The organism is Nocardioides humilatus (assembly GCF_008373755.1).
In the GTDB taxonomy this organism is placed as follows: Bacteria; Actinomycetota; Actinomycetes; order Propionibacteriales; family Nocardioidaceae; genus Nocardioides; species Nocardioides humilatus.
In genome coordinates this window covers 171,649-229,037 of record NZ_VUJV01000002.1, presented here as the reverse complement: position 1 = coordinate 229,037, position 57,389 = coordinate 171,649, and the positions used below count along the sequence as shown (strand labels likewise).

General features: G+C 70.4%; 52 protein-coding genes and 1 tRNA gene (2 of these 53 only partly in view). 10 read left to right on the top strand and 43 right to left on the bottom strand.

Annotation, left to right across the window (positions count from 1 at the left end; translation table 11 throughout):
* Nucleotides 1–1,308: the 5' portion of an immune inhibitor A domain-containing protein gene (locus F0U44_RS07920; protein WP_188113385.1), read on the bottom strand. The gene continues 1,053 nt to the left of window position 1, outside the view; only the first 1,308 of its 2,361 coding nucleotides appear in the window; it begins with the start codon at nt 1,306–1,308; the stop codon falls past the left edge of the window.
* A gap of 174 nt (nt 1,309–1,482) precedes the next feature.
* A complete protein-coding gene (locus F0U44_RS07915) occupies nt 1,483–2,067 on the bottom strand; it encodes a hypothetical protein (protein ID WP_149727753.1) in 585 nt (194 codons plus the stop codon).
* A 180-nt stretch (nt 2,068–2,247) separates the two neighbouring features.
* Here F0U44_RS07915 and F0U44_RS07910 point away from each other — a divergent pair, with 180 nt between their 5' ends.
* Together F0U44_RS07910 and F0U44_RS07905 are read left to right on the top strand one after the other, a co-directional pair.
* Nucleotides 2,248–3,642 carry a phospholipase D-like domain-containing protein gene (locus tag F0U44_RS07910; protein WP_149727752.1) on the top strand — a complete coding sequence of 465 codons (1,395 nt, stop codon included), beginning with the start codon at nt 2,248–2,250 and terminating at the stop codon, nt 3,640–3,642.
* 39 nt (nt 3,643–3,681) lie between these two features.
* On the top strand, nt 3,682–5,217 hold the full coding sequence (locus F0U44_RS07905; RefSeq protein WP_246160374.1) for an FAD-dependent oxidoreductase: 1,536 nt from the start codon (nt 3,682–3,684) through the stop codon (nt 5,215–5,217).
* Here F0U44_RS07905 and F0U44_RS07900 read toward each other — a convergent pair.
* Nucleotides 5,214–5,675, bottom strand: a complete 462-nt coding sequence (locus F0U44_RS07900; protein WP_223163613.1) for a MarR family winged helix-turn-helix transcriptional regulator — start codon at nt 5,673–5,675, stop codon at nt 5,214–5,216. The two genes, F0U44_RS07905 and F0U44_RS07900, sit on opposite strands and share 4 nt — an antisense overlap.
* Nucleotides 5,676–5,679: 4 nt before the next feature.
* Complete coding sequence (locus F0U44_RS07895; protein ID WP_246160373.1) at nt 5,680–7,050, bottom strand: threonine/serine exporter family protein; 1,371 nt, start codon at nt 7,048–7,050, stop codon at nt 5,680–5,682.
* A 42-nt stretch (nt 7,051–7,092) separates the two neighbouring features.
* Here F0U44_RS07895 and F0U44_RS07890 point away from each other — a divergent pair, with 42 nt between their 5' ends.
* Nucleotides 7,093–7,566 (top strand): acyl-CoA thioesterase, encoded by a 474-nt coding sequence (locus F0U44_RS07890; RefSeq protein WP_149727750.1) that lies wholly within the window; start codon nt 7,093–7,095, stop codon nt 7,564–7,566.
* A gap of 18 nt (nt 7,567–7,584) precedes the next feature.
* Here the strand turns inward: F0U44_RS07890 and F0U44_RS07885 are convergent, their stop codons facing one another.
* The 15 genes from F0U44_RS07885 to F0U44_RS07815 form a co-directional block, all read right to left on the bottom strand.
* Nucleotides 7,585–7,785 carry a hypothetical protein gene (locus tag F0U44_RS07885; protein ID WP_149727749.1) on the bottom strand — a complete coding sequence of 67 codons (201 nt, stop codon included), beginning with the start codon at nt 7,783–7,785 and terminating at the stop codon, nt 7,585–7,587.
* Between the two features lie 120 nt (nt 7,786–7,905).
* Complete coding sequence (locus F0U44_RS07880; RefSeq protein ID WP_149727748.1) at nt 7,906–8,091, bottom strand: hypothetical protein; 186 nt, start codon at nt 8,089–8,091, stop codon at nt 7,906–7,908.
* Between the two features lie 46 nt (nt 8,092–8,137).
* Nucleotides 8,138–9,055, bottom strand: coding sequence for a hypothetical protein (locus F0U44_RS07875; RefSeq protein WP_149727747.1), 918 nt, complete (start codon nt 9,053–9,055; stop codon nt 8,138–8,140).
* 79 nt (nt 9,056–9,134) lie between these two features.
* Nucleotides 9,135–9,662: a hypothetical protein gene (locus tag F0U44_RS07870; RefSeq protein ID WP_149727746.1), complete on the bottom strand. Its 528-nt coding sequence runs from the start codon at nt 9,660–9,662 to the stop codon at nt 9,135–9,137.
* 192 nt (nt 9,663–9,854) lie between these two features.
* Nucleotides 9,855–9,930 (bottom strand) — tRNA-Thr (locus F0U44_RS07865).
* A gap of 139 nt (nt 9,931–10,069) precedes the next feature.
* Complete coding sequence (locus F0U44_RS07860) at nt 10,070–11,644, bottom strand: alpha/beta hydrolase (RefSeq protein ID WP_149727745.1); 1,575 nt, start codon at nt 11,642–11,644, stop codon at nt 10,070–10,072.
* 35 nt (nt 11,645–11,679) lie between these two features.
* The gene (locus F0U44_RS07855; RefSeq protein WP_149727744.1) at nt 11,680–12,834 is read right to left on the bottom strand and encodes a DNA polymerase III subunit delta'; all 1,155 of its coding nucleotides are present in this window, start codon (nt 12,832–12,834) and stop codon (nt 11,680–11,682) included.
* Complete coding sequence (tmk, locus tag F0U44_RS07850; RefSeq protein WP_149727743.1) at nt 12,831–13,487, bottom strand: dTMP kinase; 657 nt, start codon at nt 13,485–13,487, stop codon at nt 12,831–12,833. Before tmk ends, F0U44_RS07855 begins: the two co-directional genes overlap by 4 nt.
* Before the next feature lie 56 nt (nt 13,488–13,543).
* Complete coding sequence (locus tag F0U44_RS07845; RefSeq protein WP_149727742.1) at nt 13,544–14,299, bottom strand: MBL fold metallo-hydrolase; 756 nt, start codon at nt 14,297–14,299, stop codon at nt 13,544–13,546.
* A gap of 3 nt (nt 14,300–14,302) precedes the next feature.
* Nucleotides 14,303–16,996 carry a type I DNA topoisomerase gene (gene topA / locus F0U44_RS07840; RefSeq protein ID WP_149727741.1) on the bottom strand — a complete coding sequence of 898 codons (2,694 nt, stop codon included), beginning with the start codon at nt 16,994–16,996 and terminating at the stop codon, nt 14,303–14,305.
* 95 nt (nt 16,997–17,091) lie between these two features.
* Nucleotides 17,092–18,102, bottom strand: a complete 1,011-nt coding sequence (locus tag F0U44_RS07835) for a DUF2510 domain-containing protein (protein ID WP_149727740.1) — start codon at nt 18,100–18,102, stop codon at nt 17,092–17,094.
* 58 nt (nt 18,103–18,160) lie between these two features.
* Entirely contained in the window at nt 18,161–19,642 is a 1,482-nt protein-coding gene (locus F0U44_RS07830; RefSeq protein ID WP_149727739.1) for a DUF7059 domain-containing protein, read from the bottom strand.
* 3 nt (nt 19,643–19,645) lie between these two features.
* Nucleotides 19,646–20,929: a hypothetical protein gene (locus F0U44_RS07825; RefSeq protein ID WP_149727738.1), complete on the bottom strand. Its 1,284-nt coding sequence runs from the start codon at nt 20,927–20,929 to the stop codon at nt 19,646–19,648.
* Nucleotides 20,930–21,062: 133 nt separating this feature from the next.
* On the bottom strand, nt 21,063–23,333 hold the full coding sequence (locus F0U44_RS07820; protein ID WP_149727737.1) for a sodium-translocating pyrophosphatase: 2,271 nt from the start codon (nt 23,331–23,333) through the stop codon (nt 21,063–21,065).
* A gap of 227 nt (nt 23,334–23,560) precedes the next feature.
* Nucleotides 23,561–23,893, bottom strand: coding sequence for an STAS domain-containing protein (locus tag F0U44_RS07815; protein ID WP_149727736.1), 333 nt, complete (start codon nt 23,891–23,893; stop codon nt 23,561–23,563).
* Nucleotides 23,894–24,019: 126 nt separating this feature from the next.
* Between F0U44_RS07815 and F0U44_RS07810 the strand changes: the two genes are divergently transcribed.
* Entirely contained in the window at nt 24,020–26,362 is a 2,343-nt protein-coding gene (locus F0U44_RS07810; protein ID WP_223163612.1) for a DEAD/DEAH box helicase, read from the top strand.
* A 25-nt stretch (nt 26,363–26,387) separates the two neighbouring features.
* Nucleotides 26,388–26,708 carry an ABC transporter permease gene (locus F0U44_RS07805; protein ID WP_149727734.1) on the top strand — a complete coding sequence of 107 codons (321 nt, stop codon included), beginning with the start codon at nt 26,388–26,390 and terminating at the stop codon, nt 26,706–26,708.
* On the opposite strand, the gene F0U44_RS07800 is transcribed toward F0U44_RS07805, so the two are convergent.
* Genes F0U44_RS07800 through F0U44_RS07790 form a run of 3 tightly spaced genes read right to left on the bottom strand, consistent with a single transcriptional unit; the run spans nt 26,705 to nt 27,620 of the window.
* Entirely contained in the window at nt 26,705–27,073 is a 369-nt protein-coding gene (locus tag F0U44_RS07800; RefSeq protein WP_149727733.1) for an Rv3654c family TadE-like protein, read from the bottom strand. The genes F0U44_RS07805 and F0U44_RS07800 overlap by 4 nt on opposite strands.
* Nucleotides 27,070–27,432 carry a TadE family protein gene (locus tag F0U44_RS07795; RefSeq protein ID WP_246160371.1) on the bottom strand — a complete coding sequence of 121 codons (363 nt, stop codon included), beginning with the start codon at nt 27,430–27,432 and terminating at the stop codon, nt 27,070–27,072. Before F0U44_RS07795 ends, F0U44_RS07800 begins: the two co-directional genes overlap by 4 nt.
* Before the next feature lie 2 nt (nt 27,433–27,434).
* On the bottom strand, nt 27,435–27,620 hold the full coding sequence (locus tag F0U44_RS07790; protein ID WP_149727731.1) for a DUF4244 domain-containing protein: 186 nt from the start codon (nt 27,618–27,620) through the stop codon (nt 27,435–27,437).
* A 419-nt stretch (nt 27,621–28,039) separates the two neighbouring features.
* Between F0U44_RS07790 and F0U44_RS07785 the strand changes: the two genes are divergently transcribed.
* Entirely contained in the window at nt 28,040–29,656 is a 1,617-nt protein-coding gene (locus tag F0U44_RS07785) for a calcium-binding protein (RefSeq protein ID WP_188113384.1), read from the top strand.
* Nucleotides 29,657–29,682: 26 nt separating this feature from the next.
* Here the strand turns inward: F0U44_RS07785 and F0U44_RS07780 are convergent, their stop codons facing one another.
* The 4 genes from F0U44_RS07780 to ssd are packed head-to-tail and all read right to left on the bottom strand — an operon-like array spanning nt 29,683 to nt 33,435.
* Nucleotides 29,683–30,396 carry a type II secretion system F family protein gene (locus F0U44_RS07780; protein WP_246160370.1) on the bottom strand — a complete coding sequence of 238 codons (714 nt, stop codon included), beginning with the start codon at nt 30,394–30,396 and terminating at the stop codon, nt 29,683–29,685.
* 2 nt (nt 30,397–30,398) lie between these two features.
* Complete coding sequence (locus F0U44_RS07775; protein ID WP_149727729.1) at nt 30,399–31,181, bottom strand: type II secretion system F family protein; 783 nt, start codon at nt 31,179–31,181, stop codon at nt 30,399–30,401.
* Complete coding sequence (locus tag F0U44_RS07770) at nt 31,178–32,359, bottom strand: TadA family conjugal transfer-associated ATPase (protein WP_149727728.1); 1,182 nt, start codon at nt 32,357–32,359, stop codon at nt 31,178–31,180. Before F0U44_RS07770 ends, F0U44_RS07775 begins: the two co-directional genes overlap by 4 nt.
* Nucleotides 32,356–33,435 (bottom strand): septum site-determining protein Ssd, encoded by a 1,080-nt coding sequence (gene ssd / locus F0U44_RS07765; protein WP_149727727.1) that lies wholly within the window; start codon nt 33,433–33,435, stop codon nt 32,356–32,358. The genes F0U44_RS07770 and ssd overlap by 4 nt, the downstream gene beginning before the upstream one ends.
* A 112-nt stretch (nt 33,436–33,547) precedes the next feature.
* Here ssd and F0U44_RS07760 point away from each other — a divergent pair, with 112 nt between their 5' ends.
* A complete protein-coding gene (locus F0U44_RS07760) occupies nt 33,548–34,336 on the top strand; it encodes an HAD family hydrolase (protein WP_149727726.1) in 789 nt (262 codons plus the stop codon).
* Nucleotides 34,337–34,814: 478 nt separating this feature from the next.
* Here the strand turns inward: F0U44_RS07760 and F0U44_RS07755 are convergent, their stop codons facing one another.
* Nucleotides 34,815–35,543: a Fic family protein gene (locus tag F0U44_RS07755; protein ID WP_149727725.1), complete on the bottom strand. Its 729-nt coding sequence runs from the start codon at nt 35,541–35,543 to the stop codon at nt 34,815–34,817.
* 36 nt (nt 35,544–35,579) lie between these two features.
* Between F0U44_RS07755 and F0U44_RS07750 the strand changes: the two genes are divergently transcribed.
* Nucleotides 35,580–36,512: a class I SAM-dependent methyltransferase gene (locus F0U44_RS07750; RefSeq protein ID WP_149727724.1), complete on the top strand. Its 933-nt coding sequence runs from the start codon at nt 35,580–35,582 to the stop codon at nt 36,510–36,512.
* A 78-nt stretch (nt 36,513–36,590) separates the two neighbouring features.
* On the opposite strand, the gene F0U44_RS07745 is transcribed toward F0U44_RS07750, so the two are convergent.
* The 7 genes from F0U44_RS07745 to F0U44_RS07715 form a co-directional block, all read right to left on the bottom strand.
* Nucleotides 36,591–37,259, bottom strand: coding sequence for a sirohydrochlorin chelatase (locus tag F0U44_RS07745; RefSeq protein WP_149727723.1), 669 nt, complete (start codon nt 37,257–37,259; stop codon nt 36,591–36,593).
* A complete protein-coding gene (locus F0U44_RS07740) occupies nt 37,256–38,368 on the bottom strand; it encodes a uroporphyrinogen-III synthase (RefSeq protein WP_149727722.1) in 1,113 nt (370 codons plus the stop codon). Before F0U44_RS07740 ends, F0U44_RS07745 begins: the two co-directional genes overlap by 4 nt.
* A 17-nt stretch (nt 38,369–38,385) precedes the next feature.
* Complete coding sequence (gene nirD, locus F0U44_RS07735) at nt 38,386–38,745, bottom strand: nitrite reductase small subunit NirD (RefSeq protein WP_149727721.1); 360 nt, start codon at nt 38,743–38,745, stop codon at nt 38,386–38,388.
* Nucleotides 38,745–41,315, bottom strand: coding sequence for a nitrite reductase large subunit NirB (nirB, locus tag F0U44_RS07730; RefSeq protein WP_149727720.1), 2,571 nt, complete (start codon nt 41,313–41,315; stop codon nt 38,745–38,747). Before nirB ends, nirD begins: the two co-directional genes overlap by 1 nt.
* Nucleotides 41,315–42,844: an FAD-dependent oxidoreductase gene (locus tag F0U44_RS07725; protein ID WP_149727719.1), complete on the bottom strand. Its 1,530-nt coding sequence runs from the start codon at nt 42,842–42,844 to the stop codon at nt 41,315–41,317. Before F0U44_RS07725 ends, nirB begins: the two co-directional genes overlap by 1 nt.
* Nucleotides 42,845–43,067: 223 nt before the next feature.
* Nucleotides 43,068–45,167: a molybdopterin oxidoreductase family protein gene (locus F0U44_RS07720; protein WP_149727718.1), complete on the bottom strand. Its 2,100-nt coding sequence runs from the start codon at nt 45,165–45,167 to the stop codon at nt 43,068–43,070.
* Nucleotides 45,168–45,358: 191 nt separating this feature from the next.
* Complete coding sequence (locus F0U44_RS07715) at nt 45,359–46,933, bottom strand: MFS transporter (protein WP_149727717.1); 1,575 nt, start codon at nt 46,931–46,933, stop codon at nt 45,359–45,361.
* Between the two features lie 175 nt (nt 46,934–47,108).
* Here F0U44_RS07715 and F0U44_RS07710 point away from each other — a divergent pair, with 175 nt between their 5' ends.
* Nucleotides 47,109–47,837 carry an alpha/beta fold hydrolase gene (locus F0U44_RS07710; protein WP_188113383.1) on the top strand — a complete coding sequence of 243 codons (729 nt, stop codon included), beginning with the start codon at nt 47,109–47,111 and terminating at the stop codon, nt 47,835–47,837.
* 22 nt (nt 47,838–47,859) lie between these two features.
* Nucleotides 47,860–48,771: an MBL fold metallo-hydrolase gene (locus F0U44_RS07705; RefSeq protein ID WP_149727715.1), complete on the top strand. Its 912-nt coding sequence runs from the start codon at nt 47,860–47,862 to the stop codon at nt 48,769–48,771.
* A 24-nt stretch (nt 48,772–48,795) separates the two neighbouring features.
* Here the strand turns inward: F0U44_RS07705 and F0U44_RS07700 are convergent, their stop codons facing one another.
* The 9 genes from F0U44_RS07700 to F0U44_RS07660 form a co-directional block, all read right to left on the bottom strand.
* On the bottom strand, nt 48,796–49,374 hold the full coding sequence (locus F0U44_RS07700) for a DUF6036 family nucleotidyltransferase (RefSeq protein ID WP_149727714.1): 579 nt from the start codon (nt 49,372–49,374) through the stop codon (nt 48,796–48,798).
* The gene (locus F0U44_RS07695) at nt 49,374–49,892 is read right to left on the bottom strand and encodes a helix-turn-helix domain-containing protein (protein WP_246160368.1); all 519 of its coding nucleotides are present in this window, start codon (nt 49,890–49,892) and stop codon (nt 49,374–49,376) included. Before F0U44_RS07695 ends, F0U44_RS07700 begins: the two co-directional genes overlap by 1 nt.
* 92 nt (nt 49,893–49,984) lie before the next feature.
* The gene (locus F0U44_RS07690; RefSeq protein ID WP_149727713.1) at nt 49,985–50,419 is read right to left on the bottom strand and encodes a hypothetical protein; all 435 of its coding nucleotides are present in this window, start codon (nt 50,417–50,419) and stop codon (nt 49,985–49,987) included.
* Nucleotides 50,420–50,503: 84 nt separating this feature from the next.
* Nucleotides 50,504–51,844: a cytochrome P450 gene (locus tag F0U44_RS07685; protein ID WP_188113382.1), complete on the bottom strand. Its 1,341-nt coding sequence runs from the start codon at nt 51,842–51,844 to the stop codon at nt 50,504–50,506.
* Nucleotides 51,845–51,891: 47 nt separating this feature from the next.
* Nucleotides 51,892–52,524 (bottom strand): TetR/AcrR family transcriptional regulator, encoded by a 633-nt coding sequence (locus F0U44_RS07680; protein WP_149727712.1) that lies wholly within the window; start codon nt 52,522–52,524, stop codon nt 51,892–51,894.
* A 41-nt stretch (nt 52,525–52,565) separates the two neighbouring features.
* Nucleotides 52,566–53,309: a sortase domain-containing protein gene (locus F0U44_RS07675; protein ID WP_188113381.1), complete on the bottom strand. Its 744-nt coding sequence runs from the start codon at nt 53,307–53,309 to the stop codon at nt 52,566–52,568.
* Complete coding sequence (locus tag F0U44_RS07670; RefSeq protein ID WP_149727710.1) at nt 53,306–55,750, bottom strand: DUF11 domain-containing protein; 2,445 nt, start codon at nt 55,748–55,750, stop codon at nt 53,306–53,308. The genes F0U44_RS07675 and F0U44_RS07670 overlap by 4 nt, the downstream gene beginning before the upstream one ends.
* A 143-nt stretch (nt 55,751–55,893) precedes the next feature.
* Complete coding sequence (locus F0U44_RS07665) at nt 55,894–56,403, bottom strand: GNAT family N-acetyltransferase (protein ID WP_149727709.1); 510 nt, start codon at nt 56,401–56,403, stop codon at nt 55,894–55,896.
* Nucleotides 56,400–57,389, bottom strand: partial view of a GNAT family N-acetyltransferase gene (locus tag F0U44_RS07660; protein WP_149727708.1) — the 3' portion only. It continues 1,278 nt past the right edge of the window; the window shows 990 of its 2,268 coding nt (coding positions 1,279–2,268); the start codon falls outside the window, past its right edge; the stop codon is at nt 56,400–56,402. Before F0U44_RS07660 ends, F0U44_RS07665 begins: the two co-directional genes overlap by 4 nt.

Sequence of the window (57,389 nt, the reverse complement as noted above, 5' to 3'; positions counted from 1 at the left end):
GTCCGGCAGTACGACGATCGCGCCGTTGTACTTGCGGTCGCTGAGCGCCTGACCGGGGCGCAGCTCCACGGTGCCGGTGCGCCCGGCGTGGATCGCCTTGTAGTCGAGCCAGCCGAGCTGGAACTTCTCCCAGGCGCCGAACGGCATCGGACGGTCGCCGATGCCCGGGTCGCCCTTCGCGGTACCGCGCGACTGGCTCATCAGGGACCAGAAGCCGACGCTGTTGCTCGCGCCGCCGGTGTTGCCGGAGGTGTCGTAGAGGTCGGGCAGACCGAGGTCGTGGCCGTACTCGTGGGCGAAGACGCTCAGGCCGCCGTTCTCCGGCTGCATCGTGTAGTCGCTGACCCAGAGACCCGTCGGGTTGTTCGGGATCGAGATGTTGGCACCGTTGGGGTCGGACGTGCCGCCCTCACCGACTTCGACGCCGCCCTTCTGCGGACCGGTCGACGGACCCGTGCCCAGCTTGTGGATCGAGACGTTGCCGCGGTGGCTCCAGATGGCGTCGGACGCCTGGATCGGGTCACCGTCCGCCTCGTCGCCACCCGCGTGGACGATCTGGAAGTGGTCGATGTAGCCGTCGGGCTCGCGGAAGTCGCCGTCCTCGTCGTAGTCGTAGCGGTCCTGGACGTCGAACGTCTTCAGGTAGTCCTGGACCTGGGCCATCGTCTGGCCGCTGTCGAGCTGCTTCTGCACCCAGTAGGCCAGCGAATCGCGGATGAGGAACTCCGAGCTCTGGCACACGATGCTGCCGCAGTAGTCGCGGCCGTAGCGAGCCTCGTTGAACGGCACCTTGACCCACTCGGTGACGTCACCGTCGACGGAGTAGGCGCCGGAGGACTGGTCCTCGTAGAACTTCGCCATCCGGTTGAAGTAGAGGTCCTCGAAGTAGGGCCGGTTGTAGTTGTCGCGCCAGTTGGTGCTGTTGTCGACCGTGCGGTCCGGCTCCGGGATCTGGTTGTGCCGCGGGCCGTCGTAACGGGTCGGCGTGCCGTCGGAGGGGAACGCGCAGTCCTCGGGGTCCGTGCTGTCACAGAACGCCGAGTGCCGCTTGTTGCCGAACTCGGCGAGCACGACGAAGATCCGGTCCGTGCCGGTCTGGGCGACCTTCGAGAACCGGCTCTTGCCGAGCTTCACGACCTCCCGACCGAGCGGCACGTCGCCGCGCAGCTGCTTCTCGAGCGCCGCTTCACGCAGCACGTCGTACTTCGTGCGCCACTTCGGGACCAGGTTGTCCGTCGGTGTCGCCACGGTGTCCCGACGCGTGTCGGTGTGAGAGGGCGGCTGCGCGCCGGCCTCCGTCGCGGTCAACGGCTGGCCCAACAACGCACCAACCAACGAAGCGGCCGATAGGGCCGCCCATGCCTTCCCTTGCACAGTGCCTCCAGGATGGGGATGACGAGCGCGATCTGCGCCCAGGCGTCTCGGCACCGGATTGCGGCGAGCTCCCGAGACTGCCAAGCGGCAGTTGACCCCCGGCGTCGCTCAACCGCCAGAGGACACCGGCTGATCGTTACGAGACCGTGACACCTCGCCGAGGACCGCAGCCACGACGCCGAAGGTGAAGTAGAGGAACGGGAGCCACGGGGCGACACCCAGGAGACCGTCGCTGTCGGAGGCGTAGTGGAAGACGCCGGCCTCGGACAGGATCGCCTCGGTCGCCGTACCCGTGACGGCGGCGACGACGCCGCACACGGCGCCGCGGCCGTCACCGATCACGCTCCAGACGACGATGGCCAGCCCCGCGATGAGGGTGACCCCGAGCGCGGTGGGCTGCCCGCGAAGCAGTCCGGTGGCGGCATACATCGCCATCACCGCGGCGACGCCGCCCACGGCCCAGCGGGTCGACACCGCTGCTCGCACGCCGCCCAGGCGCACCCGGGTCTCGGCGAGCGCGGCCGTGCTGATGCCCACGAAGAGCGGGAACCAGAGGGGGCTGTCGCCGATGCGCAGCCACATCTCGTCGTACGCCGTCGTGCCGGTCGCGACGTGGATGTGGTCGCCGAGCGGGGAGATCACGGCCCCGAGCAGGACCAGGCCGAGCAGGCGCAGGGCGGGGAGCTGAGTCATGGCGGCATCGTACTGGTCAGACCACCTGACCAATCCGGGTGAGCGTTGTGCGACCCGTCACAGGATCGGGGAACCGAATTCGATAACCGCGACAGGACGTTGAGGATCGGCGGTTACGATCACTGTGCCCGTGGGTGGCGGTATGCGCCCCCACGATCCGAATCGTGGGGAGTTTGTTCAATGCGTCGAGTCGTCGTGCTCCTGGCGATGCTGCTGCCGTTGGCGTTCCTTCCGGCCACCCATGCCGGCGCCTACGAGCCTGAGGGCGGGGCCACCTTCAACACGCCCATCCCGTGGGGCACCGCCGGTGAGCGCGTGCACATCGTGGCGAAGGTCGAGGCGGCGATCCGCAAGATCCGACCGACCAAGCGCGACCCGCACCCGCAGCTGATCATCGCTGCCTACCTCTTCGACCGGAAGAAGAGCGCCGACGCGATCATCGGCGCCTGCCGCCGTGGTGTCGCGGTGCGGGTGATCATCGACCGCGCGGTGGTCTCCAAGCCGCTGCGCCGGATCGTCACCACGCTCAACGCCGACAACGTGCGCGACTCCGACCACAACGGCGTCGCCGACAACGACCCGCGGGCCGGGCGCTGCAACCGTGCGCTCCCTGCCGAGAACGGCGGCCTCCGCACGAAGGCGGACCGTCACGGCATCCCCTTGATGCGAGGGACCGAGATGCGCCAGAGCATCCACGAGCCCCTCGGCCGCGAGGTGACGTGGGGTCGCGACGGCAGCTACGTCCTGCAGTGCTCGGGCAGCTGTCGCGGCGGCGAAGAAGCCAACATGCACGCCAAGATCTACGCGTTCTCGAGCCTCGGCACGGCCAACAACGTCGTGATGTTCGCCTCCACCAACCTCAACTCGGGCGGCATCAACTCGGGCTGGAACGACCTCATCTCGATGAAGAACCGGCCCAAGACCTTCCAGTTCGTCGACAAGATGCACCGCTTGATGACGGCCCAGAAGCACGCCGGGCGCCAGCTCGTCGAGCTCAAGGACGGCCCCTACACGACCCGCTTCTTCCCGATGGTCGGCGTCGGCAAGAAGCGTGACCCGCTCATGGTCGACCTGCGCAAGGTGAAGTGCTCCAGCGACTTCGGACCGACCCAGATCTACATCCAGCAGTTCTGGTGGAACGGCCACCGCGGCAATTACATCTGGGACCGGATCCACACCCTCGCGCGCAACGGCTGCAAGGTCCACGTCATCTTCGGCGCCGCTGACAGCGGCCTGCTGCGACGGATGCGGGCTGCGCGGTCGGGCAACTTCGAGATCTGGGACAGCCGGTGGGACAGCAGCGACATCGACGGCTGCGTCAACACCCGCACCCACATGAAGAACATCGCGATCAAGGGCACCTACGGCCGCGACCGGAAGTACGCCGGCGTCTGGACCGGGACGGCCAACTGGGCCACCGGCTCGTTGACCCGCGGCGACGAGGTCACGCTCAATGTGAAGAGCCTGCCGCTGTTCAAGCAGTACGCAGCCCGTTGGCAGACCGTCCGCGCGCACAGCACCTACAACTGGACGCACGACATCCCCGACCCGCCGATCGACTGCACCGACGACTGACCCTCCCGGGGCAGAACTAGAACACGTTACAGTCGGGCCGTGACCACTGTGCCCGGCCCGCTGCAGTCCACCTACGACCTGGTCGTCGTCGGCTCCGGAGGCGGCGCCATGACCGCCGCCGCCCTCGCCGTGAGGGCGGGGCTGTCGGTCGCCGTGCTCGAGCGCACGGCGTTGATCGGGGGCACGTCGGCGTACTCCGGCGGTGCGTGCTGGTTGCCCGGCAGCGAGGTGCAGCAGCGCGCCGGCCTGCCCGACTCGACCGAGGGGGCTCGGTCCTACCTCGGCGCAGTGCTCGAGGACCCCGACACCGCGAAGGTCGAGGCCTTCCTCACCCACGCGCCCGAGCTCGTCACCGCGCTCGAGGCCGACGAGCTGATGGACTTCGAGTGGATCCCGTTCTCGGAGTACTACGACGCCCCAGGCCGCGTCCCGATGGGCCGCTCGATCCAGCCCGCATCGATCAAGCGCGACCAGCTCGACCCTGCCGTCATGGCGCTGCTGCGGCCGCCGGTCGAGCGCGACCGGGTCGGTGCGGCTGGACGATCGACCCTCTCCGGCGGCCAGGCGCTGATCGCCCGGCTGGCGGCCATGGTCGTCCGCGACGGCGGCACGATCGCGACCGAGCACCACGTGGTCGACGTACGACGTGATGACGCCGGGCGCGTCACTGGCGTCGTCGTCGACACCCCTGCGGGCCCCGCCGAGATCACCGCTACCCGCGGCGTGCTCGTGGCGGCCGGCGGCTACGAGGGGAGCCCGGAGCTCCGCGCGCTGCACGGCACCCCTGGCGACGCCGCGTGGACGATGGCGCCGAAGGGCACCAACACCGGCGACATCGTCGCGGCCTGCGAGAAGGCCGGCGCGCTCACGGACTACTCCGGCGAGGGCTGGTTCTGCCCCGGCCTCGCGCACCCCGACGGGAGCGGTACTTTCACGCTCGGCTTCCGCAGCGGCGTGATGGTCGACCAGACCGGGAAGCGCTACGGCAACGAGTGCCTCCCCTACGACCGGTTCGGCCGGATCATGGCCGAGGCTCCCGAGCGGATCCCGTCGTGGTTCGTCTTCGACTCCCGCGAGGGCGGCCGACTGCCCGCGATCGCGATGCCCGAAGGCGACCCGGCCGACCACCTGGCGGCGGGCACCTGGGTCCAGGCCGACACCATCGCCGACCTGGCCGCCGCCATCGACGTCGACCCGGCGGTGCTCTCGGCGACCGTCGAACGGTTCAACGGGTTCGCGGCGGCGGGCGTCGACGAGGACTTCGGACGCGGCGAGGACGAGTACGACACCTTCTTCGCCGGCGGCACCGGCCCCAACAAGGCCCTGACGCCGGTCGACCAGGGCCCGTTCTTCGCAGCCCGGTTCGTGCTGTCCGACCTCGGGACCAAGGGCGGGCTCGTCACGGACGCGGCCGGCCGGGTCCTCGACGCCGGGACGCGCGAGCCGATCCCGGGCCTCTACGCCTCGAGCAACTCGGTCGCATCCGTGTTCGGCTCCAAGTACCCCGGCCCCGGCGCTCCGCTCGGTGCCGCGATGGCCTTCGCCTCGCTCGCGGTGCGCGACCTGCTGGGTTAGTCCGCTTCGTCGAGCCGTTCGAGGACGGTGCCGCAGATCGCGGTCAGCGCCCGGACCTGGTCGCGGTCGAGTCCGTCGAAGAACACCTCGCGCACGAGCGCGGCATGGTCCGGCGCGGCCCCGCGGATCGCTGCCAGGCCCTCCTCGGTGATCTCGACGAACGCGCCCCGGCGGTCATCCGCGCAGTCGCGCCGGGCGACCAGGCCGCGCGCGATCATCCGCGCCAGGTGCTTGGACAACCGGCTCTTCTCCCACTGGAGGTTCAGCCCGAGGTCCCGCATCCGCACGCTGGCGTCGGGGGTGTCCGTCAGCGCGACGAGGACGTCGTAGTCCTGCAGCGACAGACCGCTCGCGGCCTGCAGCTCTCGGCTCATCCGCGCAAAGAGGCGCGCGTTGACGTCCAGCCAGGCGCGCCAGGCCTCCTGCTGCTCCTCGTCGAGCCACGGGGCGTCGTTCACACGCTCAGTCTAGTCGGTTGGTTGACGTATCCACCTTTGTCGACCGACGCCGGCGCGCGAGCCGGACCCGGTGCATCCCCACGAGTCGCGGACCGGCCAGCCGCCCCTCGAGGCGACGGGCCTCGCGCCTGATCGGCTGGGCGAGGTATTCGCCGAGGATCGCGCCGGAGCTCAGGGCGATCGCGATCGCCGCGGCCGTGACCATGGCGAGAAGCCCGTCGGCGGCTTCGGTCGCCAGGAGGGTGAGCCCGCGGTAGATCGACAACCCGGGCAGGAGCGGTGCGATGCCGGCGGCGACCACCACGAGCGCCGGGATCCGCGCGCGGACCGCGGTCGGATAGCTCAGCAGGCCGAGCAGAAGAGCGGCGAGGGCGGAGGACCACGCGATGCCGATGCCCCGGTCGATGGCGATGGCGTAGGCACCGATCGCCAGCGCCGCCACCAGTCCGATCGGTGCGAGCGACCGCAACGGGGCGTAGCAGGCGCCGGCGAAAGCGGCGGACGCGATCGCGCCGCCGACGACCATCGTCAACGGGTCGGCGACCGAGTAGGCGCCCGGGTCGACGGCGCCGAGATCGACGCCGAAGAGCTTCGCGACCTCCAGTCCCCCGCTCACCCCGGCGACGATCCCGGCTGTCGCCAGGAACGCCTCGAGGATCCGCGCACCGGCCGTGACGGGGAAGCCGGTGAGCGCGTCCTGGACCGCACCGAGGAAGTTCACGCCGGCGAGCAGGAGCACGATGCTGGAGGAGATGATCAGGCTCGGTGAGGCGTCCGCCGGTGTCGCGGCGACCGCCACGGTGAGCAGGGTGGCGAGGAGTCCGCCCGCCACCTGTTGGTAGAACGCGGGCAGCCTGCGCCGCCCCATCTGACGCTGCAACTGCTCGACCATCACGGCCGCCAGCGCGGCGATCAGGATCACCAACCAGTCGCCGCCGAGGACGAGCCCGATCCCCACCCCCATGACACCGAGCGAGAGGCTTACCGACCAACGCGGGCGGGAGTGGCCGGTCGACGTGATCCGGTTGAGCCGGGCGGCGGCTCCCTCACGGTCGAGCTCGCCCGATGCCAGGTCGGCCAGCAGGTGGTCGACGGCGGTCAGGTGGCCGTAGTCGAGGTCGCGGTAGCGCACGTCCCGGAACTGGATCAGGGCCGGCTGCTCCGCCGACGACTGCTGGCTCATCGTGAGCCGGGTGAAGGTGACGTCCGCCGTACAGCCGCGGATCCCGCACGCGCGAGCGACGTTGCCCATCGCCGCGCTGACGTCACTCGCGCCGGCACCGGACGAGAGCAGGAGCTCGCCGATCCGCAGCGCAAGATCCAGCGTCGCCGCGATCTCGCGGGGTTCGGAGGTCTCGGATGCTGCTCGTGCCACGTCAGGAGTCTCCCCCACAACCGCGCCTGCGAGGATGCCCGCATGGGCGACGTGTTCGAGTGCGAGATCCAGGCGCGGTTGCGCGACGTCAACCTCGGCGGGCATGTCGACAACGTCGAGGCGATCCGCGTGCTCGACGAGGCTCGGCTCCTCTTCCTGCGTCACGCGCCGGCGCCCCTTGCTGGTGACCGTCCCGGCCTGCTGCGCGCCGTACCTCTCGAGGTCAGTGAGTTGGTCGGCGCGCAACGCGTCGACTACCACGCCGAGATGCGGTTCGTGGCCTTCCAGCCCTTCCTCGTGCGGATGTGGGTCAGCCACATCGGCGGCTCGTCGTTCAGCGTCGCCTCAGAGCTGCGCGTCGCCCCCGACCACGCCCCGGCGATCGTCGCCGAGACCACGATGGTGCTGTGGGACAACGTCGCGGGCCGGTCCTGGCCGCTGACCGACGAGGTCCGCGACGACATGGCGGCGTACGCCGGCAAGCCGGTCGCGATCCGGGGACGACCCGGGCACTGAGTGCCCTCCAGGCTTGCCTCAGGCGGCGTGGTCGACGGGATCGGGCTCCTGGTGGCGACCGCCCTCGTGGGCGACGAGCCGGCGAGCGATCACGGCACGGGTCGAGGAGCGACGCTTCCGACCGATCGTCCCCGACATCACCAGCGTGCCCGTGCCGAGGATCAGCAAGATCATGACGGCCATCCCGGCGAACCACACGACGTACAGATCAGCGCTCATCTCGCGCTCCTTTCCCTAGCTCGCTGTCGACGCTAGGCGCCTCGCGATCAGGCGGGCAGGCACGAAGGACACGGGCCGACAGGACTTATGGCCCGCGTCTGCGACGCGGCCGGGGCGGACTCAGGCTGCGTGGTGGAAGCGGTCGTACCAGTGGTGGTGCTCCGCATGGCGCGGGTGCGCATGGATCGTCGCGTGATCCTCACGCCGGTGCAGTGACCCCGACATCGTTAGCACTCCGAACGAGAGCAGCGATGCGATCACGAAAGCCATGCCGATGAACCACAACACGTACTGGGTGTCGCTCACGTCGGTCTCCCTTCGTCGCCCCCAGTGCTTTCGACGGTACGCCGCTTCAGCGCGCGGCGGGAGTCCTGGATCTCGACTGATCGAGGACGGCCAGCGCGATGAAACCGGAGATCATCTTGTCGAGGACGGAGATGAGCAGGTTGGAGACGAAGACCGCCACCACCATCACGTGCGTGAACGACAGCACCTTCTCGGTGACGGCGTCCTGACCGAACCCGACCTCACCGCCGAACATGACCCAGATGATCGGTACGGCGACCAGTGAGCACGCAGTCGCGACCGCGAGGTTGAGTGCGAAGAACCGCGCCACAGAATCGGCCATGCGGTAGCGGCGCACGCCGTAGCCCCACACGAGCGCGCCGGCCACGTTGACCAGGGCGAACGGCAACGAGGCCGGCCCACTGACGAACGCGCCGACGCCGTTGGTCGCGACACCGACGAGCGCACCCCACCACGGGCCGGCGACCACTGCGGTGATCGCGGTGCCGGTCATGTCCAGGTGGAGCGGGAGGTCGAGGACGTTGACCAGGATCCGACCGACCAGGTTGAGCGCGAGCGAGCAGACCAGGAGTGTGGCGAGACGTGCCGGTGTGCCGACGCGCGCCACGACGGGGCCAGGAGGCGGTGCCACCTCTGCCGGACCCGGAGGAGGCGGTGCCGCTGATGCGCGGCACCGTTCGGCCCACGCAGCCACGTCGCCCTCGTCGGCGCCGAGCGCTCGCACGATCTCGACGACCAGGTCGACATCCACCCGACGGCGCCCCGCGCGGAACGCGTCGTAGACCGTCGTCCGGCCCGGTCGTGCTTCGTCGGCCGGCACTCCGCGCTCGCGGCGTTGCCGGTCGATCCGCAGCACGATCTCGGCGTACGACGGGTTGCCCGCTGCGGCGCGCAGATCCACCAGATCGAGCGCCAGCTGATCCAGCGCGCCGACAGGCGAGGAGGTCGAGACCTCTTCCCGCATGCATCCCCCGATCTGCGGTGCCGAGAACCGTGGAGGATCCTAGCCAGCCGTCGTCATTGACGGCGACCGTGAGGGTGGATCACCTCGATCGGCAAGACAGGTAGCCCGCGATGTAGGCCGTGGTCGTGTAGTCGTCCGTGGCGTCGGCGTACGTCGCGCTCAGGCGGAGCTTCTTCTTGTCCGATAGCTTCGTGACGGCGACCGCGACCTCGCTGCCCTGACCGATGACGCGCTGGGCGCGCTGCTTCCCGTCGACGGTGACCCGGACGGTCACCACGCCGTTGAAGCGGTTGTAGAACCACACCTTGCCCGAGCGGCATCGCTGCCCCAGCGCGAACACGACCCACGCCGTGTCGCCCGCCTGCTCGAGCTCGGCGGAGTAGCCGCTGTAGTTGCCCGTCTTGTCCTGATACTCGGTCGGCATCGTCCACCCGTAGACCACCGGCTCGTCGCGGAACGACGGATCGGCGCTGCCCTTGCGGATGTTGAGATCAGCTTCCAGGTCCTTGATCTTGTAGCGCGTCGACTCAGCGCCCGCCGCAGATCCGGTCAGCACGGTGGCTCCCAGGAGGAACGCGACGACGAGCGCGACAAGCTTGTTGGACATGGAAGCTCCTGTCATGACCGGCGCGGAGGCGCGCCAACGGACGGGCGGGTGATCGCCCTGACCGAACCGTGCCCGTCACGACGGGCGTTGGCGTCGAACCCGAACAAGCCCGAACACGAGGTCGGCGCGCCCAGGCGTCGTGACCGGCGAAATGGCGAAGGGCCCGGATCAATGATCCGGGCCCTTCCTGGCTGGAGCCGCCTGTCGGAATCGAACCGACGACCTAGTCATTACGAGTGAATCGCTCTACCGACTGAGCTAAGGCGGCGTGGTGCCTGCGGCAGCATACCGGCGGGCGTGGGGCCGTACGAAACTGGCGGGGCCTTGGTTTCGAGGCTCGCTGCGCTCGCACCTCAACCAGCGGCAGCGGCTCGCTTCGCTCGCACCTCAACCAGCGGTAGCGCCCGTCAGCACTCGGTGCCGTCGGCGGGGACCGTCCCGTCGATGAGGTAGGCGTGGACGGCGTCGTCGATGCAGGCGTTGCCCTTGTTGTAGGCCGTGTGGCCGTCGCCGTCGCGGCTGAGAAGGACACCGGACTCGAGCTGGTCGGCCATGGCCACGGCTTCCGCATAGGGGGTCGCGGGGTCGCGGGTGGTGCCGATGACGACGATCGGGGCGGCGCCGGCGCCGGTGATCGGGATGTCGGGCTCGGTCGAGGTGAACGGGTCGCCGTTGCAGGAGACCAGGCCCCACGCGAAGACGTCGCCGAAGGTCGGCGAGGCCTTCTCGAACTCCTTGTAGTGCGACTTCACCTGGGCGGATGTGATCGACCACGGGTCATCGAGGCAGTTGATGACGCCGATGGCCTCGACGCTGTTGTCGGCGTAGGTGCCGTCCTCGTTGCGCGAGGTGTAGAAGTCCGACAGGAACAGCAGGGTGCTGCCGTCGCCGTCGAGGGCCTGCTCCAGCCCCTGGTCGAGGTAGGTCCAGTTGTCCTTGGAGTAGAGCGGTGCGACGACGCCGTAGAAGGCCCGGCCGACCGTCAGGTCGCGGTCGGGGTCGTCGGTCGGGATCGGCTGCGCGTCGATGTCGGCGAGCAGGTCCTTGACGGTCTTCAGGCCGGCATCGACCGAGTCGCCGAGGAAGCAGTCACCCAGGTCGACGCAATTCTGCAGGTAGGACCGCAGCGCGGTCTCGAAGCCCTTGGCCTGGCTGAGCGAGCCCTCGAGCGTGGGCAGGCTCGGGTCGACGGCTCCGTCGAGGACCAACCGGCCGACGTTGGCCGGGAAGAGCGAGGCGTAGGTCGCCCCGAGCCGGGTGCCGTAGGAGAAGCCGAGGTAGGCCAGCTGGGACTCACCGAGGGCCGCGCGCAGCACGTCCATGTCGCGCGCCGCTTCGATGGTGCTGACGTGAGCGGCCAGGTCGCCGGACCTCTCCGCACACCCGCTCCAGTAGTCGGCGCTGTCGGCGTTGAAGTCGGCGACCTCGGCCTTGGTGTCGGGGTCGGGGTCGCCGGCCAGGTATTCGTCGAGCTGGTCGTCAGGGAGGCAGTCGATCGGGCTGGAGTCACCGGTGCCGCGCGGGTCGAAGCCGACGATGTCGTAGGCGACACGGAGCTCGGGGGCGAAGTAGTAGTCGGCGTCCTTGGCGGTGTCGGTGCCGGGAGCGCCCGGTCCGCCCGGGTTGACCACGAGCGAACCGATCCGCTCGCCGGTCGCCGGCGCCATCTCCAGTGCGATCTCGATGGTCTCGCCGGTCGGTTCGGCATAGTCGAGCGGCACGGTCAGCGTGCCGCACTTGTCGGACCCGCACTGCTCCCACGCGACCTGCTGGGAGTAGAAGGACTCGAGCCCTGCGGGCACCGGGCCCGCCGGGGTCGTCGGGGACGTCGAGGACTCGCCCGGCGTCGTCGGAGAGGGACTCGGGTCACGCTGGGCGTCGTTGTCGTCGTCACCGCCGGTGACCAGGACGACCGCTACCGCGATGCCCGAGACGATCACGAGCGACCAGACGACGATGATCGCCACGATCCACTTCTTCACAGTTGCTTCTCTCTCCTCGGCACCGGCCAGCCAACCTACCGAGCGTCAGGCACGCGCAGTGCAACCATCATCGACTCCAGCGCAAGCGGCACGGGCACGTTGAACTCCAACATCTGCTCACGTGCCGTGAAGATCCACCCGATCCGGCGCAGGTTGAGCTCGGGCGTCGAGGCACCCACGATCCGCTCGACGTCGGGACGGATGTCCTCGTTGACGAGGTCGCTGGGCGCACCGGTGGCGATCGCGATGGCGTCGCGGTAGACCGAGACGAGGTCGGTCAGGCCGCGATCGACGACGTCGAGCTGGCGCCGCTTGGCACGCGTCTTCTGCGCGGCCTCGAGGTCGCGCAGCGCCGGTGCATACTCCTTCGGCCGCCGGCCCCGCTCGACGACGCCGTAGGCCGAGTCGAGGTCGACCTTCTCGCGCGCGTCGAGCTCGGCCGTGATCGCGTCGGCCTCCTCCTTGGCGACCTCGCCCAGGCGGGTGGCCGCCGTCAGGCAGGCACCGAGCGACGTGAGGCGCGCGGGGATGGTGACGACGTCGTGGCGGCGCGCGCGCACCGCGTCGTCGAAGGCCAGCGCCTTGGCCCGGCCGATGTGACCTTGGCTGGCGCGGGCGGCGTAGACGGCGCGCTGCTCGTCGCAGCCGAGTGCGGTCAGGAAGCGTGCGACGTCGGCGGCGGTCGGCGTGCTGAGGGAGACCAGGCGGCAGCGCGACCGGATCGTCGGGAGCACGTCCTCGACGGTCGGCGCGCACAGCATCCACACGGTGCGCGGGTTGGGCTCTTCGATCGCCTTGAGGAGCGCGTTGCACGCCTGCTCGGTGAGCCGGTCGGCGTCCTCGATGATGAGGATCTGCCAGCGCTTGCCCATCGGGGTCAGCGAGGCGCGCCGGACGAGCTCGCGCACCTCCTTGACGCCGATCGTGAGCTTCTCGGTGCGCACGAGGTCGACGTCGGCGTGGCTGCCCGCAATTGCCGTACGGCAGTCGTGGCAGCCGCTGGGACAGTCGGGACCCAGCCCGCCCTGCTCGCACTGGAGCGCCGCGGCGAAGGCGATCGCGGTGTTGGAACGACCCGACCCCGGCGGCCCGGTGAAGAGCCAGGCGTGGTTCATGCCCTGGCCACCGACCGCGATCTGCAGCTGCTCGATCACGGTGCGCTGCCCGACGAGGCTCTGCCAGACGGTCACGACGGCTCCCGGACAGCCTGCGCCAGCAGCGGAGCGAGCCGCTCGCGGATCGCTGCGGCGATGTCGTCGACGGTGCCGCGCGCGTCGAGGACGACGTAGTGGTCGGGGTTGGCCGCGGCGAGGTCGAGGAAGGCGGCACGCACGCGCTGGTGGAACTCCAGCGACTCCCCCTCGATGCGGTCGCGCTCGTCGAAGCGCCCGAGCCCGGCCTCCGGCTCAAGGTCGAGTACGACGGTCAGGTGCGGCCGCAGGTCGCCGGTGGCCCACCGCGCGACGGACTCGAGCTCGGCGGGATCGAGGGCCCGGCCCGCGCCCTGGTAGGCCAGCGTCGAGTCGACGTAGCGGTCGGTGATGACCACCTCGCCCCGCTCGAGAGCAGGCAGCACGACGGTCGCGACGTGCTCGGCCTTGTCGGCGGCGTAGAGCAACGCCTCGGTGCGGTCGTCGAGCTCACCGGTCTCCGGGCTCAGCACGATGCGGCGCATCTCCTGGCCGACGACGGTGTCGCCCGGCTCGAAAGTGAGGCGCACGCCGTAGCCGTCAGCCGTCAGCGCGTCGCTCAGCAGACGCGACTGTGTCGACTTGCCCGAGCCCTCGCCGCCCTCGAAGCAGACGAAGACCCCGGTGTCGGTGTAGCGGCCCGGCGAGGTCATGGGGAGAACCTACGGGGAGGTGCCGACGCGTGGTGCGCCGGTCCGCCCGCGGCAGGTCAGCCCGCCGACGACACCGCCTCGGCGACGATCGCGGCGAGCGACCCGCGCTGGTGCGGACCGTGCCCGGGCACGATCGTGTCGGCGGCGAGGTGCGCGACCGCCTCCAGGCTCGCCCGCATCGTGGCCTCGTCCTCGTTGAAGACGCCCGGCAGCAGCTGAGGTCGGGTGCCCAGCCGCGACAGCGGGTGCGCCGTGACGAGCGCGTCGCCGGTGAAGAGCACGCCGGAGACCGGCAGCAGCCAGGCCGTGTGGCCGGTCGTGTGGCCCGGGGTCGCGACCGGCACGAGGCCGCCGGGGATGTCGAGGGGTACGTCGGCAGCCACCCCGGTCACCTCGGTCAGCGACATCGACACCTTTGGCAGCACCGCACCCAGGGTCTGGCGCACCCAGCGTCGGCCAGCGTGGTGGCGGCACTGCTGGAGCATCTGGAGCGGGGTGATCTGCTCGAGGTACTCCCGCCGGGCGTGGCGCGCCTCCTCCTCGCCCGTGAAGACCGGTACCTGGCTGGCACGGTGCCGGGCGCGGAGCGCGGGGATGCCGCCCATGTGGTCGAGGTGCGCATGGGTGAGTACGACGGCCTCGACATCTTCCGGGCGCCGCCCGATCGCGTCCAGCGAGGCCAGCAGCGCCTTCGCGTCGCCCGGGTAGCCGGCATCGACGACCGTGACCGCATCGCCCTCGGTGACCAGCGCCCAGTTGACGTTGGTGCCCGTGACGACGTGCACCCGGTCGTCGACCCGCGTGAGCTGCACGGGTCAGCTCTTCTTGGCCGCAGTCTTCTTCGCGGTCGTCTTCTTGGCCGCGGCCTTCTTCGTCGTCTTCTTCGCGGCGGTCTTCTTGGCGGTCTTCTTCGCCGCCTTCTTGGCCGGGCCCTTCGCACGCCGCTCCGCGAGCAGCTCGGCCGCCCGCTCGAGGTTGATCGCCTCGACGGAGTCGTCCTTGCGCAGGGTGGCGTTGTATTCACCGTCGGTGACGTATTCGCCGAACCGGCCGGCCTTCACGACGATCGGCTGCCCGGACACCGGGTCGTTGCCGAGCTCCTTGAGCGGCGGCGCGGCCGCGGCGCGACCGCGCTGCTTGGGCTGCGCGTAGATCGCCAGGGCCTCGTCGAGGGTGATGGTGAAGAGCTGGTCCTCGGTGGTGAGCGAGCGGGAGTCGGTGCCCTTCTTCAGGTAGGGCCCGTAGCGACCGTTCTGGGCGGTGATCTCCTCGCCCTCGGCATCGGCGCCGACCACGCGCGGCAGCGAGAGCAACTTGACCGCGTCGACCAGCGTGATGGTGTCGAGGGACATCGACTTGAAGAGCGAGCCGGTGCGCGCCTTGGCGGACTTCGGCGCGTCCTCGGCGAGGTCCTCGGTGACGTAGGGACCGAAGCGGCCGTTCTTCGCGACGACGCGCAGGCCGGTCTCGGGGTGGTTGCCGAGCTCGATCTCCTCGCCGGCCGGGTTGGCCAGCAGCTCCTTGGCCTTCTCGATCGTGAGCTCGTCGGGCGGCAGGTCGTCGGGCACGTTGGCCCGCTTGCCGGCCGGAGCGCCGTCGTCGCCGGGGCCCTCGAGGTAGGGGCCGTACTTGCCGACCCGCAGGGCGATGCCCTCCTCGGGGTCGCCCACCGGGAAGGTCGCGAGCTCCTTGGCGTCGATGTCGCCGAGGCCGTCGACCAGCGGCTTGACGCCCGCGAGCTTCTCGGAGCCGTAGTAGAACTCGTTGAGCTCGGCGACCTTGTCCTTCTGGCCGTTGGCGATGTCGTCGAGGACGGTCTCCATCAGCGCGGTGAAGTCGTAGTCGATGAGCCGCGTGAAGTGCTCCTCGAGCAGCCGCACGACCGAGAACGCGATCCACGCCGGCACCAGGGCGGTGCCCTTCTTGTAGACGTAGCCGCGGTTGAGGATGGTGCCGATGATCGAGGCGTACGTCGACGGCCGGCCGATCTGGCGGTCCTCGAGCTCCTTGATCAGCGTGGCCTCGGTGAAGCGGGCCGGCGGCTTGGTCTCGTGGCCGTTGGCGCTGATGGACGCGGCCGACACCGGGTCGCCCTCGACGAGCGCCGGCAGCCGGGTCTCCTGGTCGTCCTTCGCGCCGCCCTCGTCGGTGCCCTCGACGTAGGCCTTGAGGAACCCGTGGAAGGTGATGACGCGGCCGGACGCGGAGAAGACGACGTCCTCGCCCGTGGAGGACGCGCCGCCGATGCGGACCGAGACGCTCTGACCGACGGCGTCCTTCATCTGCGAGGCGACGGTGCGCATCCAGATCAGCTCGTAGAGCCGGAACTGGTCACCGGTGAGGCCGGTTTGCGCAGGAGTGCGGAACGACTCACCGGCGGGCCGGATCGCCTCGTGCGCCTCCTGGGCGTTCTTGACCTTGCTGGCGTAGGTGCGCGGGGCGTCGGGGAGGTACTCGGCGCCGTACAACTCGCTCACCTGCGAGCGCGCCGCACTGATCGCGCTGCCCGACAGCGTCGTGCTGTCGGTACGCATGTAGGTGATGTAGCCGTTCTCGTAGAGGCGCTGGGCCACCGACATGGTGACGCTGGCGCTCATCCCGAGCTTGCGGCTGGCCTCCTGCTGGAGGGTGGTCGTGCGGAAGGGCGCGTAGGGCGAGCGGCGGTAGGGCTTGGCCTCGACCGACCGGACGTCGTACGACGAATCGGCCAGCGCCGTCACGAGGGCCTCGGCCCGCGTGCGGTCGATGTGGACGACGTCGGCCTTCGCCTTCAGTTGCCCGTCGGGCCCGAAGTTGCTGCCGGACGCGACGCGGGCGCCGTCGATCGAGTAGAGCTTGGCCGGGAACATCCGCTGCTCGTGCTTCGAGCCGGCGTCGAAGGTGCCCTCGAGGTCCCAGTAGGACGCGATCCGGAACGCCATGCGCTCCTTCTCCCGGTCGACGACCAACCGGGTCGCGACCGACTGCACGCGGCCCGCGGACAGGCCGGACATGACCTTGCGCCACAGGACCGGGGAGACCTCGTAGCCGTAGAGACGGTCGAGGATGCGGCGCGTCTCCTGGGCCTCGACGAGGTCCATGTCGAGCTCGCGCGGGTTGGCGGCCGCCTCCTGGATCGCGGCCTTGGTGATCTCGTGGAAGACCATCCGCTTCACGGGGATGTTCTTCGGCTTGAGCTCGTCGAGGAGGTGCCAGGCGATGGCCTCTCCCTCGCGGTCCTCATCCGTGGCGAGGTAGAGCTCGTCGGCGTCCTTCAGCAGGCCCTTGAGCTTGGAGATGTGGGACTTCTTGTCCCGCGGCACCACGTAGTAAGGGGTGAAGTCGTTCTCGACGTCGATCGCGAGCCGGCCCCAGGGCTTGTCCTTGATCTTGGCCGGGGTGTCGGCTGCGTTGTTCGGGAGGTCGCGGATGTGACCGATCGAGGACTCGACGACGAAGCCGTCGCCGAGGTACCCACCGATCGTGCGGGCCTTGGCCGGTGACTCGACGATCACCAACTTGTGTGCCACTCGTGACCTACTTCGCTGCTCAGACGGGGCTTACGGCCCATGACGGTAGCGCGTGCTGTCCAGTCCTTCGTCCTCCGCGGGCCTGGACGGACGACTCAGCCGACCTGGATCTGGCTCGCGACGGCTGCCTGCTGGGCGATCAGGGCGTCGTCGCCGAGGGGCACGACACAGAGGTAGAGGCCGAGGTTCTCGTGGTCGCCGGTGTCGACGACGATGACCTGGGCGACGTCGCCCTCGACCGTCAGGTCCGGGTTGTCGACCCGAAGCTCGGCCGACACCTGGTAGGCGTCGTGGCCGTCGATCGTGAGCGCACCCTCGCTGAGGTCCGTGCGGCCGGTGAAGCCCTCGTAGAGGTCGGACGAGGCCGCCATCGCCGCCATCACGGCCTCGGCGGCCTGGGCCGGGTCGGTGTAGCCCTCGGACTTGACCAAGGTCCCGACCCCGTAGATCGAGACCCAGCCGGTCTTGTCATTCTGCTCGATCACCTTGGCGGCGGGAGAGAAGGCGTCGGCGAAGGTGAACGGGGCGGCGTATCGCGTGTCTGCCTCGTAGCCCTCGGGCACCGGGATCGTGAGTCCGCCGCCGCTGATCACCGGGCCGGTCGGCACGGTCGGCTCGGTCGTCGTGGTGCCGGGGTCGGTCGGCGAGGTGGGCACCGTCGTCTCGGGGGTCGCCCGCTCGCTGGTGCGGTCCGTCGCCGACGAGTCGTCGTCATCGCCGAGGGAGCGGATCCCGAGGAAGCCGCCGATCCCGACGAGGAGCAGCGCGACCACCGCAGCGGCGACCAGGATCGCCAGCCGCGCCGACCCGGCGCTCGAGGTCGCGGGCGAGGGCGGGAAGCCGCCGCCGTACGCGTTGAAGGGCTGGGCCTGGGGCTGGGCCTGCGGAGCCGCGGGCGGGACCGTGCCGTAGCTCGCAGCCGGACCGCTGGGGGCGAGCACGGTGGCATCGGGCGACACCGCAGGCGGTGGGGGCGCCTGGTGGGGGGAGACCGGCGCAGGCGCGTAGGGATCGCCCGTCGTCTCCTCGCTCCAGGTGGCGCCGTCCCAGTAGCGATAGGTCTGGGGCTGCCCAGCGGGATCGGGGTACCAGCCGGCTTGGGTCACGCGCTCAGTCTGCCCCAGACCGCCGTCAGGTCGCGCTCAAAACCCATTCAGGCCACCCTCAAACAAGGTCGAGATAGCCCTCGCGGACCATGGCGGTCAGCTCGGGGAGGTACTGCGCCTGTGTCGTCGCCGGGTCGAGCTCGAGCAGCTGCGCGACGGCGTCGAGGATCGCTCCGATGCGCAGGTCGCCGTCGCACGCGCCGACGACCGCCGCCAGGACGGTGTCGGCCTGACGCGCGCGGCGCAGGCCGCGCTGCTGGCGCAGCAGGATCGTCGCCGGGTCCTCGGCGCCGACCGGGCCGAGCGTCTCCTGACGTACGTCGGACCGCAGCACCAGCGTCGACTCGGGTCCGACGACCGCACCTGCGGCAGCGCCCCACTCGCCGACGGCCGGAGCGATCGGTTGCTCGACGTCGTAGGGCCACTCGACGAGCTCACGGGCCGATCGCCCGGTCCGGTGCAGGTTGATCCAGCCGAAGCCGATGCCGGCGACCCCCTGCTCGCGCAGCCAGGACAGCCAGGTGTCGTAGCGGCGGGCGTAGTCGGCCACCGTGCCGGTGCCGGTCGACGGGTGATGGCCGGAGTCCTTGAGCCAGAGCTCGACATAGGAGGCCGGGTCGAGCACCTCGCGCTGCACGACCAGCGCGTCGCAGTCGTCGGGGAGCCAGCCGGCCAGCCGCTCGTCCCACGGTTGGTCGGCGAGGATCGCCCAGTTGCCCAGCACCTGGCACCAACCCCCGTCGGTCAGGTGGTCGGGAGCCGTGCGGACGACGTGCTCGACCACCTGGTCGCCGGGCAGCCCCGAGTCGCGGTAGACGAGGCGCTCGCCGGTGGCCGGCGAGATCACGAACGGCGGGTTGGTGGCGATCAGGTCGAAGCGCTCGCCGGCAACGGGCGCGAAGAACGACCCGTCCCGTACGTCGACGCGGTCGGCCACCTCGTTGAGGGCGGCGTTGAAGCGGGTGAGGGCCAGCGCCCGTTGGTTGACGTCGGTCGCGACGACCCGGTCGCTGTGGGCGGCCAGGTGCAGGGCCTGGACCCCGCACCCGGTGCCGAGGTCGAGGGCCGTGCCGACGTCGTGGCGCAGGGTCAGCTGCGCGAGTGAGGTCGACGCCGGGCTGATGCCGAGGACGTAGTCAGCGGTCACCCGCTGGGGTGCCCCGTCGAGGCCGGGCGTGAGGTCGCTGACCACCCACAGGTCCGAACCGTCGTCGGTGCCGTAGGGACGGCAGTCCAGACGGGCCGCGACCTCGCCCACCGACTGCGCGAGCAGGCCTTCGGCCGCGAGCCGGTCTACCAGCCCGGGCAACGCGCGCTCCGCCTCGACGAGCGGCACGCTGCGCTGCAGCAGGAAGAGGCGGACCAGCGTGGAGAGCGGGCTGCCGTCCGTCGTACGCCCGACGGCCGGGGTCGTCTCGTTGCGCGACAGCGCCGCGTGGGCGTCAGGCCCGAGCTGCTCGGCGACCGCGTCGTAGGTGAAGTCGGCAGCCAGCAGCGCCTCGCGGAGCGGATCCGCGAGGCCCTCGGGCGACGGTGACACCCGTCAGCCGACCTGGATCTTCGGCGACTTCACGCCGAAGCAGCGCGCGCCGAGGGTCCACTTGGGGTCGACCGAGGCGTAGTACTTGCCCGCGGGCTGCCGCTTGGTGACCACCAGCTTGAACTTGCCCAGGTCGTCGGTCTTCACCACGCCGAGCTGGGTGTCGGGACCCTTGACCAGGCGGTAGACCGCGACCCGGCGCTTCGGCAGGCACTGGTCGTAGTCGGCGCCGATGAGGCCGCTGAACGTCTTGGTGGCCGCCTTGTAGCGCAGGATCGCGGTGGTGGTCGACTGGGCGACACAGCCGTTGGCGAGCGCGCCGTACTGCTCGGGGCACTGGTCGTCCATCAAGCCCACGTCGTCGCCGTCGAGGTCGTAGCCGCGCGGGGTCGCGTCGCACACGTTGCCGTGGCCCTCGGTGCCGTCAGGCTGGCCGACGGTGCCGCTGGGCAGGCTGTTGTCGACCGCGGCGTCGTCGTCGGCCTGGTCGGCGTTGAGGACGACGGGGCAGTTGTCGAGGTTGTCGGCGATGCCGTCGCCGTCGCTGTCGATGGCGAGCGGGTCGGACGCGACGCTCGACCAGTTGGGGTTGGACTTGCCGACGCCGAGGATGTCGGCCTTGGGCTTGGACAGCAGGGCGCCCTTGCCGTTGAGGCCGGCGCCGATGTCGGCCACGGTCTCGCTGGTCGCACCGAAGACCATCGGGGCACCCAGGTTGATGCCCGCGTTGGTCAGCGCCGCGCGGGTGATCGCGAAGGCGAGGAAGGCGCCACCGGCCGGGTCTGCGTAGCTGGTGTGGCTGTTGACCGCGATGGCGATCGTCGAGACGACGTCGCTCTGGGCGTTGACCGCGCTGTCGTCACCGTTGAAGACCGTGACGACGCCGGCGGACGGGTCGTAGCGCAGCGCGCGCTCCCAGCCCTTGAGGTCGTTGTTGGTGTCGAACTGCACCACGTAGCCACCGGTCGCGGCGTCGGCAGGCAGCGACGCCAGGTGGAAGCGGAAGTAGGCGTGGTGGAGGTCGGCGCTCACCGTCGCGCCGGGACCGCTCGCTCCACCGGCCGAGGTCATGTCCAGACGGCTCAGGGTGTCGTCGAGCTCGCCCTCCTCGTCGGTGACCGCTGCGCCACCCTTCTTGACCTGGATCCAGGAGGCGCTGTCCGGCGCCGGGAAAGCGGGATCGACGGCGTGAGCGGCGGGCGTCTCCACCACCCCGAGTCCTGCCGCCACCATCGCTGCTGCGGCCCCGAGGGACAGCCCCCGGACGATCCCCATGCGTGCCTTCATCACTCCACCGTCTCCCGATCAGTTCCCGCGCCTCATCCGAGCGGCGCCCCTCAGCCGCGATGGTATCCCGGGAATCGCACCGGCCCGGCCTCCTTGCGGAGACCGGGCCGGGATGCTGTGCGGGGCGGGACGGTTAGACCGTCTCGACCGCCGCGGGGGTGTCGACGTCGTCCCCGAGCTGCGACTCGCGCTGCTTGGAGATGTAGACGGCAACCGCGATGCCCGTGGCCGCAGCCAGGGCGATGAGGATCCGGACCACGTCGTTCTCGTCCTCGCCGTAGGACAGGTTGACGATGGCGCCGACGATCAGCAGCGACACCAGGTTCATCACCTTGAGCAGCGGGTTGATCGCGGGGCCGGCGGTGTCCTTGAACGGGTCACCGACGGTGTCACCGGTGACCGTGGCGGCGTGGGCCTCCGAGCCCTTGCCACCGTGGTGACCGTCCTCGACGAGCTTCTTCGCGTTGTCCCACGCGCCACCGGCGTTGGCCAGGAAGACGGCCATCAGGGTGCCGGAGGCGATGGCGCCGACGAGGAAGCCGGCCAGCGGACCGACACCGAGGCCGAAGCCGACGGCGATCGGGGCGAGGATCGCGAGGATGCCCGGCGTAGCGAGCTCGCGGAGCGAGTCGCGGGTCACGATGTCGACGACCTTGCCGTATTCCGGACGACCGGTGCCCTCCATGATCCCGGGGATCTCCCGGAACTGGCGACGCACCTCGTAGACGACCGCGCCGGCCGCTCGGCCCACCGCGTTGATCGCGAGGCCCGAGAAGAGGAACACCACGCTGGCGCCGAGTAGGGCGCCGACGATGAGCTTGGCGTCGTAGACGAGGAACTCGTCGGCGATGAAGGCACCGCCCTCCTCGAACGCGCTCTGCGTGTAGGACGCGAACAGCGCGCTCGCGGCGAGGACGGCGGTCGCGATCGCGATGCCCTTGGTGATCGCCTTGGTCGTGTTGCCGACCGCGTCGAGCTCGGTGAGGATCTGCGCGCCCGCCTCGCTGACGTCGCCCGACATCTCGGCGATGCCCTGGGCGTTGTCGGAGACCGGACCGAAGGTGTCCATCGCGACGATGACGCCGACCGTGGTCAGCAGGCCACAGCCCGCGAGGGCCACCGCGAAGAGCGCCAGACCGCCGGAGCCGCCCGCGAGCAGGGCTGCGCCGAAGACCGCAGCGCCGATGACGAGGGCGGTGTAGACGGCCGACTCGAGGCCGACCGAGAGGCCGGACAGGATCACGGTCGCGTGACCGGTGAGCGAGGTCGCCGCGACGTCCTTGACGGGCTTGTGCTCGGTGCCGGTGAAGTAGCCGGTCAGGGCGAGGATCGCGGCAGCGAGGACGATGCCGATGACGACAGCGCCGGACGCGAAGACCGGCGGGGACAGCTCGGCCGAGACACCGCTGCCGAGCTCGCTCCACTTGCTGGGCAGGTAGATGAACGCGGCGATCGTGCTGGCGACCGCACCGACGGCGGCCGACAGGTAGAAGGCACGGTTGATCGTCTTCAGGCCGCTCTCGCCGGCACGCGGCTTGGTGAGGAAGACACCACCGATCGCCGACAGGGCGCCGATCGCGGGAACGATGAGCGGGAAGACCAGGCCCTTGTCGCCGAACGCCTGCGAGCCGAGGATCAGCGCCGCGACCAGGGTCACGGCGTAGGACTCGAAGAGGTCGGCGGCCATGCCGGCGCAGTCACCGACGTTGTCGCCCACGTTGTCGGCGATCGTCGCGGCGTTGCGCGGGTCGTCCTCGGGGATGCCCTGCTCGACCTTGCCGACCAGGTCAGCACCCACGTCAGCAGCCTTGGTGAAGATGCCGCCGCCGACACGCATGAACATGGCGAGCAGCGCGGCGCCGAAGCCGAAGCCCTCGAGGACCTTGGGTGCGTCGTCCTGGAACCAGAGCACGACGATGCTGGCGCCGAGCAGGCCGAGGCCGACGGTGGCCATGCCGACGAAGGCACCGGTGCGGAAGCCGATGTTCATCGCCGGGTCGCGGCCCTCGTTCTCGGCGGCCGCAGCGACGCGCAGGTTGGCGCGCACGGCGAGCGACATGCCGAGGTAACCGATGGCACCTGAGAAGCCGGCGCCGACGAGGAAGAAGACCGAGCGGAAGATCCGCACGGTCGCGTCGTCGGCGGGCAGGGCCATCAGGGCGAAGAAGGCGATGGCGGCGAAGATCGCGAGGGTCCGGAACTGGCGACCGAGGTAGGCGTTGGCGCCTTCCTGGACAGCCTGCGCGATGCGGCGCATGTTCTCGGTGCCCTCGGGTGCGGCGAGCACCTGCTGGCGGAAGAGGGCGGCCATCGCGAGCGAGCCGAGCGAGATGGCGGTCACCAGGGCGACCAGCACGAAGTCACCTCCTTCGACCTCCACGACAGCGGGAAGAATCCCGGGCATGCGTTTCCTCCAAGCGTTGGGGGTGGGGTTCTAGGTGGGTCAGCAAGGCGACCCACGTCGGGGAACGCGCCGGAGTCTACGCACGGTGTGTTCCAGAACACACCGAGGGTGTGACCGGGGTCACGTGACAAGTTTTCGAGTACGACGCAAACGGCCGCCGACCCTCACGGGTGGCGGCCGCTGGAGTGCGGGTGGACCGGGAGCGCGACGGTGCCGCGCTCCGGCGATCAGGCCAGGGCTTCCTCGGCGGAGGAGTGGATCGTGAACACCTTCGCGAGGCCGGTGATCCGGAAGATCTTGAGCAGCCGGTCCTGGTTGCAGATCAGCTCGAGCGATCCGTCGTGGGCGCGGACCTTCTTCAGGCCGCCGACCAGGACGCCCAGGCCGGTCGAGTCGAGGAATTCGACCTGCTCCATGTCGATGACCAGGTTGTAGGTGCCGGCCGCGACGAGCTCGGTGATGGTGTCGCGCAGCTTTGGTGCGGTGTAGACGTCGATCTCTCCACCCACGGCAACGACGGTGCGCCCGCCGACCTCGCGCGTCGAAAGTGTCAGGTCCACGTTGTCCGTCCCAGGCAGTCGCAATACGTCGCGGTTATCAAACCATGCCTTTCCTACCACGCTCACCGGAACCTGCGCCCCCACGTATTGATCGATCTGTCGGCCCTCACGAGGACAATGGAAGGCATGGCCGTCTCCCCCACCCTTCCTCGTCCGGGGTCGGGTGCGGGCGTGGATCCGGTCGCCCTCCTCGAGCGGCTGGCAGCCGGCGCCACGCGGGCCGACCGGCTCACCCACCTCGAGCGCCTGCCCGCACGCCCGGCAGTCGGCGCGGACTGGCCGGCGTGGGCCGACCCGGAGGTCGTGTCGGCGTACTCCTCGAGGGGCGTGAGCAGGCCGTGGCGCCACCAGGCCGTCGCCGCCGAGCACGCCCACGCGGGTCAGCACGTCGTGCTCTCGACCGGTACGGCGTCGGGCAAGTCGCTCGCCTACCTCCTCCCGGCGCTCACCTCTGCGCGGGCCGGCCGGGGTCCGCGAGGGCAGCGCGGGTCGAGCACCCTCTACCTCGCGCCCACCAAGGCCCTCGCCCAGGACCAGCTCGCGTCGATCCTCGCGCTCGGGCTCGACGTGCGGGTCGCGACGCACGACGGCGACAGCTCCCAGGAGCAGCGGGAGTGGACGCGCGACCACGGTGAATACGTCCTCACCAACCCCGACATGCTCCACCGCTCGCTGCTCCCCGCCCACGAACGCTGGGGCCGCTTCTTCGCCACCGTCGACTTCGTGGTGGTCGACGAGTGCCACCACTACCGCGGGGTCTTCGGCGCCCACGTCGCACAGATCCTGCGCCGGTTGCGTCGGGTCTGCGCCCTGCACGGGTCGACGCCGACCTTCGTCCTCGCCTCGGCCACCGTGGCCGAGCCCGAGGTCGCCGCACAGCGGCTGACCGGTCTCGACGTCGCGGCCGTCACCCGCGACGACTCCCCTCGTGGCGAGGTCGCCGTCGGTCTCTGGGAGCCGCCGCTGACCGCGCTGGCCGGCGAGCACGACGCCCCGACCCGGCGACCGGCGACCGCAGAGACCGCTGACCTGCTCGCCGACCTCGTGGTCCAAGGCGTGCGGACGCTGGCGTTCGTCCGGTCGAGGCGCGGTGTCGAGCAGGTCGCGCAGCGTGCCTCCGACCTGCTGGCCGAGGTCGACCCCGCGCTGGCCGGGGTCGTCGACTCCTACCGCGGCGGCTACCTGCCCGAAGAGCGCCGGGCGCTGGAGGAGGACCTCCGCAGCGGCCGCCTGCTCGGTATGGCGGCGACCAACGCGCTCGAGCTCGGCATCGACGTGAGCGGGCTCGACGCCGTGCTCATCACCGGTTTCCCCGGCACCCGCGCGGCCTTCTGGCAGCAGGTCGGCCGCGCCGGACGGTCGGGCGGCGGTGCGCTCGGCATGCTCATCGCCCGCGACGACCCGCTCGACACCTATCTCGTGCACCACCCCGAGGCACTGCTCGGCAAGCCGGTCGAGGGCACGGTCTTCGACCCCGACAACCCCTACGTGCTCGGTCCTCACCTGTGTGCCGCCGCGCAGGAGCAACCGGTGACGCTCGGTGACCTCGACCTCTTCGGGCCGACGGCCCGCGGTCTGCTCGACGACCTGACCCGGGCCGGCCTGCTGAGGCGGCGAGCGTCGGGTTGGTACTGGACCGACGGGCGCCGGGCCTCCGACCTCGCCGACATCCGGTCCACGGGCGGGGCGCAGGTCCAGCTCGTCGAGGCCGACACCGGTCGCGTGATCGGCACCGTCGACGGCGGGCGCGCCCACACAACGGCCCACACCGGGGCGATCTACCTGCACCGCGGGGAGACCTGGCGGGTCGAGCGGCTCGACCTCGACGACCACGTCGCCGAGATCCGGCGCGCCGACGTCGACTACACGACGACGGCCCGCGATGTCGCCGACATCGTCATCGTCCAGGAGCGCGAGCACGAGATGTGGGGGCGCTGCCGGGTCTCCTTCGGGTCGGTCGATGTCAGCAACCAGGTGACCTCCTACCTCCGGCGCCGGGTGCGCACCGGCGAGGTCATCGACGAGACGCCTCTCGACCTGCCCGTCCGCACCCTGCGGACCAGCGCGGTGTGGTGGACCGTCCCCGACGACGTGCTCACCGAGACCGGCATCGCGACGATCGACCTCCCCGGAGCGGCGCACGCCGCCGAGCACTGCTCGATCGGACTGCTCCCGCTCTTCGCCACCTGCGACCGGTGGGACATCGGTGGCGTCTCCACCGCGCGCCACCCCGACACCGGCCTGCTCACCGTCTTCGTCCACGACGGTCATCCGGGTGGTGCGGGGTTCGCCGAGCGTGGCTACGCGACCGCCCGCGAGTGGCTCACCGCGACCCGGGCGACGATCGACTCCTGCGAGTGCCTGAGCGGGTGTCCGTCGTGCGTGCAGTCGCCCAAGTGCGGCAACGGAAACGACCCGCTCGACAAGGCCGGCGCCGTACTCCTGCTCGACGCGTTGCTCGCGCGCTGAGCGTCGGCCGCACTACTGTCCGGGCATGGTCATCCTGGGACTGGTTCTTGTCGGCGCCGGTGCGGTGCTCGTGCTGCTCGGGCTCTTCACGTCCGACATCAGCTTCGAGGACGGCAAGGGCACCGTCGAGATCGCCAACATCGACCTCTCGCCCGCAGGCGTCTTCCTTGCCGGCGTCATCGCCGCGGCCCTGATCTTCGTCGGGCTCTGGGCGATCAAGCTCGGTGCCAAGCACGGCTGGAAGCGCCGCAAGGAGCAGAAGAAGTACGAGGAGCTCTCGGAGAAGCTCGGCCATGCCGAGGCCGAGCGTCGTCGTGACGACGACGAGGACAACGACGAGCACTAGCTCGACGCGGCACTCGCTCCCGTCGGCCCGGCTCGGGCCTCGGCCGTGAAGTCGTGGTCCTGGCCCAACCAGCGTGGCCCGGAGACCTCGACCTCGACGGTGACCACCCTGTTGTCGACCTCGCACCCGACGAGCCGAGCGCGGTTGTCCTGCGCCACCGCTCCGGCCGTGGCGCACGCGTCACCACCGGAGCCCATCGCTGCCGCGCCGGACAGAGCCGCGAGGTCCGCCGCCGCCTGCGCCGAGCGATGGGCGGCGACCATCGCACCGACGACCGCGAGGGCGGAACCCACGAGGAGGAGCAGGCCGACGCAGGCCGTGACGAGCAGGGACGCTGCTCCCCGCTCGCCGCGCCGTGCCGTCACGGCTCCTCCTCCGTGATCGCGACGGCCTCGGCGCTGACGTCGACGCCGGGGAGGAAGCCGAACATCCCGCCCGGGCCGTCGAGGTGACCGCGCGCCCGGACGGTCACCCGGCCATCAGACCGCACCACCTCGACGTCGACGCCCTCGGGCGCGACCTGCCGGCCGACGCTCACCGCAGCGGCCTCGTCGTCCCCACGCGCCACGGCCCGCGCCGTTTCCCGGGCTGCATCGACGGTGCGGACCTGCGCCGCCCCGATCGAGAGCAACCACACCAGTCCGGTGGTGACCGCCAGCAGGACCGGCAGTCCGAGGGCGAGCTCAGCGGTCACCGCACCGCGGTCGTCCCTCCGGATCGCCACGTTCACCCGATGCCGAGGAGGCCGAAGACGTGGTCGAAGAGGGTGCGCAGCATCCGCTCGCCGAAGCCACCGGTCAGCAGCTTGTAGAGCAGGCCCGCGAGCCCGGCACCGGCGGCCGTGCCGACCGCATATTCGGCCGTGGTGATGCCACGCTCGTCGCCGTGGAGCAGGGTCAGGGGTTGGTGCATGTCGCCTCCTGGTCACGGCGGTCCGCCCGATGCGGACCGCTGTGGGCGAGCCTGCGGGACGGGGTCGACGATCGCCGTACGAGCCGTCCCTCCCTGTGAACGAGGTCAGTGCGGGTAGGCGGTTGTGGACGGTTAGCGGGCCCGTGAACTGCGAACTCGAGACCTCGCCGACCTCAGGGATAAATCGTCCTTCTGGCGAATGCGGCCGACGCGGACCCGTGGAACAGTTGCCCGGAATCAGCCGCTCGGGGCAACAACGACCGAGTGGGCATGGGGTGAGCGCGATGGCATTGAAGTCCGTCCGTGGAGGCGTAGCAGCGGGACTGCTCGCGGCAGCAGGAGTAATGGCGCTACCAGCAGCGCCAGCGCAGGCCGCACCGATGTCCGTGCATCTCGACTTCGGAACTCTGAACATCAACATGAGCACGGGCTCCTTCGAGACCCTCGTCTTCGACGTCGGAACGCGGGTCAAGGTTCAGGACCTGGACGGCATCACCCTTACGGCCGGGAGCGAACCCTGCACCCAGGAGTCGCCGACGCTCATTCAGTGCTTCAAGGCGACGGTGGACTTCTTCCACGTCAACGGCACCGGCTCTACGGACCTCGTGTCCACGTTCGGTACGACGGAGGACGGCGAGTTCATCATGGGGGCGGGCTTCGACAACGTCATCGTCGGCCCGGGCCAGGACTCCGTCCGTGGAGGCAGTGGCAACGACACCGTCAGCTACGAAACGCATCCGGCGGCGGTCACGGTGAGCCCCGACGGGGTGGCCGACGACGGGATGGCCGGGGAGGGCGACCGCATCTACGGTGATGTCGAGGTCGTGATCGGCAGCAACCACGACGACACCCTCATGGGTGGCCCGAACGGGAACCGCCTCGAGGGCGGCCCCGGTGACGACGCCCTCGTCGGTGGGGCGGGATCGGATGTCATCTTCGGCGACGACGGGGACGACTCGCTCCGCGGCTTGGCGGGATCGGATCATCTCGAGGGCGGGCTCGACGACGACACGTTGTACGGATTCGTCGGCGGCCCCGACATCCTGGACGGGAACGAAGGTTTCGACGCGGTGATCTACGACGTCCCGGCGAGCGTGGACCTCGACATCAGGATCAACGACGCCATCGCCAACGACGGGCCGGCCGGTCAACACGACTGGGTCCTGTCCACCAACGAAGTGATCGTGGGCGGCGACGGCAACGACGTGCTCGTCGGCAACGCGGAGGACAACTGGTTGATCGGCGGCGGCGGCTTCGACCAGCTGGCCGGCAACGGAGGAGCCGACGTCGTCTATGCCGAGGGGACCTTCTCGGAGCTGGACGGTGGCGATGGCGACGACCTGCTGCTGGCCTACCAGGGCACGGACAAGGACATCATCGGCGGTCCCGGCACGGACACGGTCAGCTACGCCGGTTACGTCTCCTGGGACCTCAGCGTCGAGGACTACGCGACGTCCGCCGTCATCGTCGACCTGGACGGCAAGGCGGACGACGGATACGCCGGCCAGAAGGACGAGGTCGAGAAGGACGTCGAGAACATCGAGGGCACCCACTTCGCAGGCGACAAGCTGAGCGGTAGCTCTCAGGCCAACGTGTTGCGGGGCTTCGGCGGCAACGACACCTTGAGCGGGGGCGGCGGCAGCGACGTCCTCGAGCCTCAGGAAGTCATCGACGCCGGGGCCGACAGCGACGTGGTCCGGGGTGGTGGCGGCGTCGACCTGGTGAGCTACGCCGGGACGACGGACAGCGTCTTCGTCTGGCTCAACAACAAGGCCGACGACGGACCCGCCGGAGATCTCGACAACGTGCGGACCGACGTCGAGGGGATCGAAGGCGGGGCCGGCAACGACGAGTTCATCGCGAACGGGGGCACCGACACGTTGCTCGGCGGACCCGGCTCCGACGACCTCAACGGCGCAGGCGGCAACGACCTCCTGGATGGCGGCCCGGACTCCGACATCGGCGACGCCGGCGGCGGTACCAAGGATCGCTGCCTGAGCATGGAGAGCAACCTCAACTGCGAGCTCTTCGTGTAACCGAGGCCCGAAGGTTGGCGCGCCGGTCACCACACGACGGAGTGCGCCAACCCAGCCACCAGCGGCACGATCCCGAGGAGGAGGAAGGACGGGAGGAGGCAGACGCCGAGGGGGACGGCCGCGCGTACTCCGACCGCACGCGCCCGGTCCTCGACCTCCGCCCGGGCGCTCCTGGCCAGCTCGTCGGACAGGCGCTGGACCTCGGCGACGACAGCCGCCCCCGAGCGGTGGGAGCGTGCCATCGTGCGTCCGAGAGGTCCGAGCGCGGCGTCATCGGCCAGCCCCGACCACACCGTGGCGGGGTCGGCTCCGAGTGACAGCCGCGCTGCGACGGGACCGAGCAGGTCGGCCGCCGGCCCGGGTAGGGCCCGGCACACGAGGTCGACCGCCGCACCTGCCGCGAGGCCCGCGCGCATCGCTGCTCCCAGGAGCATGACGACGTGCGGCAGGTCGCGTGCGGCCTGCTCGCGCAAGAGCCGCGCGGCCCGCGGCTCGATCCGGCCGGCGATCGTCCACACCACCGCGGCCCCGCCGAGGCCGGCGGCAGGAGCGGCCGGGCCGCCGAGGAACGCGGCTCCACCCGCGCCCGCCAGCAGTGCCCACACCGGCCGCCACCGGCGCAGCAGGCCTTCTCCGCGGGCAGGGCTCCGGGTGCGGATGGCCGGCCGGTGGACCTGTCGCGGTGGCGGGAGGCCGAGTGCCATGGCGACGCCCGTGAGCACGACGGCGACGAGCTCCACTGTCAGCGCGCCCGTTCGACGTCGCGCGCGAGGGCCTCGATCCACCACAGCCCCGCCAGCCCGCACGCCAGACCACCGCCGAGACAGCCCAGGCCCACCGGGGTGCTGAGCAGGAACGCCCACGGATCCGAACCGGCACCGCTGCCCAGCACAAGAGCGACGAGGGGCAGACCAGCGACCAGACGAGCGGTCGCGCGTGCCGAGGCGAGCTCACCGCTGACGACCCGTCGCGTCTGCTCCGCCTCTCGCAGGTGCTGCGCGACCCGGCCCAGAGTGTCGGCCAGTCCATGACCGGTGCGATGGGCGACCTGCCAGGCCGCAGCGACCACGCACAGGTCTCCGGCACCGGGAAGGGAGGCCAGGTCACGCAGGGCCTGCGGCACGTCACCACCGCCGGCAGCCGTACGGCCCACAGCCGCCAGAGCCGGCCATTCATCGGCCGCACGTCCGATGGCCGCGCTCGGCGTCTGCCCTGCGGCGAGCTCGGCCTGCACCGCGGCGCACATCTCGACGACCTGCACGCGGACGCGCACCGCTGCTCTCTCGTGGCGGTTGCGCACGACGAGGCGGCCGACAACGACCAGCACCGCAGCACCGATCCCGCCGATCACCAGCAGCCGCGGTTCGCCGGCCAGCAGCCAGACGGCCCCCGCGAGGCCGATCACCACGACGCCGTACGACGTTGTGGAGCGCCGCCCTCTCTGCGCGACGCCCGAGCCTGCGGGTGTCAGCAGCCCGCCGCCCGCCCCGGCGAGCAGGCAGGCGAGGGCGGCCCAGCCGGTCACCCGTGCCGCCGGGCCTCGATGAGGTCGAGGAGCCGCCCTGCCGCTGGGCCCGCGACGAGCGTGCCGGCCCGGTCGATCCGCGTCGCCGTCACCGTGTGGGCCAGCCCGCCCATCTCACGCTCGAGGATCGCGACCTCGCTGAGCCGGCGCTGACCGTCGCGGTCACGACTCATGTGGAGCACGACGTCCAGCGCCGAACCGAGCTGGCTGTGCGCCGCTTCGCGCCCGAGCCCTGCGGCCAGAGCCAGCGCCTCGATACGCGACGGGAGGTCGCGTGCGGAGTTGGCGTGCAGGGTGCCGCACCCGCCTTCGTGGCCGGTGTTCATCGCCGCCAGCAGGTCGACGACGGCGCCGTCGCGAACCTCGCCGACCACGAGTCGGTCGGGCCGCATCCGCAGCGCCTGCCGCACCAGGTCGCGAAGGACGACCGCGCCGACGCCCTCAAGGTTGGCAGTCCGTGCCTCGAGGCCGACGACGTGAGGGTGAGCCGGTCGCAGCTCGGTGGCGTCCTCGACGATGACGATCCGCTCCCCCGGGTCGACCTCACCGAGCATCGCGGACAACAAGGTCGTCTTGCCGCTGCCCGTGCCTCCGGTGATCAGGAAGGCGAGCCGCGCGCCGACGACGAGGCGGACCAGCTCGAGCAACTCCGCGGTGAGAGTGCCGGCCTCCTTCAGCTCGGTCAGGGCGAACCCACCGTTCCTCGGCACGCGCAGCGAGATCGCCGTGCCCGGCCGAGCGATCGGCGCCAGCACCGCGTGACAACGGGTGCCGTCGGGCAGCCGTACGTCGGCGCAGGGCGCGGCGTCGTCGAGCCGCCTGCCGCCTGTGGCGATGAGCCGCTGGGCGAGGCGCCGGGTCGCCTCCTCCGACTCGAGCCTGACACCGGACGCTTCGAGTCCCGCGCCCCGGTCGAGGTAGACCTCGCCAGCGCCGTTGACGAGCACGTCGGTCACGCCGGGGAGCCGGAGCAGTGGGTCGAGCGGGCCGGCGCCGACGACGTCGCGGCGGAGGACCTCGTAGACCGCGAGCACGGTCGCATCACCCACGGGTCTGCCAGCGCCCCGCAGAGCCTCGGCCACGCGGTGCGGCGTCAGGTCGCCCGGTGAGCGTGCCAAACGACTGCGCACTTCCTCGGCCAAGGGCGTCACCTCGTCATGGAGGTCCCGGACCGTCATGCGGCCTGCACCTGCACCGACCCGAGGACCGCCGTGACAGCTCGCCCGAGCGGGCCGCGCTCCGTCGGCAGTGGCCCGAGACCCAGGTCGAGCGACTCGTCGAGACGCGGTTGGTCCCGCATCTGCGCAAGCACCGGCACCTTCACCACGGAGACGACGTCAGCCACGGCGACGCTCTCACCGCGGATCACCAGGCCGAGCCCCGGGTGTCGCTCGAACCGCCCCCGCATGCGCACGGCGGCGCTGACGCCGAGCACGCTGCCGATCGTGACGACGACCAGCTGGTCGCACCGGGCAGCCAGCTCGTCGATCAACCGGCCGGGCGACCGCGGGAGGTCGATGACGACGGTCTCGTGCCCTCGGCGCGCGGCGGACAGGGCCTCGCGGACGGCGAACGCCTGGAGCGACGGGGCAGTCGTGCCGGCGTACCACGACAGGACGCCGAGCCCGCCCGCCTTCGGCAACGCGTCGCGGAGCGCGCGGGCGCTGAGCCGGCCCGTGGTCTGGCATAGCGCGTCCCAGCGGAAGCCTTCGGTGCGCTCGAGGCCGAGCATCCGGTCGAGCCCCGGCCCCTGCGGATCGCAGTCGATCACGATCGCCGGCCCGGTGCGCGCCGCCGCCTGTCCGAGGGCACACGCGAAGGTCGTCGCGCCCGCGCCGCCGGATCCACCGACGACACCGATCACCCGACCCCGAGCCACGCACTGCTCGGTGACGTCGGCGAGGAGCTCGACCAGCCAGGCCCCGGACGTGCCGACCTCGACGACCTGCTCGGCGCCGAGCTGGAGCGCGGTACGGAAGAGCTGGTCGGGCGCCCGATCCGCCGTCAGCACGTAGACGTGCGGCCGACGCCCCGGCGCGAGTGCGGCGACCGCGTCGGCCAGGTCGGCGCCGATCAGTACGGCCGGCGCGCGGCCCCATGCGGACAACGCGGCGAGCGGCTCACGCGCCATCACGGGGGTGACGTCGGCGGCCGCTGCGAGGGCAAGGAGGTCACCGATCAAGCGCTCGTCGGCGGTGACGAAGAGCGGTGGGGGCGCTGTGGTGCTGCTGACGGGTTCGGGACTGGTGGGCATGCGCCAACGGTGGCGCCCGGACGCCGTACGACGGGGCGGGGCGTCGGCAACCTGTGGACGACACCGCGGCGCGCTCGCCTTGTGGACGGAAAGCGGCCCCTACGATGAAGGAATGGGCCCGGAGGCGGCGTTCTTCGACCTCGACAAGACGATCATCGCCAAGTCGAGCGCTCTGGCGTTCAGCAAGCCGTTCGCCGCTGGCGGCCTCATCTCCCGACGCGCGGTGCTGAAGTCGGCCTACGCACAGTTCGTCTTCCTCGTCGGTGGCGCTGACCACGACCAGATGGAGAAGCTGCGGCACTTCATGTCGCAGCTCGTCGCTGGCTGGGACGTCGCCACGGTGAAGGAGATCGTCGCCGACACGTTGCACAACGTCGTCGACCCGCTCGTCTACGACGAGGCGGTCCAGCTGATCGAGGAGCACCACCTCGCCGGTCGCGACGTCGTCATCGTCTCCTCCTCGGGCACCGACGTGGTCGAGCCGATCGGCGCGATGCTCGGCGCCGACCGGGTGGTCGCGTCGCGCCTCAAGATCGAGGACGGCAAGTACACCGGCGAGATCGACTACTACGCCTACGCGGAGGAGAAGGCCAACGCGATCCGGGCTCTCGCCGAGGAGCGCGGCTACGACCTCGCCGCCTGCTACGCCTACAGCGACTCCTCCACCGACATCCCCATGCTGGAGGCGGTCGGTTTCCCGCACGCGGTCAACCCCGACAAGGAGCTGCGCAAGGCAGCCGCCGCACGCGCGTGGCCGGTGCTCAACTTCAACAAACCGGTCGCCCTGCGCAGCCGGATGCCGCAGGCGAAGCCGACGCTCGCGGCCCTCGCGGTGGGCGGCGTCGTGGCCGTCGGAGTGGGCGTTTGGGTCGGCGTGAAGCGCCGCAACCTCAGCGCGTAAGCCCCAGCGGAACAACGGGGCCGACAACCCCCCAGCGTGGTCCGGACACCCCGAAAAGACAACCCTTGAAGGTGCGGGTCAAGCGGCGTACAAAGGGACCAACAACTCCAGATCAACACATTGACCCAGGTACCCACGCGGCGATCCACCCTTCCTAATTGGGCGCTCGTCACCGGGAAATGCTCGGGACGGCATACAGGTGCACGCTTGGTAGCCACGGGTTCATGTGTCAGCGGTGGCACCCGAGAGACCTTTGTGACTCGGGTGCCACCTGCACTTTTGCCGGTGCCCGCGCGCGGAGCGCGCAGGCACCGTTGCAAAAGTGGGTCGAGTGCGCCCACGGCTGAGCTTGCGAAGCCGTGAAGGCGCGTATCGAGACCTGGTGACGTGCCCGCTGACGGCGAGCGCGGACAGCTGCGGCGTCTCGATACGCCCTCGCGCTAGCGCGCTCGGGCTACTCGACGAACCAGGGCGCGGCCTACTCCGCAGCGCGGACGAGCGGGCTGGCCTCGGCCGCGGCGGCGTAGGCCTCGGCGGCGTAGAGCAGCCAAGCGTGGATGCCGGAGGTCGTGCCGCTGGCGTAGCCCCGGAGGTTGGACTCGTACTCGGCACGGAGAGCCAGGTGGGCGGCCTCGGGGACGACGAGGGACTTCTCGTCGACTCCCTTCGCCGCGAGGAGCAGCCGCTCAGCGGCACGAGCGACGACGCCGTTGTGCGAGGCGAAGGGCGCGTTGACGAAGAGTTCCGCGTGGACGATGGCGGCGACCGCGAGGGCGGGCGCCTCGGTCGGGGCGGTCACGATGTCGGCGATGGTGCGCAGCACGCCCGCGGACTCGGGATCGCGCGGCCGGCCGAGGCGGTCGGCCGGGACGGAGCCGTGGCCGGCCAGGGCGTGGAGTCGCGCGAAGGCCTGGAGGGGCGTGCGTCGTACGACGGGGATCAGCGCCAGCAGCTCGGTCGACACCCGCACCGCGTCGGCAGCGATCTCGTCGCCCGCACCCTCGCGCACCTCGGTGAGCGAGGCGGCCGACCCCTCGAGCACCGCGCTCGCGTGAGCGCCGCGGAGGAGGGACTCGGCGGTCATCTCCGGAGAAGTACGGCGAAGACCCCGGTCCCGCAGCACGGCGTCGATGCCGTCCCGGGCGCCCGCGAACGCCGACGGGACGCCCTCGAGCGACACCAACCATGCCAAGGGGTCCGCGCTCACCGGAAGAACGTTACCGAGCAAGTAGGTTGGCCCTTGATGGCACCCGAGGAAAACACCCAGTCCGGCGCAGGACCCGATCCCGCGCTCTGTTTCGGCAGCGTGGTCGACGCCTACGAGCGCGGCCGGCCGGGCTACCCGATCGACGCGGTGCGCTGGCTGACCGGCGACGAGCCGCTGTCGATCCTCGAGCTCGGTGCCGGCACCGGCAAGCTGACCCGCGAGCTGGTGGCCCTGGGCCACGACGTGCACGCGACCGACCCCGACCCGGCGATGCTCGACATCTTGGCCCGCAACTACGCGGTCACCCGGATCTCCCAGTCCACGGCCGAAGAGATCCCGGTGCCCGACAGCACGTTCGACATCGTGATCGCCGCGCAGGCCTACCACTGGTTCGACCACGAGCGGGCGCTCCCTGAGATCGCCCGGGTCCTCAAGCGCGGCGGTTCGCTGAGCCTGGTCTGGAACACCCGCGACGAGCGGATCCCGTGGGTCAAGCGCCTCGGCCGCGTGATCGGCAGCCAGGAGCAGGGGTCAGCCCCCGGCGACGAGCTCGAGTCCTCGCCCTACTTCGGGCCGACCGAGCACGAGTCCTACAAGCACTGGCAGGTCGTCAACCGCGAGTCCGTCCAGGACCTGGTGCTCTCCCGCTCCAACATCGCAACCCTCCCCGCGGAGGGCCGCGAGGCCAAGCTCCGCGAGGTGCTGGCGTTCTACGACGACTTCGGTCGCGGCATGGACGGCATGCAGCTGCCCTACGTGACGCAGTGCTACCGCGCGGTGGTCGGGATCAAGCCTCAGTCAGCGCCCAAGCCGGGCGTGGAGACGGCCGCGACCGCAGGGTCGCCGTACGTCGGAGAGGACACCGTCCCCGTCTCGCTCTCCGACGCAGCCGAGATGTCGGACTTCGTCGAGCCGATCGAGCCGCCGACCGACGACGACTCCGGGATGCTCCTCATCGACTTCCGCTGACGCGAGCCCCCGCGCGTCACAAGAGGAATGGTTGGTTTCTCGGGGAATTCCCAACCAAAACCCTTGTGAGGCGGCGGATCAGGCTGCCCGGGAGAGCATCCGGGTGACGCGCTGGCAGACCAGGTCGACGACGCGGGGGTGGGCGCCGATCACGTCGGTGACGACGGTGGCACCGGCGGCGGTGGCTTCGTCGCGGGCGCGGTCGGCGAAGTGACCGGGGGCGAGGAGGTACGCCGACATGGCATCCCCGGGACGGACCACATCGGCCAGCCGGGGACCGAGGCCGGACAGGGTCGCGAGCCGGACCGGGGCTCCCCACAGGTCACCGAGCAGGCGGGCGGCGCCCCTGAGATCGGCGGTCGCCTTGGGATCGGTCGACCCGGCAGCAACCATCACGACCGGCTGACCGGAGGTCGCGCCGGCCTCGACGAGTCGGTCGACCTGGGCAGCAGCGAGGAGCGGGTCGGGGCCGAGCGGACCGCCGAGGGCGACCGAGCGGCGGGCGGCGGCGACGGCCGTCGGCAGGTCGGAACGCACGTGGAAGCCGGTCGACAGCAGCAGCGGTACGACGACGGCGTCGTCGCGGAGGTCGGTCATCACGTCGGCGAAGAGCGGCGCGCACAGCTCGACGTACGACGACTGCGCCGTCATGCCGAGCCGGGTTGCGGCCTCGGCCGTGATCTCGGCGGCGATGCGGTTGCCGTCGGGGTTGCGGGTGCCGTGGGCGACCGTGACCAGCACCGTCATGACGACACGGCCAGTCGGTAGCCGCGCTTGACGACGGTCTGGATGCACCGGGTGCCGAGCGAGGCGCGCAGCCGGGCGACCGCCATCTCGACGGCGTGCTCCGAACCGGCGGTGCCGGACGGCAGCGCCATCAGCAGGTCACGGCGGGAGACCACGGTGCCGGGGTTGACGAGCAGCGCCTGGAGGACGGCGTAGGGAGCGGGCGACAGCTTCACGTGGACCCCGTCGAGCAGCACGTCGTCACCGTGCAGCAGCAGGGTGTGGCCGGCGACCTCGAGCGAGGTCCCGCCCGCGCGGGAGGGCAGCTCGATCTCGAGCTGCTTGATCATCGCGGCGAGGCGCGACCGCTCCGGGTAGATCGACGGGACGCCCCACATCTCGAAGGCTGCAGCGGTGACCGGCCCGACGCACGCGGCGATCACGTCGGCCTGGAAGGCACTGACGAGGTCGTCGCGGTGACCCGCGGTCGCGGCCGCTTCCATCATCGCGGCGATGGCGGGCGCGGCAGTGAAGGTGACGGCGTCGATCTGGCCGTCGACGACGGCCTCGACCAGGCCGAACATCGGCTCGAGGTCGTCGGCGGGGTCGACGCGGTAGATGGCGACGGTGGTGACGTCAGCGCCGACGCGGCGCAGCGCGTGGGCGGCCATCGACAGCGACTGGCCGTGCTCCTGCACGACGATCCGCAGGCCGGTGAGGTCGCGTCCGCGCAGGTGGGCAAGGACGTCCTCGAACTCCTCCGACTCCGGCGACCACAGCTCACGCAGGCCGAAGCGACGCAGGGCACCGACGCTCTTCGGGCCGCGGGCGAGGATCTCTGCCGTGCTGAGGTGAGCGACGAGCTGCTCCTGCAGGCCCCACCGCTCGGCGGCCGTCAGCCACGACTTCATGCCGATGCCGGTGGTCGCGAGGAAGATGTCGACCGGCTGCGCGAGGACGTCCTTGGTCGCCGCGAGCAGTGCCTCCTCGTCGATCCGATTGGGGTCGACCGACAGCGCCGGGGCGTGCACGACCTCGGCACCGCGTCGCTCGAGCAGCGCGATCTGCTCCTCGGCTCGCCGGGCCGCGGTCACGCCGATGCGGAATCCGGCGAGCGGACGGTCCCCCACCGGCTCCTCCTCCACGCTCACGAGCGCCGGGGCCCCACTTCCACGAGCCCGTCGACCACCCGCACGTCGTATGTCGTGACAACGACGCTCGCGTCGTCGAGACACCGGCCCGTCCGGAGGTCGAACGCCTGCTTGAACATCGGACTGGCCACGAACGGGACGTCTTCGTCGTCCACCAGCTTGGTGCCGACGATCCCGCGCGAGAGGACCGATGCCTTCGAGAAAGGATCGTAGTTGGAAAGGGCGTAGACCTCGTCATCGAACGTGCGGAAGACGGCGACCGCCTCGCCGCCGACGAGGGCGGTCACGCCACCCTCGGGCTCGATCTGGTCGAGCCGGCAGACGGTCTCGAACGTCGTCTCGGTGGTGACCGTCATCAGGGAGCTCCTACCGGGATCGTCGTACCGAGCGAGACCGGGCCGTCGGTGATGTCGGCCTGGATCTGGCCGCGCTCCTCGCGGAACGTGATGTTGGGGTCGGGCGTGCCGGGGGCGTTGACGAAGGAGACGAAGCGGGCCATCTTCTCCGGGTCCTCGATGGTGGCCTTCCACTCGTCGAAGTAGGACTCGACGTGGCGGTCCATCGCCGCCTCGAGCTCCGCACCCAGGCCGAGCGCGTCGTCGACGACGATCTCCCGGATCCGGTCCAGGCCGCCGTCGACCGAGTCCATCCAGTACGACGTCCGCTGCAGCCGGTCGGCTGTGCGGATGTAGTACATGAGGAACCGGTCGAGGTACTTGATCAGGGTTTCCTTGTCGAGGTCACCGGCGAGCAGCTGGGCGTGGGCCGGGATGGCGCCGCCGTTGCCGCAGACGTAGAGGTTCCAGCCCTTCTCCGTCGCGATGATGCCGAAGTCCTTCGACCGGGCCTCTGCACACTCGCGGGCGCAGCCGGAGACACCGCCCTTGAGCTTGTGCGGCGAGCGCAGGCCCCGGTAGCGGAGCTCGAGCTCGATGGCGAGGCCGACCGAGTCCTGCACGCCGTAGCGGCACCAGGTCGAGCCGACGCACGACTTCACCGTGCGCAGTGACTTGCCGTAGGCGTGGCCGGACTCCATGCCGGCGTCGACGAGGCGCTTCCAGATGGCCGGCAGGTCCTCCATGCGGGCACCGAACAGGTCGATCCGCTGGCCACCCGTGATCTTGGTGTAGAGCCCGAACTCCTGGGCCACCTGGCCGATGACGATGAGCTTGTCGGGCGTGATCTCACCACCGGGGATCCGCGGCACGACCGAGTAGGTGCCGTTCTTCTGCAGGTTGCCGAGGTAGGCGTCGTTGGTGTCCTGCAGCTGCCGGTTGCCCGGCTCCAGCACGTGCTGGTTGAGCAGGCTGGCCAGGATCGACGCGACGGCCGGCTTGCAGATGTCGCAGCCACGGCCCGACCCGTGGGCCTCGATGATGTCGTCGAAGCGCGTGTAGCCGTGGACCGCGACGACGTCGAAGAGCTCCTGGCGGGTCATCTTGAAGTGCTGGCAGAGGGACTTGTCGACCTCCTTGCCGGTGGCCGTGAAGTAGTCCTCGACGATCTTCTTGACGACCGTCTTGCAGGAGCCGCAGGTCGAACCGGCGCGGGTGTGCGCGGTGACGCAGGCCGCGTCGACGCACGGCGAGCCGTCGTTGAGGGTCGACTCGTCGGAGACGGCCGCCTTGATCTCGGCCTTGGTGACGTCGTTGCAGGAGCAGACCTGCATCTCGTCGGGCAGTTCGATGTCGAGGCCGCCACCGCGCGAGGCCGGGAGGATCAGCTCCTCGGGGTTCTCGGGCAGCTCCATCCCGGAGGCCACCATCGGCCGCAGGATGCCGTAGGCCGCGGCGTCACCGACGAGGACACCACCGAGGAGGCGCTTGCCGTCCTCGCTGATCACCAGCTTCTTGTAGACGCCCGAAACGGCGTCCTGGTAGGTCAGCTCGAGCGCACCCTCGGTCGCACCGTGGGCGTCACCGAACGACGCGACGTCGACACCGAGCAGCTTGAGCTTGGTGGACATGTCGGCACCGGTGAACTCGCCCTCGCCACCCAGCAGGCGGTCGACGACGATCTCGGCCATGTCGTAGCCGGGCGCGACCAGGCCGTACATCATCCCGCGGACCGCGGCACACTCGCCGATGGCCCAGATGTGCTCGTCGGAGGACTGCAGCGACTCGTCGACGAGGACGCCGCCGCGCTCGGCGACGTCGAGGTCGGCGGCCCGGGCGAGGGCGTCACGCGGCCGGATGCCCGCGGAGAAGACGACGATGTCGACCTCGAGCGGGTTGCGGTCCTTGAGCGCGAGCCGGTCGACGCGACCCTTCTTGTCGCCGAGGATCGCCTCGGTCATCGCGCCGGTGTGCACGGTCAGGCCGAGCTTGTTGATGTGCTGGCTGAGCGTCTTGCCACCCATGTCGTCGATCTGCACGGCCATCAGGCGCGGCGCGAGCTCGACGACGTGGGTCTCCATGCCGAGCTGGTGCAGCGCGTTGGCCGCCTCCAGACCGAGGAGGCCACCACCGATGACGGCGCCGACCTTGCCCTTCTTCGACGCCTCACGGATCGCCTCGAGGTCCTCGATGGTGCGGTAGACGAAGACGTTGTCGAGGTCGGCACCCGGCACCGGCGGCACGAACGGCGCCGCACCGGTCGCGAGGACGAGCTCGTCGTAGTGCAGGTCCTCACCGTTGGCGAGCGTCACGATCCGCTGGCGCGGGGAGATCGCCACGACCTCGGTGTCGAGGCGCAGCGAGACCCGCGGGTCGTCGTACTTGCCGGACGGGAGGAAGCTCAGCGCCTGCGCGCCCACCTCGAAGTACGACGTCAGCGCCACGCGGTCGTAGGCCGGACGCGGCTCCTCGCCGACGACGGTGATGTCGAAGGTCTCGGTGAGACCGCGCGAGATCGCGGACTCCACGAACCGGTGGCCCACCATGCCGTGGCCGACCACGACGAGCTGCTTGCGAAGGTGAGTTGCCATCACTTGATTCCTTCCGGGGTGAGGCTTGACCGCTCCGCCAGAAGCTGGCGAACGGCCGAGGAGCAGCCACCACATCCGGTGGTGGCGCGAGTCGTCTCGCGGGCATCGTCGAAGGACGTGCACGCACGGATGGCGCCGGCCGTGACCCCGGCGCAGTTGCAGACCTCCGCGTCGTCGGGGAGCTGCACGGGCTTGGCGGAGCGCTCGACGAGGAGCAGGTCGCCCGGCTCGGTCGGGCCGAGCACGGTCTGCCGGTCGTAGTGCTGGGTGATGAGGCCGATCCGGTTGAGGTCGCCGACCAGCGCGCCGGCGACGATGCGGCCGTCGCGGATCACGAGCTTGCGGTGCGACCCCCGCACCGGGTTGGACATCTCCACCACGTCGCCGCCCTTGAGCACCTCGCCCTCCGGGTCGCCGAGCACGGCGACGTCGAGGTCGGTGGCGCGGAGGCGGGCCACGATGCGGCTGCCGTCGTATTTCACCGACTCGTCGCAGAGGATGCCGGCGAGGACGCCCGCCTGCTCCCACGCGGGCGGCACGAAGCCGGTCACCCGGCCGTCGTGCTCGACGCAGTCGCCGAGGGCGTAGATGTCGGGATCGGTCACGCTCGCGAGCCGGTCATCGACGACGAGGCCGCGGCGGACGTCGAGCCCAGCCCGACGGGCCAGCGCGGTCGACGGCTTGCCGCCGGCGGTGAGGATGACCAGGTCGGTGTCGAGCGTGAAGCCGTTGTCGAGGCGCAGCGCGACCCGGCCGGGGTTGGTCGGCAGCGGGTCGAGGACCTTGACCGTGCCCGCCAGGCTCGGAGCGTCGGAGGTGTCGGTGAGCTTGATGGCGCGGGCGCCGGTGTAGACCGAGACGCCCAGCTTCTTCATGTCCCGAGCCAGGATCTTGCCGGCCGCCTCGCCGATCTGCTGGCTGAGCAGGTGGTCGGCACCCTCGACGATCTCGGTGTCGATGCCGCGGGCGCCGAGCGCACGGGCGACCTGCAGACCGAGGAGGCCACCGCCGACGACGACCGCGCGGCGGTTGACCAGCTCACCGTCGGCGTCGGTCGCGGACACGGCCTCGAGCAGGCGCTCACAGTCGTTGAGGGACCGGAAGGCGTGCACCGACTCGTGCAGCGAGCCGTCCATCCGCACCAGCCCACGGATCGGCGGGAGCGTGGGGATGCTGCCCGTGGCGAGCACCAGGGCGTCGTACTCGATGATCGTGCCGTCGACGAGCATGACGTCCTTGAGGTCGCGCTCGACCTCGAGCACGCGGGCGCCGAGGCGCAGGTCGATGCCGTGCTCGGCGTACCACTCCTCGCAGCGCAGCGTCAGCGCCTCCGGGCGGTGGGTGCCCTCGAGCAGCGCCGACAGCAGGATCCGGTTGTACGGCGCGTTCGGCTCGTCGCCCAGCACCGTGATCTGCATCGTGTCGGTCGCGCGGCGCGCGACGAGCTCCTCGACGAGCCGGGTCGCCGCCATGCCGTTGCCGACGATCACGAGCCGCCGAGGCGCGGAATCGGGACGGCTCGAGGTCATGTGACTACGAAACGGCGACGAGGTTTCGCGTCGCGATCCCCCGGCTGCCCCCTGATGTCAACAGTTCCTCACACCCTCACAGACCCTCGTGAGAACGGGTGTGACGTGGCCGACACGCACCGTCGGATCGCCAAGAAATGCGGGCGCGACGGGAACCAGGATCGACACCTCGAGCAACCAACATCGCCACTTCGTGGGCGCAAGTTCGACACTTCGCGGGGAGTTAGGCGGTGACCTCGGCGGCGCAGACCTTGAACTCGGGCATCCGGCTCGAGGGGTCGAGGGCGTCGTTGGTGAGGCGGTTGGCGCCGACCCAGTGGAAGGGGATGAAGACGGTGTCGGGGCGGATCGTGGTGACGACCTTGGCCGGCGCCTTCATCTCACCGCGGCGGGTGCGGACCATGACCGGGTCGCCGTCGTGGGCGCCGATCCGGTTGGCGAGCATCGGGTGGAGCTCGACGAAGGGACCGTCGTCGGGGAGCGACTTCACGCGGCGGGTCTGGGCGCCGGACTGGTACTGCGCGAGCACCCGGCCCGTGGTGAGGTGCAGCGGGAAGGTCGCGTCGGGCTGCTCGGCGGCACCGACGTGCTCGACCACGAGGAACCGGGCCTTGCCGTCGGGAGTCGCGAAGGAGTCGGCGAACATCCGCGGGGTGCCCGGGTGGATGGTGCCGTCGGGCTGGGTCGGGCACGGCCAGAACACGCCGTGCTCCGCGCGGATCCGGTCGTAGGTGATGCCGCTGTAGTCGGCCTTGCCGCCGGCCGAGGCGCGGCCGAGCTCGGCGAAGATCTCCTCGACGTCGGTGCCGAAGGGCACCGGCGAACCGAGCCGGTCGGCAAGACCGGCGATCACGTCGAGGTCGCTGCGCACACCCGCGGGCGGGGTGGTGGCCTGCTCGCGCAGGATCACCCGGCCCTCGAGGTTGGTCATGGTGCCGGACTCCTCGGCCCACTGCGTGACCGGGAGTACGACGTCGGCGAACGCCGCGGTCTCCGACATCACCATGTCGCAGACCACGAGCAGGTCGAGCGACTCGAGGCGCGCGGTGATGTGGGTGGCGCGGGGCGCGGAGACGACGATGTTGGAACCGAAGACGAGCAGCGCCCTCGGGCCACCGCCTCCCCCGGATTCAGCGCTGCCCAGGGACTCCAGCAACTCGTAGGCCGACTTGCCCTTGCCGGGCAGCGACTCGGGGGTGACACCCCAGACCTTCGCGACGTGCTCACGCGCGGCCGGGTCGTCGATCATCCGGTAGCCGGGGAGCTGGTCGGCCTTCTGGCCGTGCTCGCGGCCGCCCTGGCCGTTGCCCTGACCCGTGAGGCAGCCGTAGCCGGCGTTGTCCTTGCCGGGGAGGCCGAGTGCGAGGGCGACGTTGATCCAGCCGAGCACGGTGGCCGTGCCCTGGCTGTGCTGCTCGGCGCCCCGGGCGGTGAGGATGACGACCTTCTCGTTGGTCGTCATCAGCTCGACGAGCTGGCGCAGCTCGTCGGTGTGGATGCCGGTGACCCGCTCGACCCGCTCGGGCCACCACGAGGCGACCGAGCGGCGCACCTTGTCGAAGCCGGTGGTGCGGGCGGCGACGTAGTCCTCGTCGACGGCGCCGGCGGCGTCGATCAGGTGCAGCGCACCGAGGGCGAGCGCGAGGTCGGTGCCGGGGACCGGCTGGAGGAACAGGTCGGCGCGATCAGCGGTGGGCGTCTTGCGCGGGTCGACGGCGACGACCTTGCCACCCCGCTCGCGAAGGCGGTCGAGGTGCCGCGCGGCCGGCGGCATCGTCTCCGCCATGTTGGAGCCGACCAGGACCACGACGTCGGCCTGCTCGATGTCGGCCAGGGGGAAGGGCAGGCCGCGATCGATGCCAAACGCCTGGTTGCCGGCGCTCGCCGCCGACGACATGCACCACCGGCCGTTGTAGTCGATCTGGCTGGTGCGCAGAGCGACCCGAGCGAACTTGCCGAGCTGGTAGGCCTTCTCGTTGGTGAGGCCGCCGCCGCCGAAGATCGCGACGGCGTCGGCACCGTGGGCGCCCTGCAGGTCCTGGATCTTCGTGGCGATGAGGTCGAGGGCCTCGTCCCAATCGGCCGCGCGCAGCTCGCCGGTCGCGCGGTCGCGGATCATCGGGGAGGTGAGCCGCTCGCGGTGGCCGCGGAGCTCCGCAGCCGTCCAGCCCTTGCGGCACAGGCCGCCTTCGTTGACCGGGAACTCCGCCCAGGGCAGCACCTCGAGCGCCGTACGCCCCTGCTTCTGGAGAGTCATCCCGCACTGCAGGCTGCAGTAGGGGCAGTGGGTCCGCGTCACGCGCTCGCCCCCGGTCTCGGTCATGGGTCCATTGCAGTCGGCCGGGGTTTCGCGTCGGGATCGGGAGCCTGGACCTGAAGGTCAACTACTTCTCACGACCTCACAGATCCCGCCTGCCGACTGTGAAATGGCGTGTGGCGCGGCTCTCATCGAGCCGCGCCACACGTTGCTTCGGTGGTCGAGGAAGTCGCGCTAGCGACTGTCCCGATCCCCCGTCAGATGCCGACTCCGGCGTAGCTGACGGCCGCCTTCGCCGGGTGCGGCTTGCGCAGGTAGACCACATAGGTGACCGCTGCGCAGATCACGTAGAACCCGAGGAACACCAGGAACGCGGTCTTCGTCGCGGCCAGCGGGTCGGTGACCCACGGCGAGCCGAACGTGATCGGGATCAGGAAGCCGCCGAGGGCGCCGACGGCTCCGATGATGCCGACCGCGGCCGAGGCCTTCTTCGTGCCGGCGAGAAGCGCAGCCTCGCGCTCCGGCGTACCGGGCTCGGACGCCCGCTCGGCGTCGGTGCGGAAGATCGCCGGGATCATCTTGTAGGTCGAGCCGTTGCCGATGCCGCTGAAGAAGAAGATCAGCAGGAACATGCCGAGGAACAGCGGGAAGATGCCCTGGTTGGACTCGACCGCAGCCTGCACGGCGTCGGGGAAGACGAACGACGACGGGTCAGCCTTGATAGCGGCCAGCGCCTCCGGCGGCGGGGGCGGCGGGAGGGTCTCCAGCATGCTGAGCGTCCACAGGACGCCGAGCGCGCCGAGCGCCATGCCACCGAACGAGATCAGCGTGACCTTGGCGCCACCGAAGCGGTCGGCCAGGTGTCCACCGAGGGGACGGGCCATCGAGCCGACGAGAGCGCCCGCGAAGGCGAAGAAGGCGAAGTTCACGCCGATGCCGACGACCTCGGGGACGGGCTGGCGCCAGAAGTTGAGCTTGATCAGCAGCGGCATCGCAGCGGAGTAGCCGATGAACGAGCCGAAGGTGCCGATGTAGAGGAACGACATGACCCAGGTCTGCTTGATCTTCAAGACGCTGAGCTGCGCCTTCGTGTCGGACTTCGCCGAGCTGAGGTTGTCCATGAAGAAGAACGCCGCGAGCACGGCGGTCACGGCCAGTCCGGCGTAGACCCAGGCAGCACGCTCGAGGTTGATGCCGCCCTCGGAGGCCTTCACGAGGCCGAAGATGCCGGCGCCGCCGACGATCACCGGCAGGAAGAACTGGATGATCGCGACACCCAGGTTGCCGCCCGCCGCGTTGAGGCCGAGCGCCGCGCCCTTGAGGCGTGCCGGGTAGAAGAAGTTGATGTTGGCCATCGAGGAGGCGAAGTTGCCGCCACCGAAACCGGCCGTCGCCGCGATCAGGCAGAACGCCCAGTACGGCGTCTCCGGCTGGTTGACGAAGTAGGCGAACGACAGCGTCGGGATGAGCAGCAGAGCCGCGCTGACCATCGTCCAGTTGCGGCCGCCGAACTTGCCCACCGCGAGGGTGTAGGGGATGCGGATCAGTGCGCCGACGAGGTTGGGGATCGCCACCAGGAAGAACAGCTGCTGGGGCGTGAACGTGAAGCCCGACGCGACGAGGAACGCGGAGCTGACGCTCCAGATCAGCCAGACCGAGAAGCCGAGGTGCTCGGCGAAGATCGACCAGATCAGGTTGCGCTTGGCGGTCTTGGCGCCCGTCTCCGCCCAGAACTTCTCGTCCTCGGGGTGCCATTCGTCGATCCAGCGGCCGCTACGGCGCCGCGACGCGGACGCCGTGACGACGTCGTCGGTGGGTGTCGTGAGGGTCATGTCGTGCTCCTGTGTTCCAGGCAGAGGTGCCATCGAATGACCTGATCCTGAGCGAGCACGGTTTCGGGTCGTGGCGCGCGGCGAGGACCCTTTCGTCAACTTCCCCTCACGACCTAACAGACCTAACAGCCGCACACCTGTGGCCCGGGCCACACGGGTCGCTAACCTCACGCCCGTGATCTGGCACCGGTACGGCGGCAGCGACGACGGCCCCCTCCTCGTACTGCTGCACGGGCTCGGCGGGACCGCCGAGCTGTGGCGCGGCGTCGAGGAGCTCCTGCCGGCGAGCTGGGCGGGCGGCTGGGTCGCGGTCGACCTGCCGGGTCATGGGAGATCGGCTGCCGCGGCGTCGTACTCCTTTCCGGCGCAGGCGGACCTCGTGGCCGAAGCGCTGCCCGCTGGGCGTGAGCTGGTGCTGCTCGGGCACTCGATGGGCGGGATGGTCGCGCTGGCGCTGGCCGGCACGCATCCCGAGGTGAGCCGCGTGATCGGCTTCTCCATCAAGACCTGGTGGCCCATGGACCAGGTCGAGGGGATGCGCGGTCAGTCGCTCAAACCGGCCCGGATCTTCGCGACACGGGACGAAGCGGTCGAGCGCTACCTGCTGGCGTCGGGGCTGCGTGGTCTCACTGATCCGGCCGACCCCGCCCACGAGGCCGGCGTCCGGCAGGTCGAGGACGGTTGGCGGATCGCGCAGGACATGGGCACGTTCGACTTCGGTGTGCCCGACATGCCCGCACTGCTCGCGGCATCGTCCTGTCCGGTCACGCTGGGGCGCGGCTCCGAGGACCTGATGGTGCGCGCCGAGAACTACGAGGGTCTCGGCGTCGAGGTGGTGACGTGGGAGGGGCTGGGCCACAACCCGCACATCGAGGATCCCGCCGCGTTGGTGGCGCTGCTCTGAGGCGATCACCTAGCGTCGCTACGTGCGCCTTCCTCTCGGTCGACCGAGCCTCGAGCCCTACCGCGACAAGTTCGACGTGCCGGAGGCGGCCGGGCCGCTGTCGGTGACCTTCCTCGGTGTGGCGACGCTGCTCATCGACGACGGGCAGACCCAGGTGATGACCGACGGCTTCTTCTCCCGGCCCGGTCTGCTGTCGGTGGGGTTGGGGCGGATCGCTCCCGACCCCGGTCGGATCGACGCCTGCCTGGAGCGCGCCGGGGTGACTCGCCTCGGGCTGATCACTCCCGTCCACAGCCACTTCGACCACGCGCTCGACGCGGCGGCCGTGGCTGACCGCACCGACGCGCTCCTCGTCGGAGGCGAGTCGACGGCCAACATCGGGCGCGGCGGCGGTCTGCCGGACGACCGGATCGAGGTCGTCGCCAGCGGTGACGAGGTGGCTGCGGGCGCTTTCTCACTGACCTTCATCGCGTCGTCGCACTGTCCGCCCGACCGCTTCCCGGGCGAGATCACCGCGCCCGTACGTCCACCCGTGAAGGCGGCCGCCTACAAGTGCGGTGAGGCGTGGAGCATCCTCGTCGCCCACGCGAGCGGGAGCCGGATGCTGATCCAGGGCAGCGCGGGCTACGTCGAGGGCGCGCTCGACGGGCACCAGGCCGAGGTCGCCTACCTCGGCATCGGCCAGCTCGGCAAGCAGGACGAGGCCTACGTGCGGGCCTACTGGCAGCACACGGTCCGCGCGGTCGGCGCCCGTACCGTGGTGCTGATCCACTGGGACGACTTCTTCCGGCCGCTCGACCAGCCGCTTCGCTCGCTCCCCTACCTGGGCGACGACCTCGACTTCACGATGCAGGTGCTGGGCCCGCTGGCAGAGGAGGACGGCGTCAGCCTCCACTTCCCCACGGTGTGGCGGCGCGAGGATCCCTGGGCCTGACCTGCCCTCAGCGCTTGAGGGGGCTCAGCTGTCGCGACCTTGCGTCCACGGTTCGAGCCACGTCACGCCGCGTTCAGTCTTCGATCGCTCTGCCGGAGGTACGTCGGCAAGCCGATCGGCGATGACCACGGGGTCGACGAGTCCGGCGTCGAGAAGCGCGGCGACGAAGTTCCGGTCCTTCTCACGAAATGCGCAGAGTTTCGAGGCGCAGAGGTCCTCCTTGTCCAGACACCACCCGACGTACTCGGGCGAACCAGACGGGGCCGCGGTGTTCATGTTCTGCACCTTGACCAGGCGGTCGCGCCAACCCGTCGGAAGTATCGCGGTTGCAAGGTCGACGCCGTCGATGCTGAACCCGTGCTGCTGCTCGAAAGGTGACCACTCACCAGCAACCCCTTCGATGAGATCTGCCAGACGGGCGGTCTCGGCGTTGTCGTCGGCGATGGGGAGCACGTCGACCTCGAGGGACATCGTCGCTTCGGCTGGAAGCAACTGTTCGTCATAGGTCCCGAGGATCGCCTGCGATCCGACCACGATGACGGTTGGATGTTGAATGATCTGGCAGGCGGTCCGGATGGCGTGCTCGAGCTGGTCGCGTCGCATCAGCCGACTCGCTCGAGGGCTCGGGAGCGCTCGTCCTGGGAGAGCAAGCCACCGAGCGGCGACACCTCGCGCATCTGGATCGAGTCGGTGTCGCGACCGGTCATCATCCGCCGGAGTTGCGTGATGTCGCGCTCGTCGACCAGCCGTCGCCATCGACCCAGATTGCCGATGTGTGGCTCACCCTGCACGCTGCTCAGCAACCGCCCGAGGTTCCGTCGGATCGTGGGTTCCCAGATCTTGAGCGTCGAGTGGGTGAGGTGCTTGGACAGCTCTCGATGGAGACGCCAGGACCGCTCGGGCGAGCGACCGAGATCGCGCCTGATCGGACGGCGCACGACCTCGAGCCGGTAGCCCATGCACGACAACAGCCGGTCAAGCATGTCGTCGCTCATCTCCACCCGCCCCGAGAGGAACTGACTCAGACTCGGTTGTTTCACGCCGCTGATCCGCGACAGCTCGGACTGGGTGGTGCCGGTCTCCGACATCACCTCGCGCAACACCGAGCGGCGACTGTCCATAGACACGACTATAGCAACCTTTGCTATGTGGTCCGACCGGCCGAGGGGCTGGTGCCGCCTCGGCCGGCCGGGAGAGCGAGACCCGCGAGGGGTCAGGCGGCCTGACGACGTACGTCGACGTCGCTGACGCCGCTGACGGCGGCGGAGAAGACCTCGCTGAGGAACTGATTGCTGTCGACGAGCGCGCCACCCGAGGCCAGGCCGAGGGCGACCCCGGCGAGCACCTCGTTGCGCCAGTGCGGCTTGATCTCCTCGTCGACGACGGGACCGGGATTGGCGAGGAGCTTGGCGATCAGTGCGGCGATGGCCGAGTCGTCGCCGAGGTCGTCGAGCAGGTCGCCGTTGTCGGTCCACTCGGCCATCGGGCGCACCGGCTGACCCAGCCGGTTGGACATGACGGCGAGCTCGACGAGGGACTTGCCGAAGCGCACGCCCTTCGCGACGAAGATGCTGTGCGGGATGATCGCGTCCCACGCCTCGGGGTGGAGGCGGAGCAGGGTGCTGAGGAGATAGCGGTTGACGTCCATGGGGGACTCCTTCTGTCGTGTTGAGGGACTGACACAAGGGAGAGCGCCCGCGACGCACCGGTGATTCATCCTCCTGGCTAGACCTCAGGCGTCGACCGCCACCTTCCGTGGCCGATAGCGGACCCGGGTGCCGTGGCGTGGGACGACCACCACCGATCGCCGTACGGGCGCCTCCGGCTTGCCCGCGGCGACGAAGGTGCCGTTGCGGAGCATCGTGTGCAGCACGGTCGTGAGCTCCACCATCGAGAAGCTCGCGCCCAGGCAGCGCTTGATGCCGCCGCCGAACGGGAGCCATGCGAAGTTGTTGGGGCGCTCGTGAAGGAAACGGTCCGCGACGAACTCGTCGGGCCGGTCGTAGGTAGCAGGGTTCTTGTTGATGGCGTCGATGTAGAGCACGATGTGCGCGCCTGCGGGCAAGGTGTGGCCACCGAGCTCATAAGCCGCCGTGGTCACCCGGCCCGTGAAGGGCACCGGCGCGTGCAGCCGCAGGCACTCGTTGATGATGGCGTGGGTGACGTCGGTGCCACCCTCGTCGGCCTCGCGCTGGACCTCTGCAAGTGCCTGGGGGTTGTGCAACAGCTCGTCGAACAGCCACGCCAAGGTCGTGGCGGTGGTCTCGTGGCCGGCCAGCATCACCGTGATCAGGTCGTCGCGGACCTCCTCGTCGGTGAGTCCCTCGCCGTCCTCGGTGCGGGCGCCGAGCATCAGCGACAGCATGTCGGTGCGGGTCTCCAGGTCGGGCGCCGTCCTGCGCTCAGCGATGGCCGGGAGGACGACCCGGTCGAGCTCCCGGCTGATGCGGGCGTAGCGGGGCCACCAGCGAAGGCCGCCCACCCCGCGCAGGACGTAGCGCCAGGTGGTCTCCTCGGTCAGGCCGAGGTCGAGCAGGTCCTCGAAGGGATGTCCGAGGCGGCGTACTTCGTCGGGATCGTCGACCCCGAAGATGACGCGGGTGATGACATCGAGGGTCATCGCACGGGACGCGGCCAACATGCTGAAGGGGCGATCTGACGGCCAGGTCGCCATCGCGGCGAGCGTCGCTTCCTCGAAGATCGGGACGTACGACGCCAAGGGCTTGCCGTGCAACGGCGGCGTCAGCAGCTTGCGCCGGCGGAGATGGTCCGGCTCGTCCTGGACGAACATCGACCCGCTGCCGTAGATCGCCGCGGCCGGCCCGACACCCTGGCCGCCGAGGAGCACGTGCGGGTCTTCGGTGAGGACCTGCTTCACCAGCACCGGGTCGGTCACCGCGACGACGGTGCCGAAGCCCAGGATCGGGACGGAGACCACCGGCCCGTAGTGCCGGGTCACCGCGCCTCCGAGCCGGTTGCCGCCCAACAAGAACGCCGCACCGTAGGCGGCGCTGAGCGGGCCGGACAGCAGCGGAGGCGCAGGGGGTCCAGGCGCGGTCGTCATGGTTGCCATGCCCCGAGAATAACGTCGATCGGAGCAATTCGTCCAGGTGGGAATATCTATTCCCGAACGGCTCCGCCGACGACCATCGCGAGCGCTGCGTCGACGTAGCGGACGTAGCCGGCCTCGTCGTCGGGCGCCCGCAGCAGGCGCAGCAGGCCGCCGAGGAGGAGTCCGACACACGCCTCGGAGGAGGCGTCGACATCGATCTCGCTGGAGAAGTAGCCCTTCTCGATGCCGTTCGCGTAGTAGCCGACGACGATCTGGCGGGCGAACTCGAGGATGCCGTTCCAGCGCTCCTCCAGCTCGGGGTCGACCGTGACCGCCTCCAGGACCATCACGCGGAGCGCTCGCTGGTCGGTGGCGAGCTCCCGAAACACGGTCACCGTGATCCGGTGAACCTGAGCGAGGTAGTCGTCGAGCGTGTCGGCGGCACCGGGCGCGTTCTCGGCACCGATGGCCGCCATCACGGCGGACAGCCGCTGGTCGAGGACGTGGTCGACGACCGCTCGCTTGCTCTCGAAGTGCTTGTAGAACGTGCTCTGACCCACGCCGAGCTGCGCGGTGATGTCAGCGATGCGGGTCGCGTGATAGCCACGCTCGGCGAACACCTCGAAGGCCGCCTCGGCAAGCTCCTGCTTGTCCTCGGCGCGCTTCCGCTCGGCGCGCTGCAGCGCGATGTCACTCGGCATGGGGCCATCCTAATTTTGGCGATCGGCGACACGTCATTCGATCACCGGCTGCGCTCGACCTCGGCCAGGTGTCCGAACGCGACAGAGCGCTCGTCGGTGTGGAAGAGAGACGCGCAGGTGATGAGGGTGATCGTGGCAGGTCCGACGGGCGCCAGGTCGGCGGCGCCGACAGGTACGGCGAGGGGCGACGCGACCGGCCACGACTCCGACGAGCTGACCTCCAAGCTGTTGCTGTCGAGCTCGTAGACGTAGGTCGCCTCCCGAGTCTCGACGATCACCTCGTCACCGGGGTCGAGGTCGGGCAGGTCGCGGAGCGGCTCGCCGTGGGTGATCCGGTGCGCGCCGAGGACGAGGTTGCCGCGCTCGCCGGGGTCGGCGCTGTCGGGAAACTGCCCGAAGCCGGTCGCGAACTGCTCGTCGCCGGTCCCGCGGAGCACGGGTACGGCGTAATCGGGCCCGAAGGCCGGGATCCGCACGATCGCGAAGGCCGTGCCCCAGGGTCCGGTCACGACGTCGCCGGAGCCGTCCGAGTCGCCCACCCCGGGCCGGCCGTCGCCTCCGGAGGACCTCCACTGCTCGTGGAGGTCAGTGACCAGTTCCCGCTGGCGGTGATGGGCAACGACCGTCGAGCCGACGTACTCCCAGGCGAGCCAGCCGCAGGTCGACAGGCCGACCGCGATGAGGACCACCGCGACCGGGACCGGCCACCACCCCCGCCCACCGGGAGTGGGGCCGACCCGGGCCGCGCGGTGCTTGCCGCCCCGTTGTCGTCGGGCTGCTCTCACGCTGCTCGACGGCGTCGACGCCCGACCCAGAGCAGCGCGACGCCTGCGCTGAGCGAACCCGCGGCACCCACGATCGCCGTCGCTGCCGGTGCTCCGAGACTGGGGAGCGCCGGGGTCTCCGGGCTCTCCGGATCAGCGGGTGGTGTTGCCGCCGGCGGGTCGGCGGTCACGGTGACGTGGTCGCAGTTGTCGTCGTCGGCGTCGAGGCCGTCGTTGGCCCGGCACCCGCCGTCGGGGTCGTAGGGGTCGACCGGGCTCGTGACGGTCGCGGTGTTGACGACGCCGTGCTGCAGCGCCGCGAGGGGGTGCGTCGTACGGACGACGACCGTCGCCTGGGCGCCCGCCTCCAGGTCGCCGACCGACCAGCTCTGGGCGTCGGCGTCGAACGAACCGCGGGAGGGACCACGGACCACGGTCAGCGCGGTGTCGCTTCCTGCGCCGGGCAGTTCGTCGACCACGACGTCAGGCGCATCGGACGGGCCGTTGTTGCGGACGCGGATCCGCCACGTGACGTCGCCGGTGTGCTCCGCCGCATCGATCGCCAGGTCGACGCTCTCCTTGTCGATGACCAGGTCGGCACGGGTGACCGGGGCCGGCGTGATCGGGGTGCTGACCAGATCGCAGTTGTCGACGTCGGCCACCAGGCTCGCGTTGTCCTCGCAGTCTGCAGCGGGGTCAACCGGCGGGCCGGTCGGATCGTCAGGCGATGTCGCGATCGCCCGGTTGTCGACCGGTCCGGTGGCGCCAGCCGCGACGGTGCCTGTCACCGTCACGGTCGCGGTGGCGTTGGGCGGCAGATCGCCGACGTCCCACGTCAGCGCGTCGACCGTCCCCTTCGACGGGTCCGACAGCACCAGGTCCTCGACCTCGTCGTCCACCGCGAGATCGGTAACCACCGTGTCGGTGGCCGTCGCGCCGCCGAAGTTGCCGATCCGCACCTGCCAGCTGATCTCGTCGCCCGGGTGCACCGGCCCGGTGCCGACCCGGGTCTTCACGAGCCGTAGGTCGGCGGGGACCTGCGCCTGGGCCGCGATGCCGACCGGGACGTAGGTCCAGTCGTCGATGAACCGCTCGTTGCCCCAGCCCAGGCCGCCTCCGGATCCAGCGGCAGGAAGGTCGTGTGCGCCACCGGAGGTGTCCACACCGTCACGCCCGTCGACGGCGCGGGTGCGCTCCTGGTGCTTGCCGTCGATGCGCAGCTTTCGGTCGTCCCAGTAGAGGAGGGATCGCCCACCCGCCGGACCGTTGAGGCGCTCGACCTCGATCCCCGAGCGGTATTCGACGTCGGAGTTGGTGAAGTGGATCTCGCCAGCGCGGTCGATGACCGCCCAGATCGTGACCGGTCGGCGGGGATCGACCACCGTGCCATCGGCGGCCTTGCCGTCCCAGGCGCCGGTGATCTCGACGCCGTCGGGCACGGCGTTGACCGCGTGGCTGATCCGGACGTCGGCCGGACTCGGCTCGCCGTCGAGGTCGGAGTCGACGACGACGTCGACGACGCCCGAGTGGTTGGCCGCGGCCAGCCGGTAGGTGCCGGCGTGCGTCGCGAGGTCGTCGTCCTCCACGAACATCAACGCACGGACGGTCGGCGTCAACGGTGCCGGTGCCCGGTTGAGCACGAGCGTGTGCCCGTTCCACGCGGTCGCGGTCGCCGGCATCGCGCTGTCGGGACGCTCGAAGAAGATCTTGAAGTAGTCCTGGTCGGCGTGGTCGATGGTGAACGACCTCGGGTCCTGGTTGGTCGTCGAGCGGTAGACCGGCGTGCCGGTGACCGCGTCGACGACGCCGAGGCTGGTGGCGCGCTGCCGCGAGTAGATGCCGTTGTAGGCGGCGTAGCGAGCGCGGTAGAGCCACCCGTTGTCGTGCAGGTAGAACAACGCCAGCGGCCCGGCTCCACGCCGTACGACGGCTGGGGAGTCACCGGCGCTGTTGAACATCGAGTAGCGGGTCGGTGCCCAGACCCGGCCGGGCACGACGGCGCCACCGGCACTGCGCACGGTCACGTCCCAGTCGAGGGTCGGGAAGTCGCCGGCCGATCCCGCATCGGCGGCGTTGAAGCCCTCGATGTCGGGGGCACCAGTCGCGGACACGTCGGCCTGCCACACGCCCGTGCGCCGCGCCGTGATCGGGCCGAGCTCGCAGCGGCGACCGACGTCGGCACCCGCAGGGAGCACGCAGTGCTGGCTGACTCCGCCGGGTCCCTTCAGCGTGACCCGGTAGCCGACGTCGGAGGGAAGCACCGAGGTCCGCGCGACCTCGACCGCGAACCGGATCTCCTCACCGTCCTCGACGAAGGCGCGGAACTCCTGGTTGGACACCACCGTGTGGCCACGCGTGTTGGACTCGGCGGTCGCAGCCGACGGCGCGACCGCACCGATGCCTGCGGCGATCATGGCGATCGTCGCGGCCTGACGGACGGCCCTGGAACGGATGACTGACATTCCCCTACCTCTGGTTGTGAGCGTCGCGAGCTCGGTGACTGGCGACGCCCATCAACCCAGGAAGAGGCGACCAACCCCATCGCGAGCACGAGCGGCTGTGGAGAAGCCGCGGCCCAGGTGGGGCTGTGGACGGTTAGTGGCCCTCAGCGCACCTCGAGGAAGAAGAACTGGGCCGGCTTCTCGGTGAGGCTCGTCCTCATCTGGACGAGCGGGCCTCGCTGCGCACCGATGCGCTCCATCATCGCCACGGACAGCTCGTTGCGGGCGTCGGGCTCGAAGACGAGCCGAGCACAACCCGGCTGCGCGGACAGGAAGGTCAGGCCCGCGGCGATCACCTCGTTGGTCCTCCCGGCTCGTGCGGGGTGGTCGGCCAGGAGCAGGTGGACCCCGACGTCGCCGGCGCGACGGTCGTACCACTGCCCGATCTCGTCGACCTCCGGGTCGTAGGTCTGGAGGACCCCGACGGGGGTGTCGTCGACCTCGAAGACGTAGGCGGCGAGGTGCTCCTGCTCGTCGATGTAGGAATAGATCTCCTCCACCCTCGCGAGGTCACAGTTGCCCATCCCCCAGAAACCGGCGCGGTCCTCGGTGACCCACCGGTGGATCGCCGGGGTGTCGGCACCGGGGTCGAGCGGGCGAAGAGTGACGGTCATCTGGTCTCCTGTCGGGCCGCGGGGTTGCGGAGGGTGCCGGCGAACATCAGCGACTGCGCCTGGTCGGTGATGTCGACCATCTGCAGGGTGTTGCGGAGCTGGAGCCGGTTGAGACAGCTGTGCAGGAAGTCCGGCCGCAGCAGGTCGTAGCGCGCGGCAGCAGCGGCCAGCTCGGGATGGTCCGCGGCGTGCTCCTCGATCGTCGCGCGGACCAAGGCCCAGAACTCCTCCTCGGGCAGCACCCCGTCCTCGTCGAGGATCGCCGCGACGAAGCGGAGGACCCCGTCGAAGACGTCGGTGTGGATCGCGAGCGCCATCACGTCCTCGGGGAAGGTGCCGCGGATCCGCTCGACCTCGGCCGGCAGCGGCAGCTCACCCATCACGGCGACCTCCTCGCCGATGTCCTTCATGAACGCCCGCACCGGAGCGTGGTCCGCCATCACCAGGACGAGGTTCTCCCCGTGCGGCATGAAAGCCAGGTCGTAGGCGTAGAGGCAGTGCACGAGCGGCCGCAGGTAGGCGCGGAGATAGCTGCGCACCCAGGCGTCGGCATCCAGCGAGGACTCCTTGATCAGTGCCGTCACGAGGGCGTCGCCATCAGCGTCGCGGTGGAGCAGCGCCGCCATCGTCATCGGCCGCTCACCCTCGGCGAGCTGCGGCACCGGGCTCTCACGCCACAGGGCCGCGATCATCTTGCGGTGGGCCGAGGGGCCGGCCGTCCGGTGGAAAGCGTCGCCCGTGTAGCCGATCGCGGCCAGCTCGCGCAGCACCGAGAAGCCGCAGGACCGCAGCTCCGCATCGGCCTCGACGGTCGCGGCCACCCAGTCGTTGATCGCCGGCGTCGCCGCCATGTAGGCCGGCGAGAGACCGCGCAGGAATCCCATGTTCTGGATCGCGAGCGCGGTCTTCACGTAGTGCCGCTCGGGCCGGCTCCGGTTGAAGAACGTCCGGATCGACTGCTGCGCCTGGTGCTCGTCGTCGCCCTC

What these genes read in the sequence shown, in the direction of transcription:
- F0U44_RS07875 (WP_149727747.1), bottom strand. Translation starts at nt 9,055, where the DNA reads ATGCGGGAAGAGGTCTCGACCTCCTCGCCTGTCGGCGCGCTGGATCAG.
- F0U44_RS07910 (WP_149727752.1), top strand. Translation starts at nt 2,248, where the DNA reads ATGCGTCGAGTCGTCGTGCTCCTGGCGATGCTGCTGCCGTTGGCGTTC.
- F0U44_RS07790 (WP_149727731.1), bottom strand. Translation starts at nt 27,620, where the DNA reads ATGCACCAACCCCTGACCCTGCTCCACGGCGACGAGCGTGGCATCACC.
- nirD (WP_149727721.1), bottom strand. Translation starts at nt 38,745, where the DNA reads ATGACGGTCACCACCGAGACGACGTTCGAGACCGTCTGCCGGCTCGAC.
- F0U44_RS07820 (WP_149727737.1), bottom strand. Translation starts at nt 23,333, where the DNA reads ATGCCCGGGATTCTTCCCGCTGTCGTGGAGGTCGAAGGAGGTGACTTC.
- F0U44_RS07915 (WP_149727753.1), bottom strand. Translation starts at nt 2,067, where the DNA reads ATGACTCAGCTCCCCGCCCTGCGCCTGCTCGGCCTGGTCCTGCTCGGG.
- F0U44_RS07670 (WP_149727710.1), bottom strand. Translation starts at nt 55,750, where the DNA reads ATGTCAGTCATCCGTTCCAGGGCCGTCCGTCAGGCCGCGACGATCGCC.
- F0U44_RS07685 (WP_188113382.1), bottom strand. Translation starts at nt 51,844, where the DNA reads ATGGCAACCATGACGACCGCGCCTGGACCCCCTGCGCCTCCGCTGCTG.
- F0U44_RS07700 (WP_149727714.1), bottom strand. Translation starts at nt 49,374, where the DNA reads ATGCGACGCGACCAGCTCGAGCACGCCATCCGGACCGCCTGCCAGATC.
- F0U44_RS07770 (WP_149727728.1), bottom strand. Translation starts at nt 32,359, where the DNA reads ATGACGGTCCGGGACCTCCATGACGAGGTGACGCCCTTGGCCGAGGAA.
- F0U44_RS07760 (WP_149727726.1), top strand. Translation starts at nt 33,548, where the DNA reads ATGGGCCCGGAGGCGGCGTTCTTCGACCTCGACAAGACGATCATCGCC.
- F0U44_RS07890 (WP_149727750.1), top strand. Translation starts at nt 7,093, where the DNA reads ATGGGCGACGTGTTCGAGTGCGAGATCCAGGCGCGGTTGCGCGACGTC.
- F0U44_RS07750 (WP_149727724.1), top strand. Translation starts at nt 35,580, where the DNA reads ATGGCACCCGAGGAAAACACCCAGTCCGGCGCAGGACCCGATCCCGCG.
- F0U44_RS07810 (WP_223163612.1), top strand. Translation starts at nt 24,020, where the DNA reads ATGGCCGTCTCCCCCACCCTTCCTCGTCCGGGGTCGGGTGCGGGCGTG.
- F0U44_RS07665 (WP_149727709.1), bottom strand. Translation starts at nt 56,403, where the DNA reads ATGACCGTCACTCTTCGCCCGCTCGACCCCGGTGCCGACACCCCGGCG.
- F0U44_RS07720 (WP_149727718.1), bottom strand. Translation starts at nt 45,167, where the DNA reads ATGACCGAGACCGGGGGCGAGCGCGTGACGCGGACCCACTGCCCCTAC.
- F0U44_RS07725 (WP_149727719.1), bottom strand. Translation starts at nt 42,844, where the DNA reads ATGACCTCGAGCCGTCCCGATTCCGCGCCTCGGCGGCTCGTGATCGTC.
- F0U44_RS07805 (WP_149727734.1), top strand. Translation starts at nt 26,388, where the DNA reads ATGGTCATCCTGGGACTGGTTCTTGTCGGCGCCGGTGCGGTGCTCGTG.
- F0U44_RS07715 (WP_149727717.1), bottom strand. Translation starts at nt 46,933, where the DNA reads ATGACCCTCACGACACCCACCGACGACGTCGTCACGGCGTCCGCGTCG.
- F0U44_RS07690 (WP_149727713.1), bottom strand. Translation starts at nt 50,419, where the DNA reads ATGGACGTCAACCGCTATCTCCTCAGCACCCTGCTCCGCCTCCACCCC.
- tmk (WP_149727743.1), bottom strand. Translation starts at nt 13,487, where the DNA reads ATGACCTCGCCGGGCCGCTACACCGACACCGGGGTCTTCGTCTGCTTC.
- F0U44_RS07870 (WP_149727746.1), bottom strand. Translation starts at nt 9,662, where the DNA reads ATGTCCAACAAGCTTGTCGCGCTCGTCGTCGCGTTCCTCCTGGGAGCC.
- F0U44_RS07785 (WP_188113384.1), top strand. Translation starts at nt 28,040, where the DNA reads ATGAGCACGGGCTCCTTCGAGACCCTCGTCTTCGACGTCGGAACGCGG.
- F0U44_RS07745 (WP_149727723.1), bottom strand. Translation starts at nt 37,259, where the DNA reads ATGACGGTGCTGGTCACGGTCGCCCACGGCACCCGCAACCCCGACGGC.
- ssd (WP_149727727.1), bottom strand. Translation starts at nt 33,435, where the DNA reads ATGCCCACCAGTCCCGAACCCGTCAGCAGCACCACAGCGCCCCCACCG.
- F0U44_RS07680 (WP_149727712.1), bottom strand. Translation starts at nt 52,524, where the DNA reads ATGCCGAGTGACATCGCGCTGCAGCGCGCCGAGCGGAAGCGCGCCGAG.
- F0U44_RS07825 (WP_149727738.1), bottom strand. Translation starts at nt 20,929, where the DNA reads ATGAAGGCACGCATGGGGATCGTCCGGGGGCTGTCCCTCGGGGCCGCA.
- F0U44_RS07885 (WP_149727749.1), bottom strand. Translation starts at nt 7,785, where the DNA reads ATGAGCGCTGATCTGTACGTCGTGTGGTTCGCCGGGATGGCCGTCATG.
- F0U44_RS07695 (WP_246160368.1), bottom strand. Translation starts at nt 49,892, where the DNA reads ATGGACAGTCGCCGCTCGGTGTTGCGCGAGGTGATGTCGGAGACCGGC.
- nirB (WP_149727720.1), bottom strand. Translation starts at nt 41,315, where the DNA reads ATGGCAACTCACCTTCGCAAGCAGCTCGTCGTGGTCGGCCACGGCATG.